We start from the raw sequence: 54,809 nt of genomic DNA, 5'->3' as shown, positions 1-54,809 counted from the left end.
TCGGTGAAGGGGGCCACCGCGTCGTCTGCGCGCAACTCGGTGCGTCCGTAGGCGGGATCGGTTTCGAACCGCCACACTCCCGTGCGCGGCCGGTGCGCGAGCTGGGCCAGCAGCCAGCGCAGCGCGAGCAGTCCCACCACTACCGCCGCCGCGGCGATCGCGTAGAACACCCAGCTGGGCGGCTCCGCTGTCCCCGGTACGAGCGGCGCCTCGGGATCGAGGAGCCTGAGCACGCGGAAATGGGTGGCCAGACCGAAACCGCCCGCGGCGAGCAGCACCAGGCCGATCACCGCGAGCAAGAAGCGGTTGAGCGTGGCCGGGCGGTTCATGAAGCCTCCCTCTCGGCACGGACTCGCACCGACACCGCGGGCCGCCGGGCCGGTGCGATGTGGTCCAGCCGGGACTCGACGGCCGCGCGCACCGCGGCGGACAGGCCGTCCGTCCGCGTGCGCGCGGTTTTCACCCGTACCTTGACCTTGCGCGAACCGGTCGAGAGCCAGGCTTGCTCGACGCCGTCCACGTCCGCCGCGGCCGCGCGCAACGCGGACCGGTAGCCCGTGGTGTCGGCCCCGGAATCCGGGTCGCCCGTCAGCGGGAGGATCCGGCGCTTGCCCGGCAGGAGCGCCGCCCACAGCAGCACCAGCCCGACGAGGGCTACCGCGGCCGAGACCAGCGCGGGGACGAGGTCCGTCCAGCGCGCGTTGTGGACGGCGGTGGCGGCCGCCCGATAGTCCAGCCACGGCTGGTGCCCGGTCAGCCGCTGGATCGCCGCGACGGCCGCCAGGACGCACACGGCCAGCAGCACGACGGCGGTCAAGCTCGCCGGAAAAGACCGGCGGGTTCGGCGTTTCACTCCACCCTCCTCTGCCCGGCGGCCTCAGCGTGCAAGGCCGTCACCGTGATGCCGACGCGGCGGACCGGCATCCCGGTCAATTCCTCGACCCGTCCGCGCAGGTGGCCGCGAACCCGTTCGGTGGTCGCGCCGACCGGGGCGGGGTACTCCAGCGAGATCCGCACGTCCAGCTCCACCTCGCCGCCCCCGATCCGGGCGGACGTTTTCGCCGACCGGTCCAGCGCTTCTCCGCCGAGACTGATCCCGAGCGTCCGCCCGGCGGCCCCGCCCACCCGGTCGAGCTCGCTCGCCGCGTGGGCGGCCAGCCGCTCGACGGCGTGTTCGCTGATGGTGAGGCTTCCCCGTTCCTCCGCTGCGACAGCCACGGCTCAGCCCCGATCGCGGCCGGTGAGCTGCGACAGATCGAGCTTGCCGTCGAGCAGGCGGCCGACGAGCAGCCCCACCGCGCCCAGCACGAGGACCAGCAGGAACGCCCCGAACCCGCCGATCGCGGCGGCGAGGCCCAGTGCGAGGCCGGTGATCAGCCCCAATCCCGTTGCGTTCACGACACCGTCTCCTTCCGGTTCTCCGGCGCGGTTTCCACCGCGGCCGGCACTTCGACGTCGGCGATCAGCACGTGCACCGGACGGCCGGGCGACGCGACGGCCGCGCGCACCGCGGCCGCCACGGCACCGGCCGAGAACGGGGCCCGGACCGTCACGCCGACGGTGACGTCCTCTTCGGTCACCCGCACTCCGCCGGCCCGGCCGCCCGGCCCGAGCGTCGCGACCCGGCCGAACTCGCCGCTGTGCACGTCCGCCACCTCCGGCAGCTCCCGCACCGCGGCGGCGATCCGGCGGGCTTCGTCCAGGGGGTTCATCGCACCCGCCCGCCCTCGCGGGACACGATCGCCTCGGCCGCCGGACGGTCCCCGCCGCGCACATCCAGCTTCCGCGCCGCGGCAGTGCTCCGGCTCGCGGCGCACGGCCGGACGCGACCGGCACGCACGCCGGCCGCCTCGACACTCGCGGGATCAGCGAGCGGACTCGCCGCCCCCGGCCACCGCCGGACGCGACCGGCCTCGCTCACCCGGTCGCCCGGACCGAGCCCCGCGGCCGGGCCGGACCGCCCGCCGCGCACGCCCGCCGTCACCGGCAGCCGCACCGCGGCGACGATCCGGCCCGGCCCCGCGACCGCGCTCACTGCACCCGGCCGCTGTCGCCGGACGCGTCCTCCTCGTCGTCGGACGGCAGGTGCAGGTCGCCCACGTTGATGTTGACCTCGACCACCTCCAGCCCGGTCATCCCCTCCACCGCGCTGATCACGTTCCGCCGGATCGAGCGCGCGACGTCCGCGATCGAGACGCCGTACTCGACCACGATCTGCAGGTCCACCGCGGCCTGCTTCTCCCCTACCTCGACCGAGACGCCCTGCCCGGCTGACGCGGTCGCGCCGGGGATCCGCTCGCGCAGCGCCGAAAACGCCCGCGCCGCGCCGCCGCCGAGGTCGTGCACGCCCGGGATCTCGCGCGTCGCCAGCCCGGCGATCTTCTGCACCACCACGTCCGCGACGGTGGTCGTCCCCTGCGAACTGGTCAGCGGACCGGCGTTGACCTTCTCCACGTCCTGGGACTTGGCCGCCGTGTCAGTCGTCGAAGCCATCGAATCTCCTCCAGTCGGTTCCCGTTGTTCAGTTCATCGGTTCGACCCGGCCGCCGCGCAAAGCTCACTCCCCGAACGAGTGGCGACAATCACATCATCGGGTGAATGACGATTCGGGATCCGCGTTGTCGTCCACTCTGACGCATTCCGCGTTCGTTGTTCGCCAATGAAGGAGGAGACCCATGTCGACGGGTGACAAGATCGGTGCCAAGGCAGACGACTTCGGCGGCAAGGCCAAGGAGGCCGCCGGTTCGCTGACCGGCGACGAGAAGCTGGAGAACGAAGGCAAAGCCGACCAGGCGAAGGCCGGGATCAAAGAAGCCGCCGAAAACGTGAAAGACGCTCTCGGCGACGCTGCGGGCAAAGTCAAGAACGCGCTGAAGAAAGACTGACTTTCGCGCGAAGAACGCGGGACCCCGGCACCGCGGCGGGGTCCCGCGTTCGCTTTCCGGCGGTCAGCGCTTCAGCAGGTTCGCGACGACCGCGTCCGGCCGATCCAGCGGGACGTCGCGGGAACGGTGCTCAGCGGTGTCCAGGGTCCGGTTCGGCGCGGCGTGCGCGAAGTCTTGCTGCGCCTGCCGCCACGAGCGCGCGTCCTCGGGAGCCGGAACCGGCGTCCCGGCGGACACGATCACGGCCGCCGGAATGCCGGACGGCCAGGTCGCCGGCTGACGGGTCTGCCGGGTGGACGGCGCCTTCTGGAACTCTTCGGCTTGTTCCTCGTTCAACGCCACCGGCTTGGCGGTCTCCTCCGGAGTGAAGAACTGCGGCAGATCGGCGTCCACCGCACCCGCAGCCCATTGCGGACGGCTCCGGGCGAAAGCGACTTCGCCCGCCAGTGAATGCGACACGAGGACGACGTTTCCCGCCACGCCCGACCGCGTCAGCCCGGCGGCGGAATTGTCCGCCCCCCACGGACCCGGCGCCTCGTCGCTCTCGCCCTCCCCGGTCCGGTCGCAGGCGATTGCCTCGGATCCGGTCCTGGCCGCGAGTTCCGGGGCGACCTCGCGCCATTCCGGAGAATCCGTCCCGCCGCCCGCGCCGAGCGCAATGGCGCGCGACCGGCCCGGAGTCACGGAAAACGCCGTCTCGCGGCCGTTCGCCGGAACCAGGCGCGGTCCGGCGGCCGGAGGATCAGCCGCGCCAGCGGCGCACGCGGCCGCGACGACCGCCGCCACCCGCCAGAATCTGTCACTGGATCCCCCTCCACGCGCCGGGAAGCAACCACAGCGTCGCGAACAACCCGGCCGAACGCGATACCGCTGGCTGCCCGAGCGCGGCAGGGACGACCCCGCCTCAATCGCCGAGCGGAAGCGAGCGTTCCCCGGCCGACGCGCGCCGTTCGGCCAGGTCTTTCTCCACTGTCGGGTAGATCCGCTCCAGCCGGTAAGCCCAGAACAGCACGATCAACAGCACGAACAACGCCATCGGCACATAAACGAACAACGCGTTGATCGCGGACAGCGCCGAATCCGGCTGGGTGCGGTTCAAGCCGTTGTAGCCCGCCGCGCCCATGACCCAGCCCAGCACCGCCGCGCCCAGGCCGTAGCCGAGCTTCTGGCCCATGCTGCCCGCGCTGTACAGCACGCCTTCCAGCCGGCGGCCGTTCTTCCACTCGCCGTACTCGATGGTGTCGGGCAGCATGCCCCAGATCGCGCCGAAGATCGGGATCCGCCCGATGCCGCGAAGGATCGAGCCGGTGACGGCCAGGGTCATGTCCGTCGGGTCGATGGCGATGACCAGCGAGCCCGCCACGAAGATCGCGGCCCCGACGATCATCGGCGCGACCTTGCCGAAACGCTGGTACACCGGCTGCATGAACAGCATTCCGAGCAAAGCCGGAATGTAGAGCAGGAACGACATCAGCGCGGCGAACCCGGCATTGCCCAGGAAGTACTGGGCGAAGTAGGCCGTCGCTCCGGTGTAGAGCGATTCCGCGACGCTGAACACGATGAAGATCGCGAAGAGCAGCAGCCAGTAACGGTTCCGTCCCGCGAGCTTCAGCGATTCGGCGATCCCCGGCTGGTCCTTCGGCGGCGCGGTGTCCACGATACGTTCCCGCGTGTTGCGGAAGGTGATGAAGAACAGCACCGCCGCGACCGCGCCGAACAGGCAGAAGGTGATGATCCACGCGCGCTGGTCGTCGCCGAGCGCGCTCACCAGCGGCAGAGTGAGGACGGTGACGACCAGCGAGCCGAGGGTGGCGCCGAACATCCGGGTGACGTTGAGCCGGGACCGTTCGGTGAAGTCCCGCGTCATCCGGGTGTTCAGCGTTCCGTACGGGATCACCGCCGCGCTCAGGGCGATGTTCATCAGCGCGTAGGTGATCGCGATGTACACCAGCGTCGGCGCCGGTTCCATGCCCGGCACGGTGAACACCAGGATCAGCGCGAGGGCGAACGGCGCGGCGGCCCACAGCACCCAGGGGCGCGCCTTGCCCCAGCGGGTCGAGGTCCGGTCGACGATCGCGCCCATCCCGACGTCGACCACGCCGTCGAACAGCCGCGCGATGAGCACGATCGTGCCGACCGCCGACGCCGCCGCCCCGATCACGTTGGTGTAGAAGAAAACCACGTAGGTGGCCAGCGCACCCCAGGCGATGTTCGTGGCCAGATCACCGCCTCCGAAAGAGAGGCGTTCCTTCCAGGTCACCGTGGCGAATTCTTCGCTTCGTGCGCTCATCGTCGAGCGTCCCTTCGGATCGGGGCGGGGAGAGGGGGTCAGTGCCGCGCGGCGGCGAGGAGTTCGTCGGCGAGCGCGCCAAGGTCGAGATCGTTCGCGCGCTCCACCTCGGCGACGGCCTCCGCGTCGATCGCCTCGATGCCCCGGTACGCGCCGGCGATCGCGGCCGCCATGCAGCCGATGGTGTCGCTGTCCCCGCCCGCGTTGGCGGCCAGCCGCGCGACGCGCACCGGATCTCCGCCGGCGGCGACGAAGAACCCGAGCGCCGCGGGCACCGCTTCCGCGGCAGGCAGGCCGACGCCGATCTCCCCGGCGATCAGGTCGATCGCGTGTTCGTCGTCGCGAGCCGTGATGGCCAGCGCGACCGCCCGCTCGATCCGCCGCTCGACCGACGCGCCCGGCACGTCACGGCCCTCGGTCCGGCCGAGTTCGGCACCCGCTCGCGCGCCGTCGACGGCCGCGCGGACGATGTCGACGATCTCCGCGCCGGGAGTGCAAGCCCGCGCGACCGCGGCGGCGACGGCCGCGGCGCCCGCGACACCGGGCGGCGTGTTGTGGCTGGGCACGCAGGTGGTGAACGCCGTCCGGACGGCCGCCTCCGGGTCGCCGTGGTGGAACAGCCCGACCGGCCCGACCCGCATCGCGGCCCCGTTGCTGGCGCCCTGGGTCATGATGGTCCCGGTCCGGCCGACCTCGCGGGGGTCCTCGCCGCGTTCCAGCCGGGCGATCGCCTCGCGGGTGGTCGGCCCGGCGAAGTGCGGGAAGTAGTTCTCGTTCTTGGACCATTCGATCAGCAGCTGCGCCATGTCGCCGGGGCTCAGCGCGGCTCCGGTCCGGGCGAGCAGCCGGGCCAGCAGGATCATCTGGCTGGAGTCGTCGGTGATCTGCGCGGCGGCGCGGCCCTTGGCGTAGGGCGCGCCGGGGAGCGGGGCGTGGAACTCGGTGACATAGCCGCCGAACGCGGCCCGGATCTGGTCCCGGCTCAGTTCCTCGGTCGGCGCGCCGAGCGCGTCGGCCAGGCAGGCCGCGGCGAGACTGCCGTGGATCTTGGAACGCAGCACAGAATTCAACTCGGTTGCCTCTCAGTCGTGATCGTGATCAGGTCGTCTGGCCGCTCGCCGCGCTGCGAGCCGGACAGATAGGTGCGGCCGCCGACGGCGGTGACGCACCGGGTCGCCTGGGCCACCGCCCGGCGAAGGCTTTCGGGCACTTCGGCCCCGGCCAGCAACGCGCCCAGGAACGCCCCGGCCAGCGCGTCACCGGCGCCGGTCGTGTCGACGGCAGTCACCTCGCCGGTCGACCGCGCGCGATGCACGACACCGTCACGGTCCACCGCCGACGCTCCGTGCGCGCCTTCGCTGAGGACGACGAGTTCCGCGCCGAGCCGGATCAGCTGCCGGGCCGCGTCGCGCGGGGTGGTGGCGAGTTTGGCCGCCGAGGCGGCGTTGAGGAAGACGATGTCGCTCAGCCCGAGCAGCCGCGCGAACTCCGGCTGATCCGGCTCGAACGCGTCCGGTTCGAGATCGACGGCGACCCGCGTTCCGCGCTCCCGGCCGAGTTCGGCGACGGCGGCCGCCCATTCGAGGTCGTCGGCCAGCGGCGCCACGATGTCCGCCCCCGCCAGGACCGACGCGTCGATCTCCTCGATCGCCGGAATCTTGATCCCGGTGTCCGCGCCGGTCAGCGCCTTCTCCCCGCTCGCGTCGAGCTGGACGAAACACATCCAGGTCGGATGCTCGAGGTCGCGCAGGGAATGCTCGATCGACACCCCGAGCCTGCGGAGTTCGGCCAGCGCGGCATCGGTGTCCGGCCCCGCCCCGGTCTTGGTGATCAGGTCGACCGCGATGCCGTGCTGCGCGGCCGCGGCGGCGAGGTTGGCGCTCATCCCGCCGCCGTACACGCCGGACAGGGAGCCGATGGCCTTGTTGTCGTTGCCCGCGATGTGCGGGACCTGGACGAAGTAGTCGATGCTCGCGTCCCCCACGACGACGAGCCGCGCCGCGGCGCTCATCGCTCGCTTCTGAGGTCGATGTCGAGGTGGTAGCGATCGCCGCGCAGGATGTAGCGGGTGAACTCCACCGGCCGCTGATCGGCGCCGAACGACGTGCGCTCGCGCAGCATCGCCGCGACCCCGGGCGCGACCTGGAGCCGGTCGGCCTCCGCCGCGGACAGGGTGACGGCGCTGACCCGCTCCCGCGCGTGCGTGGGCTGCGCGTCGCGGCCGGAGAGGAACGCGTACAGCGAATCCCCGGTGAACTCGGCGAAGTCGATCCCGGGCTGGGGGGCCAGATAGTGGTCGAGGAAGACGAACGGATCGTCGCCGATCCAGTAACGCCGCTCGATGTGGCTCACGGTGTCGCCGGGTTCGAGGTCGAGCGCCTCGGCGACTGCTGTGGCGGCGGGTTCCTCGGCATTGCCGAGCAGCTCGGGCCGGATCGCGAAGCCGCGCTGCCGGAGCTCGCGCCCCAGGCCGAGCATCGGGCTCATCGCGCGGATCTCGTTCGACGCGACGATGCTGCCCCGGCCGTGGAACCGCTCCACCAGTCCGAGCCGCTGCAGCTCCTGAAAAGCGCGCCGGACGGACGTCTGGGACACCCCGTACTGCGCCCGGAGCTGACTCTCCGACGGGAGCCAGTCCCCCGGCTTCAGCCTGCCGCTCAGGATGTCGCGCTGGATCTCGCTCTGAATCGTGCGATAAAGCGGCGCACGACTGGGTCGACCGGTCATGCAACTTAGTGTACTAAGTGTGTCAACTGGCTCGCACTGCCCTCGCTTTTCGACGACCAGCCCGGTCCGGTCGAGTAACAGCCAGCCGGGTACCGCCGGCCCGAAGGACACCCGCTGGGCCGGTCGGGCCCTCAGCGAACGACCGATCCGCGCCGGAACGGCCGTGGAGGTCGAACCGCGATGAGGCCGCGGAAACGACCTGGCAAGCGGGTAATCGTCACCGCGCTCCGCGCATTCGCCTGCACCGCATGCGCGGGCCCCGGCACGGCGTCCTCGTCGTCCCCGGCTCTCCGTCGCCCGCCGCCGCCGGACGCGACCGCAGAAGCACCGGCGACAACCGCGCCCTCCGCACCGCTTCCGGCTGGCTGTCCCGAGATCGTGAAGGTCTCGTCGTTGCCCGGCCAGGTGCGCACTTGGTTCCAGCTGCAAGGCACCGCCCGGGCCGTACAGCTCGCGCGGACCGCGCTCCAGGAGGGTGCGACCGTGGAAGACGCCGTCAATACCGACGTTCTCGACGGCTTCCGCAGCTCGATCAAGGCTTTCGAACGCGTCTGCCGACGCGGACGCACCCGCTCCGGCGCCCGCTGGCGAGTTCGCGGTCCCCGAGCGGGGCGCGCCAGCTCCTCCGGCGAGAATTTCCCTTGCACATCGCCGCGTTTCCCCATCGGAGTCCACTTCGGAACACCCGCGCTCCGGTATAGTCGGGCCCATGCGAACCCCTCCCGCCCCCGATTCCGGAGCAGCGCCGGATCCGGCGAAAACACTCGGGGCGCGGGTGCGCGAACTGCGGCGCGGCCGAGGGCTGACGCTCAAGCAGGTCGGCGAGGTTTCCCGTCTCTCGCACGCTTTTCTCAGCCAGTTCGAGCGCGGGCTGGCCGCCGCGAGCGTCAGCACGTTGCAGCGGATCGCGGTCGCGCTGGACACCACGGTGTCGGCGCTTCTCGCGGGTCCCGCGGAGCAGGGCGTGGGATTGCTGCGCGCCGACGAGGGAATGGTGATGCCGGGAGCCGAAATCCCGACCGGGTCCACGGCGCGGGCGCTGTCCCGGGCGGGTTTTCCGGTGCAGCCCATCGAATACACCGGCGGCCCGGCGGAGTTCGGCGAGTATTTCGAGCACGTCGGGCAGGAGATGCTGTACGTCGTCGCCGGGCGGATCGAGCTGGATTTCGCCGACGGGCGCCGCGAGCAGCTGGGCGAGGCCGACGTGGCGACCTACCCGGGATCGCGGCCGCATCGCTGGCGCAGGCTCGGCGAGGAACCGGTCCGGGTCCTGCTGATCAACGCCGGGGAATGACAGCGGACCGCGCGGCCGGGAGAGCCGCGCGGTCCGGAAAACAAGCTCAGCGCAGCAGCGGGACGACCTGCTCGCTGAAGCGCCGCATCTGCTCGGCGGCCATGTCGTAGGTGTGCCCGGGGAAATGCGGGAACACCACGAGCTGTTCGAGGCCGAGCGTGTCCTTGTGCTGCTGCACGATCTCCGCGACCTCCTCCGGCGTGCCGACCGCCCAGCACTTCTGCTGCGTGGACTGCTCCAGCGTCGGCACCAGCCCGGCCGGGGCCCGGTTGCCGTCGTCGCCGCGGTAGCCGCTGCTCCAGCCGAACGGCGCGAGCAGATTCCAGAACTCGTCGTGCCCGATCCGCCCGGTGCGCCAGGCCTCTTCGTGGGTGTCGGCGAGGTGCACCGGCAGCACCAGAATGCGGTTCTGCCCCGGGGCCAGCCGGATGCCGTGCCGCTGTTCGTACAGCTCGGCGTAGCGCTCCCACTGTTCGCGGATGTATCCGTGGTACTGGTTCCACCAGACACAGCCGTGGCCCACCTCGGCCGCGTAGTCCAAAGTGGGCGGACTGGTGACCGCCTGCCAGATCTCGACGGGATGCAACGGACCCGGCACCAGCGTCAGCGTGTCCGCCTCGTGCTCGGGGTCGCGGTTGTCCGGCGGCGGCAGTTCGAAGAACTTCCCTTGGTAGGAAAAGGTTTCCTGACCCAACGCCGTGCGCACGATGTCCATGTACTCGGCGAAAACCGCACGGTTGTGCGCGTCGATGACCTTGCGTTCCTCGCTGGAGGTCAGCACCCCGATGTCCGCCTGGTGCGCGGTGAGGCTGCGCAGTTCGCGAGACACCGTGCCCCGGCCGACGCCGAGCACCGCTCGTCCGCGCGACAGGTTGAGCAGGCTGCTGAAATCCTCGGCCAGCCGCAGCGGATTCCACTGCGGGACGATGCTGAACATCGAGCCCAGCCGGATCCGCGAGGTCCGCGCGGCGAGATGCGCTTCGAGCATCATCGCGTTGGGCACGACCTCGTAGCCCTCGTGCTGGAAATGGTGCTCTGCCAGCCAATAACTGTCGTATCCCAGCTCCTCGGCCAGCTCGCCCATCCCGAGCAGCCGCTCGTGCGCGTGCCACACCTGCTCGCGGGTGGCGCGCCGCCGCGCGGCGGGCACCGGGTTCCCGGCCAGCACGTCCGGCATCTCGACCGAGCCGAAGAAAAACACTCCGTGCCGCACAGCGCCTCCATCCCGCCCGGGCTCGGCCGGGTCGTCCGCAAGAATGTAAGTAATATCAACACTGTGCGGTCCGACCTGCGGAGTGTCAAGCCCAAGAACCCTCTTGACATCTGCGGAAGGCGCGGCGCAGGCTGGGGCAGCCGTGTTACCTATATCAACACTGCCGCCGCAGGGGGCTCTCCGCTGGAGGACAGATGGTCAACGAAGCCCACGCAGTCCGCCCACCCGCCGTGTCCGTCGAGCACCACGGCATCGAAAGGATTCCCGACGACCAGCGCCACGGTTCGCCGCGTTCGGCCTTTTCCCTGTGGTTCGCGGGAAATCTGCAGTATTCCGCGCTCGCGGTCGGCGCCATTCCCACCGCGTTCCTCGGCCTCGGGTTCGGCGAAGCCGTCCTTTCGCTGGCCATCGGCATCCTGATCGGCAGCGTGCTGCTGGGCTTCGCCGCGTCGATGGGGCCCCGCGCCGGGGTGCCGCAGATGATCCAGTCGCGGATTCCGTTCGGCTACTACGGCAATTTCCTGCCGGTGCTGCTCCTGTGCCTGACCGGCCTCGGCTATTTCGCGGTCAACACCGTGCTCGGGGCCTACATCGTCCGCGAGCTGTTCGGGCTGCCTTTCCTGGTTTCGCTCGTCGCGGTGGCGGCGGTGCAGATCGTCATCGCGATCATCGGGCACGATCTGGTGCACCAGGCCGAACGCTTCCTCGCGATCGTCGCGTCCGCGCTGTTCGTAATCCTCACCTGGTACGGCCTGGCGAAAGGCGATCTCGCCGCGTCCGGCGACGTCGTGGCCCGGGGTGCGGGCGGGGTCGCCGGAGGCATGCTGACCACCGTCGCCCTCGCTTCGACCAGGACGTTCGGCTGGTCGATCGGCGGTTCGGACTACACGCGCTACCTGCCGCGCGACACCTCCCGCCGGCGTGTGCTGCTCGCGGCGTTCTCCGGCGCGTCGCTGGCCGGGCTGTGGATGGCGGTCGTCGGAGCGGCGATCGGCACCGTGATCACGGTGGACAGTCCGACCGATCTGGTGGCGAAGCTGATTCCGGCCGGCCTGGCCGCCGTGATCCTGGTGGCGTTGCTCGCGGCTTCGATCTCCGGCAGTGTCCTGGACATCTACACCGCTTCGCTCGGCCTGCTGATGGTGGGCGCCAAGGTTCGCCGCTGGATCTCCGCGATCATCATCGGCGTGCTGGGGACCGCGGTCGGTTTCGTCGCCGGGCACAACGCCGGGTCCGTCTTCGGCACCTTCCAGAATTTCCTGTTCCTGATGGGTTACTGGATCGGCCCCTGGCTCGGGATCGTCGTCATGGACGCCGTGGTCTTCGGCCGCGAGGAGATCGACCCGCGGCGGTATTTCGACCGCGCCCGCCGGTTCCGCCCGGGACTGGCGGCGTTCGTGATCGCCATCGCGGTCTCCGTGCCGTTCATGGACCAAAGCCTCTACACCGGCGCGTTCGCCGAGCGCTTCCCGCAGTTCGGCGACCTCACCCCGTGGGTCGCGGGCGCGGTCGCCGCCTTGGCCTACTACCTCATCCGACGCTACCGAAAGGCCGACGCGTGACGAAACAAGCACTTGGCCCGTTGAAGTACGGCGCCACGGTCCAGCCCTGGGGCAGAGGAGCCGCGGCAGGCGGCTTCGTCTTCCTCAGCGGAATCGACGGCGTCACCGACGAGCACGGCCAGCCCGCCCACGGCGTCGCCGCGCAAACCCTCGTCACGCTCAACCGCGTGCGCCGGCTGCTCGCCGACGCGGGCGCGGAGTTCGAGGACATCGTGCAGTTCGACCAGTTCCTCGCCGATCCCGCCGACCGCGCGGAGTACATGCGGGTGCGCGACGGCTGGCTGGCCGAGCACGCGCCCAAGCTGCTGTCCGAGCGTTCGTACGCGTCGCTGCTGATCTATCCCCCGCTGGCCACCCCCGAGATGCGGGTGGAGATCCGGGCCGTCGCCCATCTCGGTGCTTGAAGGAGATTCCTTATGGCTGCACGGATATTCGCTGAACTTCGGGCGTCGCAGGTCGAGGCTGCCTGCGGACCGTCCTCGGTCGCGGTGCTGCCCGTCGGCGCCGTCGAACAGCACGGCCCGCACCTCCCGCTGGCCACCGACGCGCTCGTCGCCGAAGCAGTGTCGAAAGAAGTCGTCGCCACCCACGACGAAGACCTCTGGCTGCTGCCGACGATCAGCTACGGCCGCTCCGTCGAGCACACCTGGGCGGCGGGCACCCTGTCCCTGTCCACCGCGACCTTCGCGGCGGTGCTCGACGACATCGGACGTTCGGTCGCCGCCGCCGGCATCCGCCGGATCGTCCTTGTGAACGGCCACGGCGGGAACGTGTCCGAGATCCAGACCGCGCTGCGCGATCTGCGCTTGGCCTACGGCCTGCTGACGTTCGGCATCAACGTGTTCCTCGCCGAGGAGCACGACCCGGCCTGGGCCGCGAGCGAAAACGGGCTCGGAATCCACGGCGGGGCCGCGGAAACGTCCCTGATGCTGCACCTGCGTCCCGACCTGGTCGACCTCTCCGCCGCGCGACGGCGGATCCCCGCGCAGCTGGCCGACAACGTCCACGCCCGATTCGGCGGCAGCGTCGCGTTCGGCTGGCTGGCCGACGATTTCGGCCCCGAGGGCTACCTCGGCGACCCGACCCTGGCCAGCGCCGAAGCGGGCGCGAGCGGGTTCACGTCGATGGTCGCCGCCTTGGGCGACCAGCTCGCGGAGGTCGCCCGCTTCGACTTCCCCGATTCCGCCCGATCGCGATAACCCACCGCAGGAAGCCGGTTCGCCATGCATACCGTCCAGGAACCCACGATCGTGGGCGTCGGCGGCACCGTCCGCCCCGATTCCTCCTCCGAACGAGCCCTCCGCGCGGTGCTCGAAAACGTGCGGGCGCACGGGGCCCGCACCGAACTGTTCACCGCACGAGACCTCGGTTTCGCCATGTACGAACCGGATCTCGCGCACCGCTGCCCGTCCGCGACCGCGTTCCTCGACGCCGTCCGCCGCGCCGACGGCGTGCTGATCTCGACGCCCGGATACCACGGCGGACTGTCCGGCCTGCTCAAGAACGCCTTGGACTACCTCCAGGACCTCGCCGGCGACGACCGCCCCTACCTGCACGGACGCGCCGTCGGCTGCATCGTCAGCGCGTACGGGCCGCAAGCCGGGGTCACGACGTTGACGTCGCTGCGCTCGACTGTGCACGCCCTGCGCGGCTGGCCGACCCCGCTCGGCGTCGTGGTCGACTCGACCGCTCAGCCCTTCGCCGCCGACGGCCGCGTCGCCGACCGGAAACTCGCCGCCCAGCTCGCGACCGTCGCCGAGCAGGTGGCCCGGTTCGCGACGGCGGAGATCCGGACGGTCGCATGACCATCTCGCTCGACGCACGCCCGCTCGACGCCGCACTCGACGCGCTCGCGCACGGCCAGCCGATCGTGCTCACCACCCCCGGCGCCGCGGCCCTCGTCCTGCCCGCGGCGGAGGCGTCCACCATCGCGCTGGCGTTCGTCATCCGGCACTCGTCCGGACTGGTCGGCGTCGCTTTGCCCGGCGACCGGTGCGACGCGCTCGACCTGCCACCCATGCGACCGAGCTTCCGCCACGACGGCGAGCGCGGCTGGTGCGTCGCGGTCGACGCCGCGACTGGCGTCACCACCGGGATTTCCGCGGCGGACCGGGCGGAGACGATCCGGCGTCTCGCGGATCGCGGCGCCCGGCCCGGGGACCTCCATCGACCGGGACACGTGCTGCCTTACGCCGTCCACCCGCGAGGGATCCTCGGCAGGCTCGCACTCCCTGAAGCGGCTGTCGGCCTGTGCATGCTGGCCCGGCTGCCCGCGGCGGCCGCGTTCGCCGAGCTGGTCAGTCCCGAAGATCCGAGGCGGATGGCCACGCCGGGCGAAGCAGCGGCCTTCGCCTCCGCGCACGGCGTGCCGGTGCTCGATTCGGCAGTCGCCGCCGTCTCCGGTCGGTGCGGGGAACCCTGAGGAATCCGATTGCCTCGGGGTTCCCCGCACCGCCTTTCCCGGCCAGCCACCGCCCGGCCAGCCACCGCCCGGCCGATCGATGCCCGGCCGATCGACGCCGAGCTGATCCGCCACGAGCGCAATGCCTTCCCACCGCGCGCGAAGCTTGCCGAACGCGATCTGCCGCGAGGTCGATTGGTCGTCCGCGAGCGGGAAAAGCGTCGCAAGTCGCCGTCTGCTCCACCGGAACGTGGCGGGCTGCGCGCAGAACCCGGTCGCGCACCTCTTCGGCCGTCTCCACGCGCGGGTGCGCTCAGCGCCAGCCCAGCTCCGGGGCGACGTGGGTCAGGATGCTCTCCAGCACGTGGGCGTTGTAGTCGACGCCCAGCTGGTTCGGCACGGTCAGCAGCAACGTGTCCGCGGCTTGGACCGCTTCGTCCTCCTTCAGCTCCCGCACCAGTTCGTCCGGTTCGGCGGCGTACGAGCGGCCGAAGATCGCCCGGGTGTTCTCGTCGATCATGCCGATCTGGTCGCGCGAATTGCGGTCGCTGCCGAAGTAGGCGCGGTCCAGGTCGTTGGTCAGCGCGAAGATGCTGCGGCTGACCGACACCCTCGGCTCGCGCTCGTGGCCCGCTTCCTTCCACGCCTCGCGGTAGGCCTCGATCTGCTTGCGCTGCTGGACGTGCAGCGGTTCGCCCGTTTCGTCGTCTTTGAGCGTGGAACTCTGCAGGTTCATGCCGAGTTTCGCCGCCCAGACGGCCGTCGCGTTCGAGCTCGAGCCCCACCAGATGCGGTCGCGCAGGCCTTCGGAGTGCGGTTCGAGCCGGAGCAGGCCCGGCGGGTTGGCGAACATCGGCCGCGGGTTCGGCTTCGCGAAGCCCTCGCCTTCGAGGAGCTTCAGGAAGACCTCGACCCGGTCACGGGCCATGTCCGCCTCGGTCTCGCCCTCCGCCGGGGCGTAGCCGAAGTACCGCCAGCCGTCGATCACCTGCTCGGGAGACCCCCGGCTGACGCCGAGCTGGAGCCTGCCCCGCGAGATGAGGTCGGCGGCGCCGGCGTCCTCGACCATGTACAGCGGGTTCTCGTAGCGCATGTCGATCACGCCGGTGCCGATCTCGATCTTCGACGTCCGCGCGCCGATGGCCGCGAGCAGCGGGAACGGGCTGCCCGCCTGCCGCGCGAAGTGGTGCACGCGGAAGTACGCGCCGTCGACGCCCAGTTCCTCGGCCGCGACCGCGAGGTCGATCGACTGGTGCAGGAAGTCGGCGGCCGACCGGGTCTCGGAGTGCGGGCTCGGCGACCAGTGGCCGAACGAGAGGAAGCCAATGTTCTTCACGCATCGTCAAACGTTCAACTACCGTGGCTCATTCCCGGGCGTCCGCCGCCTCCTCCGCGCGGTGCCGCCGAGGTTCGTGAGGGGAACCCTGAGGGACTCTGATTTCCCCTCACGAACCTCGGGCGCTGCGCAGCGGAGAGTCAGGAGAGCGCCGGCGCGGGACGGCTGAGTGCCCGGTCGAACACGTTCCGCAGCAGCCGCCGCACCACCGGGTCCACCCGGATGGCGCCGTTGAACGTCATCGACGACGCGCTGAACACGAACCCGCCGCCGGGCAGCTCCTTGCACACCATCGCCGCGCCCGCGCGGTCGGTCGGGTTCGTCCCCTGCGCGATGACCCCGCTCGGCGGCGCCTCTCCGTCGAGGCCCTGGAGGGTGTCGAACTCCCAGGCGCTCGCGGCGCCGTTGCGGCCGTGCGCGCCGAACTCGCTGCCGGGCGTCAGGCCGGTCCCGGCCAGGAACGGGTGGTCGCGCAGCACGCGGTACGGCGCGAAGGTCATCCAGCCCTCGTATTCGAAATTCACCCCGAGCAGCTGCGATTCGGGCAGGTTGTAGTGGTCGAGGAACAGATCGCGGCTGCCGTCGGCGGCACGGAACGTCAGTGTGGTGCCGTCGGCGTCGAACTCCGCGCGCTCGTAGATCTGGTTGCCTCCGGTGGCGATCACGCTGCCCCCGGAGGCGAGGTAGTTCGCCAGATTGGTGCGCATGGCCATCGAGAAGTACTCCGGATGCGAACCGAGCACGACCGCGCTGTACGCCGGGAGCCAGCCGCCGACGTGCAGATCGTGGTCGATGTAGCAGTCGAACCCGATCTGCTCCGCGCTCAGCCAGCGCAGCAGCTCCAGGTCGCTGTACAGCTCCAGGTCGTATTGGCCCTTCGGCGCGATCAGCCAGGTGTAGCTGGGCCGCAGGAACGAGATCGGGCGCCGGACGCCTTCCTGGCCCTCGGAATACTGGTCGTGCCCGCTCCAGCCGTTGTACGCGTGGTAGGTGTTGGTCGGCAGGACCACGGCGATTTTCCGCGCCGGCGCCGCGGGCCGCACCACGAACGGGATGTGCTGCACACGGCCGAACCGGCCGGTCAGCCGCGCGGCGTACACCCCGGACGGCCAGGTCGCGGGGATGTCGGCGGCGTAGCGCTCGGCCCAGCCGCATCCGGCGGACCGGTAGTTCGCGGCCACCGTCTGCAGACCGCCTGCGACGGTGGTCGTCCCGGTGACCGCCTCCGGCGTGTCCCCGCCGGGGGCGACGCGCACGAGCTGCGCGGTGACCGAGCTGAACGCCGTCGACAGCGCGATGGAAACGCGGCCGCCGGCGGGCACGCTCTACTGCCGCGGATACCCTTGCAGCCCGGCGCCGCGCTCGACGGTGAAACCCTTCCCGACGACGACACCGGTCCCGTTGTCGATCCAGCGCGGCCCGCCGTCGGTGTCGACCGTCTCATGGTTGGCGAGGCGCAGTTCGACGAGATCGCCGTCGTCGCCCGGCACCGTCGAATGATCGATCCGGATGAGATAAACCGCGCCGTTGCCGCCTCCGGCGAACAAGTCCCGGCGGAACAGCTCGAACCAGTCGTTGTCGCCGATCGCGACGGGCTGCCCGCCGTTCGCCCATCCGATGCCGTCGCGGTAGCGGAACCAGGTGAGCGCTCCGGTGCCGCTGACCGCGTAAAGGACATTCGCGGTGTCGGAGAACAGATAGCGCGCGGCGTTGAATCCGTCGCCGAGCGGTTGAGGCGTTTCGAAAGTGCCGTTGACTCGCCGTGAGCGGTACAGGACTCCGTCGGCGTCCACGCACCAGATGACGCCGCCCGGGCCGCCGAAAATGCGCGGGAAGGCGTTGAATCCGGTCCCCACGACGACGCCGGTGCCGTTGTTGGCCCACGTCCCCGCGCCGGTGTCCAGGTCGGCGACGAGCCGCTGGTAGCACAGCACCGTCCCGTCCCCGCGCACTCCGTAGAGGACGCCGTTCAGATCGCCGAGCACCGTGTCGAAGTCCTGCCAGCCGGATCCGATCAGCAGCCCGCCGCCCTGGTTGGCCCAGTCGAACGCGGCGGCGGGCCAGCCCCGGTGCCGGTACCAGTACAGGGCACCGTCCGACTGCACGGCGTAGACGATCCCGTCGCCTCCGCCGACGAGCCTGCTCCACCGCTGGTGCGGATCGAACGCTCCGGTTTCCAGTGCTTCTTCCGGAGGTGCCTGTGCTGCTTCGGCGATCGGCAATGCCGGACGGCCGCTGATGGTCCCCATGTCTCCCCCAGGAGTTCGGTGTGCGTCCCCTTCGCACACTTCTGATGGGGCTCACGCTCGGGCGGCCGCAGGTCGTTTACCCGGCGGCACCACGACCACCCGATCAGCGCAACGGCTCAGCGGGCGAGGCGTTCCAGCAGGACGACGGTCACCGTGTCTCCGGCCTCCTTGCCGATCGCTTTCCGGAGCGAGGCGTTGACCGGGAGTTTGTGAGTGCCGTCGCCGAGCGCCATGAAGGAACTGCGGAACGGCTCGCCGTCGACGGTGCCGCGGACCTTCACCAGGCCGCGGGTGCCGAAGAACTCCGCGGAGCCGGGCCAGATCAGGTAGGTGTGGCCGCCTTTGGCCGGGCTTGTGCGCAAGGTCGCGGTGAATTCCTCGTCGAGTTCGCCGGTCGTCATCGGGTTCTCCTTCGGGTCGGCGGAACGTTCACCCCGAGGTACGAACCTGGTCGCGGGATTTCGACACGGTACCGGCCTGCCGCCGGTCCGCCGGTTGTGAAGTGGATTCCGCCAGAGGCCGAGTCGTGGATTCCGTGTCCCGCAGCACGATGCCGGGGTTGTCCTTGCACTGGGCGAAGAACTGATCGCGCCGAATTTCCGCTGTCCGCCCCAGAAAGCGCCGCCGCAGTGGTGCGGGGCGTTGTCCGCGCTCAGCGGCTGCCCGAAGACCGGCAGCAGGTCGTGGCCGGTCGCCGGCATGATGCCCGGGTAGTTCGCGGAATACGTTGTCGTGCGCGATGTCCACGGCCGGATCCTTCACCTCCCGGTTCGCCCGGACCGCGAGCGAATCGGCGGAACGCACGAGTTCTCCACCCGCGAGTTCCGGGTGCCGTGCTCCGGCATCCTGATTCCTCCTGCTCCGCTCAGCGGGATCTCCTTGACAGCACTCCCGTGCACACCGACGATGATTCATCAGATGTATCGGCCGCATCCTCGCCCCGATTTCCCTGATGATCGAGAAAATCCCGCCAGGCATCGGACCACTGGACTTCACTGTGGAGGCTCCATGACGACCTATCCTCGCCGGCACGCACTCGGCATGGCACTCGGCGGCGCGGTGCTGCTCGGGCTGCCGGGCACCGCGGCGGCCGCGGGCGGGCCGGCGCGGCCGGTGGTCACGGACGGGGCGGGCGCGCCGGTCGTGCCGCCGCCTCCGCCGGTGCCGGTCCCGCTCGACGCGTGGTTCGACAACGACGGCATCGACTCCGCGAACGCGCACGACGGGAACTTCGACGGCTCCGGCTACACCTTCCCGGCGGAGCAGATCCCGGCGGGCAGCACGGTCACCGCGGGCGGCGTGCCGTATCTGCTCGGCTCGGCGGCCGCCGGGGCCAAGAACAACGTCGTCGCGCTCGGCCAGCGCGTCGACCTGCCGAAAGGCCGGTACTACGGCGCCGCGTTCCTCGTCGCGTGCAGTTACGGCAGCACCGGAGGCGACGCGACCGTCCACTACGCCGACGGCAGCACCAGCACCGCCGCCCTGTCCGGCTCCGACTGGTACGGCTCCGGCGGCGCCGTCGCCTCGACTTTCCGCTACGGCCCGGGCGGCGTCGCCGACCAGAACCCGGTGTCGATCGGCACCGCGCAGGTGTGGATCGATCCGGCACGCGAGGCGGTCGCGCTGACTCTGCCCAAGACCGCCCTACCGGCGGCGAATGCGGCGAGCCTGCACGTGTTCGCCTTGACGCTGCAGCCGGTCGCGCAAGGCCGTTCGGCCACCGTCCTCGACGCCCGGGCGACCGCGAACCTGCTGCAGGACGGCGGTCCGCAGGCAGTCGAGGCGACGATCGTCAACACCGGCACCGTCTGGCTGGAAACGCGCGACCGGATCACCGTCACGCTCGACGTGCCGGGGGGCCGGGTGCGCACGCCAGCGCCGATTCCCCGCCTCGCGCCGGGCGAACAGACCACCGTGCGGCTCGGCCTCGCCGCCGACCGCGGCCTGCCCGCCGGGACCCCGGCGACCGGCCGGATCCGGGTGCTCGCCGACCGGTCGACGATCGCCGCCCGGACCTTGCCGGTGCCGCTCGGCATTCCGGATTTCCGGCCGGCCGACGCGTCGCTGTCCACGCACCGCGCGCCGTATTGGTTCCGCGACGCCAAATTCGGGATCTTCATCCACTGGGGCGTGTACTCGGTGCCCACGTGGGCTCCGGTCGGACAGCAGTACGCCGAGTGGTACTGGAACAACCAGCAAGACCCCGACGGCCCCACTTACGCCCACCACGCCAAGACATACGGCGAGTCGTTCGTCTACGACGACTTCATCCCGAGGTTCACCGCCGCCCGGTTCGATCCGCGTTCGTGGGTGCGGCTGATCGAGGACGCGGGCGCGCAGTACTACGTGCTCACGTCCAAGCACCACGACGGTTTCGCCTTGTGGGACACGAAAGTCAGCGGCCGCAACGCCAAGAAGCTCGGCCCGCGCCGCGACCTCGTCGCCGACCTGTTCGCCGCCTCGCGCAAGTACACGCCGGGCCTGCGCAACGGCCTGTATTTCTCGCTGCCCGAATGGTTCAACCCGGACAACCCGTGGATGGGCCACGCACCGCGCAATCCGTACACCGGCGCGCCGCTGCCCTACACCGGCTACACCGCCGGACGCGATTTCGTGAAGGATCTTCAGGCGCCGCAGGTGCTGGAGCTGATCTCCGGCTTCGACCCGGACGTGCTGTGGTTCGACATCGGCGGCGTGAACGACAGTCGCGAAGTGCTCACCGAATACTTCAACCGGGCCAAGAACCGGCGACGGCCCAAGGACGTCACGTACAACGACCGCGGCGGCATCCCGGACCACGACTTCACCACGCCGGAGTACACGACGTACCCCAACACGGTCGTCGCGAAGTGGGAGTCGAGCCGGGGCCTGGACCCGTTCTCCTACGGCTACAACCGCGCGACGCCGGAGGGCAAGTACATGACCACCGCCGACGTGGTGCACACGCTGGTCGACGTCGTGTCGAAGAACGGGAACTTCCTGCTGGACATCGGCCCCGATTTCGACGGCACGATCCCGGCGGTGATGCGGCAGCGGCTGCGCGAGACCGGGGTTTGGCTGCGCACCAACGGAGAAGCGATCTACGGCACCACGTACTGGTCGCGAATGGCCCAGCTCGGCGACCTGCGGTTCACCGTGCGGCCCGGTTCGGCGTTCTACGTCATGTCGCTCGTCGCGCCGGGCTCGCGGCTCGTGGTCGACGCTCCGGTCCCGATCCGCCGCGGCGACCGCGTGAGCATGCTCGGCTACGGCGGGCCGCTGCACTGGAGTCAGAGCGAGGGCCGGCTCGTCATCGACGTTCCCGCGGCGGCGCGTGCGGCGGGAAAGCACGCTTGGGTGTTCAAAGTGGACTGGCGCTGAAGCAGGCCGGGGCGGTCCGCGACGGGCCTCCCCGGCACCCGCTCTCCCGATCCTGCGCCCGGGCCGCCACGTCGGCGTCCGAGCAGAATCCGCGGCCGCTGCGCTTCAAACACAGCAAGCCCAGCAATCGCCCGCTCGCGTCCACTACCGCCAGCCTGCGCCGGGACATGCTCAGCCACGTCGCGTACAGGTCCGCCTCCGGACCCACCACCCGGCCGGTCACCCGGCCCGCCCGGCAAGCCGGAAGCGCGTCCGGCAGCCCGTCCANCCCGTCCAGATCCGGCCGCTCCACGACGCTCAGCAGCGTTTCCCCGGAAACGACCAGCGCGGCATGCACGTGATCGTCCTCGAAGAGCGCGCGCACCTCGCCGGCCGTCGCCGAGGCGTCGAGCACCTTCGGCACCCGGAGCATCACCTCGCCGACGGTCGACGCGCCGCGGAAATCCGGTGCCGTCACTGCGGGTTGTCCCACTCCGCGTCAGCCTGGTCCTCCGCCTTCGTGCGTTCGCCCGCCAGCTCCAGGGCCCGCTGTGCGGCGGCCTCGTCCGGGTACGGGCCGAGCCGGTCGACGCCGCGCGCTCGGCGGCCGCGCTCGACCTCGTTCGTGCGCGTGTTGCAGTACCACTCTTCAGACATCGTCAGCTCCCCCGCGAATCGATCGAGCGCGCCGAATCGACCCGCAGCGCCTGCATAGCGGTGACCAGTTCGGCCAGGTCCCGCGGATCGGTCAGCGTCCGGTCGGTGAGTTCCCGGATCCGGCGCAGCCGGTACCGGACCGTGTTGGCATGGCAGTGCAGCACCTGCCCCGCGCGGTCGGAGGAGCCGCCGTGCGCGAAGTACGCGTCCAGCGTCTCCAGCAGCACGTCGCGTTCCTCGGCGGGCAGTTCCAGCACCGCACCGAAGACCTGCTCCCCCAGCCTGCGGCCCTCGTCCGGGTCGTAGGCGACGAAGGCGGCCAGCGGGCTCGGGTCGAACGCGCGGACCTCGCCCCGTTCGGGCGGGATGCCCGACAGCGCGGTCCGCGCCAGGTGGACCGCGCGCGGGGTTTCGGTCAGCGAGCGGAACAGCGGGCTGACGCCGGTGCGGGCCAGCGCCAGTTCGCGCAGCAAGCCGAGCATCGCGTCGTACTGCTCCTCGCGCAGCGACACCACGCCGGCCTGCAGCGTCGGCGACAGATGCCACGCCGACACGATGCCGAGCTTGCCGAGCCGCCGCTCGACGCCGACCAGGCTTTCTTCGGCCAGCCCGCGCGTCTCGGCGGCGACCACGGTCAGCTTGCCGTCCAGCGACAGGCCGAGCAGCCGTCCCGCCTCCCACGGCCCGGAATCGGACCCGCGCGCGCCGGTCAGCAGCACCTCGGCCAGCGCGGACCGCCGCCGCTGCTGGGCGACCAGCAGTTCCGCGCTCGCCGCCCGGTACGCCTCGGTGACGCGGACCGCGTGCTCGTCGGTGACCCGCCACAGCAGGCTCGCGACATCGATCAGCACGTCGGTGCTTCCGGTCTCGCGAGCGCGGCCCACCAGCAGGTCCCACAGCATCGCGCAGGCGATCCGGTACACCTGCAGCACCTCGGGCAGCGGCGCGCCCTGGTGCGCCCGGCGGCGGCCGGTCTCCTTCGGCGCGCGCTGGTCCGGCGTCTCGCCGCCGCGGAGCGCGTCGACCATGAACCGGAGGTTCACCGCGATCGAGCGGCGCAGGTCGGCGCGCGGGACGATCTTCTCGTCCCGGTACATCCCGATCCGCTCGCAGCTCGCCGCGCAGACGTCGTCGATCAGCCGGGGCAGCCGAACGCCTGCCCAGGCGACGAGTTCGGTCAGGGCGGCGGTCCGCACAGCGCTTTCGTCCCGGTCGGCCACGTCCGGGATCGTACCCGCGCCCCCGAGCGGCCGCCCCCGCGGATTTCCCTCCCGGGAAAGCGCTCTCCGATTTATCGCGCATTTTGTGAGCCGGAACAGAATTGTTTGTCGCGCTCCACAACAACCCCGTTCGCATTCCCCGGCCGGATGCCCGGCGCGGGCCGTCGTGCTTGAATCGACAGGGAAGCACAGTTCCGGCGAGAGGGTTACGGTGGACGAGCAGCGCGAGGGCCGGCCGGAGTTCAAGCCTTACCACCATCCGGCCGCGGGCTGGGGCGCGGCGAAAAGCGTGACGCAGTTCCTCGTCCGGGAACGGGAACTCGTCGCCGGCCCGCGCGCGATCGTGAAGATGAATCACGAGAACGGCGGGTTCGACTGCCCGGGCTGCGCGTGGCCGGACGACACCAAAGGCCTGCATCTCGACATTTGCGAAAACGGGATCAAGCACGTCACCTGGGAGATGACGCGCAAACGCGTCGGCGCGGAATTCTTCGCCGCGCACACCGTGTCCGAACTGGACGGCTGGAGCGACACCGCGCTGGAGGCGCAGGGCAGGCTCACCGAGCCGCTGCGCTACGACGAGAAAACCGACCGGTACGTGCCGATCTCGTGGGACAAGGCGTTCGAGCTGGTCGGCGTCACGCTGCGCGGTCTCGGCTCTCCCGACCAGGCGGCGTTCTACACGTCCGGGCGGCTCGGCAACGAGGCGACGTTCCTGTACCAGCTGTGGGCACGGGAGTTCGGCACCAACAACCTGCCGGACTGCTCGAACATGTGCCACGAAGCGAGCGGCCGCGCGTTGCAGGCCGCCCTCGGCACCGGCAAGGGCACCGCGGACATCCACGACTGGGAAGCCGCCGACGCGCTGTTCATCATGGGCGTCAACGCGGCGTCGAACGCACCCCGGATGCTCACCGCGCTCGCCGAAGCGCACCGGCGCGGCGCGCAGGTCGTGCACATCAACCCGCTGGTCGAGGCCGGGGCCACGCGCACGATCATCCCGCACGACTTCGTCCGGATGGCGACGTTCCGGGCGACCCCGACGTCCACCCTCAACCTCCAGCCGCGCATCGGCGGCGACCTGGCGTTCCTCCGCGGCATGGCGAAAGCCCTGTTCGAGATGGCGGAAACCGATCCCGGGGCGATCGACTCGGAGTTCCTGGAGACCTGCACCAGCGGCGTCGAGAAGTACCAGGTCGTCTGCGAAACCACGTCCTGGGCCGAGCTGGAACGGCAGTCCGGGCTGACCGAGGGCGAGATCCGCGCGGCGGCGAAGATCTACCGCGACGCCGACCGGTCGATCATCAGCTGGTGCCTCGGCGTGACCCAGCACGAGCACGGCGTCGACACCGTCCGCGAGATCGTGAACCTGGTGCTGCTGCGCGGAAACATCGGCCGCCCCGGCACCGGGCCGTCGCCGGTGCGCGGGCACAGCAACGTGCAGGGCAACCGCACCTGCGGCATCGACCACCGCCCGGCGCCGGAATTCCTCGACCAGCTCGCCGAGGTCTGCGGCATCGACCCGCCGCGCCACCACGGGCTCGACACCGTCGGCGCGATCGAGGCGATGCATCGCGGCGACGTGCGCGTGTTCGTCGGCATGGGCGGCAACTTCGCCCTCGCCGCGCCCGACACCCCCTACACCGCGGCCGGGCTGCGCAAGTGCGAGCTGACCGTGCAGGTCAGCACCAAACTCAACCGCAGCCACCTCGAACACGGCACACAGGCGCTGATCCTGCCCTGCCTCGGCCGGACCGAAAAAGACTTCCAGGCGGCCGGGCCGCAGTCGACGTCCGTCGAGGACGCGATGAGCATGGTCCATCTGTCCACCGGCATGAAGAAGCCGGCCTCGCCGCACCTGCTGTCCGAGCCCGCGATCATCGCCGGGATGGCGAGCGCCACACTGCCGGAGAGCCCGACGCCGTGGGCGGACTACGTCGGCGACTACGACCGCATCCGCGACACCATGGCGCGGGTGCTGGACGGATTCGAGGACTTCAACACCCGCGTCCGCGAACCCCTGGGCTTCCGCATCCGCCAGGCCGCGCGCGAACGGGTCTTCCGCACGCCGTCCGAGCGCGCCGAGTTCTCGACCGCGGACCTGCCGGACGTCGTCCCCGCCGCAGGCACGCTGGCGCTGGGCACGATGCGCTCGCACGACCAGTGGAACACGACGATCTATTCCGACGACGACCGGTATCGCGGCATCAAGAACCTCCGCACGCTGGTGTTCCTGAACACCGAGGACATGCGGGACCGCGGGCTGAGCGAGTTCGACGAGGTCGACATCACGGCCACCGCGAAGGACGGAACGGAGCGTTCGGTGCGGCGTTACCGGGCGATCCCGTACGACATCCCGCGCGGGTGTGCGGCGGGGTATATGCCGGAGATGAACGTGTTGTGCGCCATCGGCGATTACAGCACGCAGAGCGACCAGCCGTTGATGAAGCATTTGAAGGTCACGGTCGAGCGCTCCGCTTGAGCGCGGCGGTCCGGCACGGGGCGCGAACCAGCACTGCCGCCCCGATCCCGGCCGCCACACCGACCAGCGTGTCCGCCACCCGCGCGGTGAGCAGCGTCGCGGGGGCGGCGGGCGCGGCCAGTTCCGTCATCACCAGGATCAGCGGAGTGAAGAACCCCAGCGCGATCCCGTAGTGCCGGGACATGAACAACTCCGTCGGGAACAACAGCACAATCACCGCCAACGCCAGCGGCGCGGCTCCGAATCCCGGCAAGAGCAGCAAAGCCGTGACGACCAGTCCGGCGAGCGTGCCGAGGACCCGGTGCGCGCTGCGGTCCAGCACGCTGCGCAGGCCCGGATGCACCCGGCTGCGCGGATCAGCCGCCGCCAGCGGGACCGCCGCCGAGGCCATCGCCCAGTTCGCGTGGTCCACGCCGAGCAGCAGGCCGACCGCGCCCGCGGCGGCGATCGCCGACGCGTACCGGGCGGCGTGCACGACGGCGCAGGCGGTGCCGCATTCCGGTGCGCAGGCCGGCTTCCCGGGAGGGGCCGGGCGTTCCGGACCGGTCAGTCCAATGAGGACACACCCGGCGATCGTGCCCGCGCACAAGGCGATTCCGGCCCACGGTTCGACCCGCCCGGCGGGCACGAGAGCGATCGCGCCGAGTGCGAAGATGCCGAAGAACGGTCCACGCGGGCTCAAATCCAAGCGATTCGTCACGAGTGCGCAGCCGAACGAGAACGTGGCCTCGGTGACCACCAGCAGCCAAGACGGCGCGTTCCCGGCCGACAGCAGCACCCCCAGCGAGACGCCGCTCAGCAGCACCGCACCCGCCTGGATCTGGTGCCGGAAACGGAGTACGCGCGACTCGGCCCGGCCGTACATCCCGGCGAAGGAACCGAACGCGGCGAAAATGATCAAGTCCGGACGGCCCCCCGCGAGCAGCGCCAGCCCGGGAATCAGCAGCCCGGCCGCGACCCGGCCCGCGTGCCACCATTCGCCGCCGTCGAACGAACGCGCGGCTGCGGCCGAGGTCGCCACCGGCACCTGTCCTCCGCTTGATCGTCTGACGGGACCGCACCGGGATCAGCCGGTCTTCCTACGGTATCTGCGCCAACGGCAGTACCAGGCCGGTTTGTGGGGCGCCACAATAATGTCTGCGCCGTCAGCCAAGCGCGCACCGCGGCGATTTTCGCCGAAACGAGATTCCAGGAAAACGTGGTCCCCTTCGACGTCGAAGAACATCGCGGCCTCGATTCGGTGCGTGGCCGCCCCGTCGTCAGCCTGCCGCGCCGCATGTCACTCTTGACGGGAAACGTGGTACTCACTGCCGCTGGCGCGCCGGTCCTCGCCGATTCCGGCGCACACTCTTCCCACGAAAGGACAAGAGACCACCAGCAGCCTCGGGAGCCTCCAGTGAGACGCACCAGAATCGCTCTCTTCGCCCTGCTCGTCCTCTGCGCCGCGAGTTTCGGCCCCGCCGCCGCGTCGGCGAATCCGGGACGCGCCGCCTTCGCCCTCTCCAGCGCCGCCTTCGCCGACGGCGGGATGATCCCCAAGGTCCACGACTGCGCCAGCAGCGGCGACGGCGACCCCGGAAAGAAGAACGAGTCGCCGCCGCTGGCCTGGTCCGGCGCGCCGGAGCAGGCCAAGAGCTACGCGATCGTCCTGCACGACCTCGACAACGGCATCATCCACTGGGTCGTCTACGACATCCCGGCGAACATCGCCGGACTGCCGCAGAACATCGACCACGCCTACCAGCCGACGGTGCCCGCCGGGTCTCGGCAGGCCTACTACCGCGGCAGCGCGAACTTCTTCGGATACCAGGGCCCGTGCACGACGAACCACACCTACGAGTGGGCCGTGCACGCACTGAACAAGGAATCACTCACCGAACTCGGCTCCGCCTCGTCCACCCAGGCCGCCGAGGCCGCGATCGACGCGGCGACCATCGCGACCGCTTCGCTGCGCGGCAGCTCGTAGCGGAACCGGGGGCACGGTTCAGAAGGCGATCACCTGGCGGACCGCGCCTCCGTCCCGCAGCCGGGCGAAACCCGCGTTGATCTCGTCCAGCGTGCTCGCACGCCTCACCGGAAGCGACCCCGCCTGGTACGGCGCGATGAACCGGGGCACCTCCCGCCGCGGCACGCACGAACCGAGGTAACTCCCAGGCGGGGTTTTCTCCTCGGCTACCAGGCTTTGCGCGGGCAGGGTCGGTCCGGCGGGCCAGGTCGCCTCGTGAGCCTGGCTCAGCGCAGCGACCACGCCGGTCGTGTGGACCGCGTGATCCACCCGGCCGCCGATCACCGCGACGTCACCGGTCAGCAGCGCTATCGCGACCGCGAAGTCGATGCCGCAGGCGACGCCGACCAGCCCGCCCCGAAGCCGCCGCCGGTCGCGGTGAGCACCGCGCCGAGCCCGGCGGTCGAAGAACAGTCCGCCCAGGACCACGTACCACAGCAGGTTCGCCTTGCGCGGCAGCTTCGGCACCGTGTTGATCACCCCGGTGACCGCCGAACCATTCGCGATCGATCGCGGCAGTGCGGCCGTGGGCGAACTCACGGAACGCCGGCTTTCTGCGCTGGCTGTCAGCGATCCCGGCACAGCACGGTTAACCGGCATCGCCACTCGCGACCCCCTACAGCACCTTCTCCAGGAAGGCTTGCGCGCGCGGATTCGCGTTGCGCGCGGAGAAGAACTCCGACGGCGGCAGGTCGGCGGCGATCTTCCCGCCGTCGACGAAGACCACGCGGTCGGCGACCTTGCGGGCGAACCCCATCTCGTGGGTGACCACGAGCATCGTCATGCCGNGGGTCCAGCGCCGAGGTCGGCTCGTCGAACAGCATCAGCTTCGGGTCCATCGCGGCGGCGCGGACGATCGCGACGCGCTGTTTCTGCCCGCCGGACAGCCGGTTCGGGTACGCGCCGGCGCGTTCGAGCATGCCGACGCGCTCCAGCAGGGCACGTGCCTTCGCCTCGGCTTCTTCCTTGCTCCGCTTGAGCACGTTCATCTGCGGCAGCACGACATTGCGCAGCGCCGTCATGTTCGGGAACAGGTTGAAGTGCTGGAACACCATGCCCATCCGGGACCGCAGCCGGTCGAGGTCGACGCCGCGCCCGGTCAGTTCCTCGCCGTCGAACGAGACGCTGCCCGAGGTCGGGGTCTCCAGGAGGTTGAGGCAGCGCAGGAAGGTGGACTTCCCGCCGCCGCTGGGGCCGATCACCGCGACCACCTGGCCGGGTTCGATCGCGAAGTCGATCCCGCCGAGCACATCGGTGTCCCCGTAGGACTTGGTGAGACCGCGGACTTCCAACAGTGCCATCAGATGTACACCGCCATCTTCTTCTCCAGGGTGCGCGTCGTGAAGCTGATCAGGTTGGTGAGCAGGTAGTACAGCAGGCCGATGAACAGGTACACGGTCAGCGCGTCGAAGGTGCGGGAGATGATCGTCTGCCCCACCAGGAACAGCTCGTGAATGGTCACGAAGGACACCAGCGCGGAGTTCTTCGTCAGCGACACGAATTCGTTGCCCAGCGGCGGAAGCATCCGCAGGAACGCCTGCGGGATGATCACGTGCCGCATCGCCGACACCTGCGACATTCCGCACGACCGCGCCGCTTCCAGCTGTCCGCGGTCGATGGACTGCACGGCCCCGCGGAAGATCTCGGTCACGTACGAGCCGCTGTAGAGCCCGAGCGAGATGATGCCCGCGGTCATCGGCGGAAGCTGCACGCCGAGCTGCGGCAGTCCGAAGTAGATGAAGAACAGCTGCACCACGAACGGCGTCCCGCGGATCACCGACACGTAGACGTTGCCGATCCACCGGACCGGCGCGATCTTGCTGAGCTTGGCGAACCCGCCGAGCGTGCCGAGCAGCAGGCTCAGCGCCAGCGCGAGCAGGATGACCTGGAGGCTGACCAGCAGGCCCTGCCAGAGCTGTCCCGAGGAGTCGACGATGGTGGCGAAGTTGAACAGCGAGTGCCCGCCCGGCTTCGCGGCGGTGCTCTCCGCGCCGAACCACTTTTCGGTGGACTGCTGGTAGGAACCGTCGTCGCGCATCTGCTTGAGCGCGGTGTTGAACGCGGTCCGCAGCTCGGTGTCGGCCTTCTGGAAGGCGTAGCCGTAGTTCTCCTCGGTCAGCCGGTCGCCGACCTGCTTGAGGCCGCCTTGCTGCGCGATGAAGTACTTTCCGGCCGGAGCCCCGGTGACGACCGCGTCCGCCTGGCCCAGCTTCACCGACGAGAACATCTGCTCGTTGGTCTGCGCCGTGATCAGCCGCGCGGCCGGCTGGTGCTGGGTGAGCCAGTCGACCGACTTCGTGCCCACCTGGACCGCGACCCGCTTGCCGGCGAGATCCTTCAGCGAGGTGACGGAATTGTCCTGGTCGGACACAAAAACCGCGAGCCCGCCCGGATAGTAGATGTCCGAGAAGTCGACGGCCTTCTGCCGCGCGGGGCTGCTGTAGATCGCCGACGCGCCGACGTCGATCTGGTTCGCCTGCAGCGCCGGGACGATGTTCCCGAACGGCATCTGGACGAAGTCGACCTTCTGGATGCCCGCCCGCTGCGCGAGCGCCCGGACCAGGTCGATGTCGAAGCCGAGCTGGCCGCCCTTGGCGTCGGTGAACTCGAACGGCGGGAACGTGGCGTCGGTGCCGACCCGCAGCGCGGTCTGCCCGGACCGCAGCGCGGCGAGCTTCCCGCCCTGCGGTTCGGCCGCGCTCGCCGCGCTCACGGGCAGGAACGCGAGCAGGCAGGCCAGCAGCACGGCGCCGAGCCGCGGCCAGATTCGCTGAGGGGGCATGTTCAGTGTCCTTCCGGGACCGGACGGCTCGTCACGAGCGTGTGCGCGAGGCGGGCCGCGATCCGGGCTGTGCGGTGGTCGGCGTCGTAGACGGGGTTCAGTTCGGTGATGTCGGCGAGGGCGAGCTTCGGGTCGCTCGCGACCAGCCGGCACACCTCGAGGACGACCGCGGCGGGTACGCCGAGGGTCGCGGGAGCGCTGACCCCGGGCGCCTGCGCGGCGGGGAGCACGTCGAGATCGATCGACAGATACAGCGCGTCGACGTCCGCGACGAAGCCCCGGACGAAGTCGAGAACTGGTTCGAGACGACGTTCCTGGCAGTCGACGTCCAGGAGGTGGCGGACGTTCAGCCCGGCGGCCGTCTCGAACAGCGCGGCGGTGTTGCCGGGTTCGCTGATTCCGGCCACGGCGTAGGCGAATTCCGCGCCGCGTTCGGCTTCCCTGGCCGCGATCTGCCGGAACGGAGTGCCCGAGGACGGGCGGTCTGCCGTCCGCAGGTCGAAATGCGCGTCGAGGTTGAGGATGCCGAGGCGCCGCCCGTCCAGCAGCCCGCTGCGGGCGAGGCCGAGGTAGGAGCCGTACGCCGTTTCGTGGCCGCCGCCGAGCACCAGCGGGAGGTTTCCGTCGCTGAGCTGCTTCGCGACCAGCTCGCCGAGGTTTTCCTGCCCCGCTTCCAGCTCGTCGCCTTCGACGACGACGTCCCCCGCGTCGCTCACCGCGAACTCCGGCCGGATCGCGAACGACGCCAGCGCTTGCCGGATCGCGTCCGGCCCGCCTCGCGCTCCCGGCCGTCCGCCGTTGCGCCGGACTCCGGCGTCGCTGGCGAACCCGATCAGCGAAACGCCGGTGCCGCTGGAGAATTCGTTGACGGCGTGATGCCATCGGCGGTGTTCCGGACCGCTGCCGTCCTCGCGTCCGGTCCATTTCCTGGTGCTCACACGTGCTCCTGCGATCGGCTGATGTCCTGCGCGGCGGCGTGGGTGAGCGTGACGAGGGAATCGCGGCGCGGGCGCACGCGAAAGTCGGGGGCCATCGTGCTCACCGTGCCGACGAGGTCGCGGTGCCGGTCCAGCACCGGCACGCTCACGCCCCACACCCCCGGGTCGACCTGGCCGACGCTCTCCGCGAAGCCCTGGTCCCGGACCCGTCGCAGCTCTGTTTCGAGCTTCGCGACCTGCTCCCCGCTCAGCCCGTGCGCTTCGGCGGTCGCCGCGACCCGGTCCTCCGGCAGATGCGCCAGCAATGCCTGCGCACTCGCGCCGAAGACGAGCGGTTTGCTCAGCCCCGGCGAGAAACTGCATCGGATCACGCGGGTCCCCTCGGCCGCTTCGACGCAGAGCACGTCGTTGTCGCGGGCGATGAGGAACGCGGCGAGCTCGTCGGTCTCCGCGGCGAGCTGCCGGAGCCGCCGCTTGACGCCGCCCTGGCCGAGCGCCTCGCGCCGGTAGTTCTCGGCCATCTGGACGGTGAGCGAACCCGCGCAGTACCGGCCGCGAGTGCGCGCTTGGTGCACGAGCCCGATCTCGACGAACGTCGTCAGGTAGCGGTACACGGCACTGGACGGAATCCCCGTGCCGACGGAGATCTCCTCCGCCGTGGCGCTCTCCCGCTCGGCGAACACCGCCAGGATCCGCGCCGCTCTGGTCCCGGCTCTCCGGTTGGCATCCGCGCTTGTCATGGCGGGCACGCTACGTCGCGGGCGGGCGGGTTCCTAGCGGCTTTTCCCAGTTAATGGGAAGTTTATTCCCGGTGATTGGCTGTGCGCGGAGCGGAGCGATGCTCCGGTACCGCTTCGTCCGCCCGCACGGCCGAAACTCCGGCGACACCAGCGAAGCCATCCGGAATACTCCCCCTGGTGTTCCTGACCGTCACCACCACCCACCAGCCCGCCTCCGACCTGGGGTTCCTGCTGCACAAGCACCCGGGCCGGGTGCAGTCGTTCGAGCTTTCCGCCGGGCAAGCGCACGTCTTCTACCCCGAGACGTCCGAAGAGCGGTGCACCGCCGCGCTGATGCTCGAGGTCGACCCGGTGTCGCTGGTGCGCGGCAAGGCGGGCTCCGGCGACGGGTTCACGCTGGGCCAGTACGTGAACGACCGCCCCTACGCGGCCTCCAGCCTGCTTTCCGTGGCGCTCAAGGAAGTGTTCCGCACCGCGCTCGCCGGCCGGTGCGAGTCGCGTCCGGAGCTGGCGGCCAGCGCGATCCCGCTCGACATCCGGGTGCCCGCCTGTCCGGGCGGAGCCGACCTGGTGCGCCGGATGTTCGAACCGCTCGGCTGGACGGTCGAGGCGACGGTGCTCCCGCTGGATCCGCAGTTCCCGCAGTGGGGCGATTCGCGCTATGCCGACCTCCGGCTCACCGGCGAACTCCGGCTGGCCGACGCGCTCAACCACGTCTACGTGCTGCTGCCGGTCCTGGACAACGCGAAGCACTACTGGGTCGGCGAAGCCGAGATCGGCAAGCTTCTGCGCGCCGGCGGCGACTGGCTCGCCGGACATCCCGAGAAGGAGCTGATCACCCGCCGCTACCTCGCACACCGCCGGGCACTGACGGCCGCCGCGTTGACCCGGCTGGCCGAAGTGGACGATTCGGAGCCCGAGGAGATCGACAACGCGCTCGCCGGCCCCGCCGTCCTCGAAGCGCCGGACCGGCCGGTGCCGTTGGCCGAGCAACGGCGCGGCACGATCATGGCGGTGCTGCGGTCGCTGCACGCGCGTTCGGTCGGCGACTTCGGTTGCGGCGAGGGGGCGCTGGTGCGCGATCTGCTGGCCGAAAAGTCGGTGGAGCGGATCGTGGCCGCGGACGTCTCGGCCCGCGCGCTCCAGGTCGCCGCGCGGAAGCTGCGGCTGGAACGCAGGCCCGAACGGGAGCGATCGAGGCTGGAGCTGCTGCAGTCCTCGCTGACCTACCGCGACGACCGGCTCGCCGGGCTCGACGCGGCGGTGCTGATGGAGGTCGTCGAGCACGTCGACCCGCCGCGGCTCGAAGCGCTGGAGCGCACGGTGTTCGAGTTCGCCGCGCCGCGGGCGGTCATCGTGACCACGCCCAACCGCGAGTACAACGTGCGTTTCGAGTCGCTGCCCGCGGGCAAGCTGCGCCATCGCGACCATCGTTTCGAATGGACGCGCGCCGAGTTCCGCGCGTGGGCGGACCGGGTCGCGAGCAGTTACGGCTACGGCGTGCGGATGCTGCCGGTCGGTTCCGACGATCCCGAGGTCGGTCCGGCTACGCAGCTGGCCCTGTTCACTAAGGAGGTGCGCCGTGAGCACGCTTGAGATCCCCGGCCTGTGCCTCGTCGTGCTGATCGGCGCGAGCGGGTCCGGCAAATCGACGTTCGGCCGCACGCAGTTCAAGCCGACCGAGGTGATCTCCTCGGACTTCTGCCGCGGGCTGGTGTCCGACGACGAGAACGACCAGTCGGCGACCAAGGACGCCTTCGACGTCCTGAACTACATCGTCGGCAAACGGCTCGCCGCCGGACGCCTGACCGTGGTGGACGCCACGAACGTGCAGCCTGACTCGCGCGCATCGCTGGTCGCGCTGGCGAAGGAGCACGACGTGCTGCCGGTGGCGATCGTGCTGGACCCGCCGGAATCGCTGTGCGTCGCGCGCAACGCCGACCGGCCGGACCGGAACTTCGGCGCGCAGGTGATCCGGCGGCAGCGAGACCAGCTGCGCCGGGGGTTGCGGAGTCTGCAGAAAGAAGGCTTCCGGACGGTGCATGTCCTGCGCACGCCGGAGGAGATCGCCGAAGCGACGATCACGCGCGTCCCGCTGTACAACGACTTGCGGCACGAAACCGGGCCGTTCGACATCGTCGGCGACATCCACGGCTGCCGCGTCGAACTCGAAGCGCTGCTCGCCGAGCTCGGCTACGCCGTCGAGCGCGATGACGAGGGCCGGGCCGCCGGGGCGCGGCATCCGGAGCGACGGGCGGTGTTCGTCGGCGATCTCGTCGACCGCGGCCCGGACACGCCGGGCGTGCTGCGGCTTGTCATGGGCATGGTGCGCGCGGGAAATGCCTTCTGTGTCACCGGAAACCACGAGCACAAACTGCTGCGTGCGCTGCGCGGCCGGAACGTGCAGGTCACGCACGGACTCGCGGAGTCGCTTGCGCAGCTCCAGGCGGAGACGGCCGAATTCCGGGCTGAGGCACAGGAGTTCATGGACGGCCTGATCAGCCACTACGTCCTGGACGACGGCAAGCTGGTCGTCGCGCACGCGGGGATCACCGAACGCTTCCAGGGCCGCGCGTCCGGGCGCGTGCGGAGCTTCTGCATGTACGGGCAGAGCACCGGCGAGACCGACGAATTCGGCCTGCCGGTGCGCTATCCGTGGGCGGACGAGTACCGCGGCCGCGCGACAGTCGTCTACGGCCACACCCCGGTGCCCGCCGCGCAATGGGTGAACAACACCCTGTGCCTGGACACCGGTTGCGTGTTCGGCGGGACGCTCACTGCCTTGCGCTATCCGGAGAAGGAGATCGTCTCGGTCCCGGCGGCCGAGGTCTATTACGAGCCCGCCAGGCCGTTCCCCGCCAACCCGGCGGCCGCGGAGCCGGTCGCACGTCGCGATCCGGGCGTTCTCGACGTCACCGACGTCCTGGGCCGCCGCGTGATCGAGACCGCCTACCAGAAACGGGTCGGCGTCCGCGAGGAGAACGCCGCGGCGGCTTTGGAGGTGATGTCGCGGTTCGCGATCGACCCCCGCTGGCTGGTCTACCTGCCGCCGACCATGTCGCCGGTCGCCACCGCGACGGCCGACGGGCTGCTGGAACACCCGGAGCAAGCGTTCGACTATTTCCGGGCAGAGGGCGTGGATTCCGTCGTGTGCGAGGAAAAGCACATGGGTTCGCGCGCGGTCGCGCTCGTGTGCCGCTCGCTCGACGCGGCCCGCGCCCGCTTCGGCGCACCCGGCGACGCTCTCGGCGCGGTGTGGACGCGGACCGGACGGCACTTCTTCGCCGAAACGCTGACGGCCGAAGCCGTCGACCGGATCCGCGCGGCCGCGGAGAAGGCCGGCCTGTTCGACGAACTCGGCTCAGACTGGCTGCTGCTCGACGGCGAACTGCTGCCGTGGAGCGTGAAGGCCGAGCAGTTGCTGCGCGATCAGTACGCGGCGGTCGGCGCTGCTGCCCGCTCGGCGCTTCCCGCCGCCGTGAGTGCGCTGGCCGCCGCTGATGCCTCCGGCCTCGACGTGTCCGCCTTGGTGCAGCGCACGCGTTCCCGTGCCACCAACGCGGAGGCGTTCGCCCAGTCGTACCGACGCTACTGCTGGCCGGCCGACGGCCTCGACGGCGTGCGCTTCGCGCCCTTCCAGGTGCTGGCGTCGGCGGGCCAGGCTCATCACCAGCGGCCCCACGATTGGCACCTCGCGCTGGCGGACCGGCTCGTCGAAAGCAGCGACGGTTTCCTCGCCCCCACCGGACGTCTGCCGGTCGACACCACCGATCCCGCCTCGGTCGCGGCGGCCCTCGGCTGGTGGAGCGAACTCACCGCGAACGGCGGCGAAGGCATGGTGGTCAAACCGGCCGCGAACCTGGTCCGAGGCTCGCGCGGGCTGGTGCAGCCGGGGCTGAAGGTCCGCGGACGCGAGTATCTGCGAATCGTCTACGGCCCCGACTACACCGAGGAACGCCACCTGACCCGGCTGCGGCAACGAGGTCTCGGCCACAAGCGGTCGCTGGCGCTGCGGGAGTACGGCCTCGGCCTGGAAGCGCTGGACCGCCTCGCCCGCGACGAGCCGATGTGGCGCGTGCACGAGTGCGTTTTCGCCGTCCTGGCACTGGAATCCGAGCCGGTCGACCCTCGCTTGTAGACGGTCAGGCGGCGCACGGTGACCGGTGCGGTCCCGCAGTGTTCGCGGCACCGCACCGGTCACCGGGCAACCGCTCAAGCCGTATACGGCGACCGCTGCTCCAACGTCGGGCTCACGTCCGGATGCCGACCCTCCTGGCCGGGCACCGGCGTCACCGTCGGAGCCTGCAGATCCGTCTCCGACCGCCGCGCTGCCCGCTCGTCCCGATGCGCGATCGCGTCGGCCACGTCCTGCTCCCCGCGAATCCGCGCCAGCGCGCCCAGCGTCGCCGCGTGCGCCAAGGCCAGGATCAGCAGCAGCGCGCCCACCCGGCCGACCACGCCCGGCAGATCGCTGCCGCCGAGGTCGACGAGCGAGACCAGGGCGAGAACGCCCAATGTCACGAGGTGGAACAACACGGTCACCAGGCGGGTCATCGACGCGCCGGCTCCGGGGTCCCCGTAGGCGTTCGCGAGGTAACGGCGGCCGCTGCGGTAGATGATCTGGCCGTCCACCAGGACCAGCGCGATCCCGATCGCGAGGAACGAGAGGTATGCGTTGGTGCTCATGCCGGGTACTCCTTTCCCTGCCGTGCTCCCCTGCTGCGGTTACCCGCCGTGCCGCGCCGGAAACGGGCCGTTCGGGTGCCGCCGGGCGGCGATGGTTGACGGGCGGCCGGGCGGGTAACCCGAACCGCATGATTCAGCGCGATGCGGACGGAACGGGCGGGCCGGCCGCGGCCGCTCCCGCAGTCGAGCTGCGCCTTCCGGCGAACGGAGAACTGCTCTTCCTGGCCCGGCTGGTGGCCGAGGACATCGCCTCCTCGGCGGAGTTCGCCCTCGACGAGGTCGCCGATCTCCGGCTGGCCGTGGACGAGGCGGTCGCGGCGCAGGCACGCCGGGCGGACGACGGCGCGGTCCTGGAATGCGCGTTCCGCTGCGCCGGACGGATGACGGTCACTGTCGCCACCACCTCGTCGTGGGCGTTCCCGCCGGGGCCGGACGAGGTGGGCTGGCACATCCTGCGCGCGCTGACCGACGCGCTCGACGCCTGGACCGAACCCGCGCCCGGCACGGACGGCTGGCGGCTGTGCGTCGAATTCGCCATGAAGCCGTTCCCCGGGCAACGCTGAGTTTTGCGTCCGCCCGAACGGGAATCCGGCACGCATGCGCCGAGTGGAGGAACTCCTCGCCGAACACGGCACGACGTTCGCCGAGGAAGCCGGGATCAAGCTGGCCGACAAACCGCAACCGCTGTACCGGTTGCTGGTCCTCGCCACGCTGCTGTCGACGCGGATCAGCGCCGGCATCGCGGTCGCCGCCGCACGCGAACTCTCGCGTTCGGGCTGGCGCTCCCCGGCCGCGATGCGCGATTCCACGTGGCAGCAGCGCGTTGACGCACTGGGCCGCGCCCACTACGTCCGGTACGACGAAAGCACTTCGCACCACCTCGGCGAAGGCGCCGAGTTCATCCGCGACCAGTACCGCGACGACCTGCGCCGCATGGCCGACGCCGCCGGCGGCGACCCGCGGCGGCTGGAGAAGCTCCTCACCGAGTTCCCCCGGATCGGCCCGACCGGCGCGCGGATCTTTTGCCGCGAAGCACAGGCGGTCTGGCCGTGGCTGCGTCCGTGCTTCGACCGCAAAGCCTTGGCCGGCGCGAAAAAGGCCGGGTTGCCCACCGACCCGAAACGCCTGGCGGAACTGGTGCCCGGAGACGATTCGGCCCGGCTGGCGGCAGCGCTGGTGCGGCGGAGCTTGCAGCGCTAGCCCGGGTGTTCCTCGACGCCCTCCCGCACGATCGCGACCGGACACGGTGCGTGATAGGCCATCGCGTGACTCACCGAACCGAGGAACGCGCCCCGCAACGCACCGCGACCGTGCCCGCCGACCACCAGCAGCGTCGCCGCTTCCGCGTGGTCCAGCAGCACCTCGGCCACGCTTCCGAGCGCGACCTCCCGCCGCACCACGACGTCCGGATGCCGCTCGCCGAGGCCGGTGAGCGATTCCGCGAGCAGCCGTTCGCCCTCGTCCTGCGGGCTCTGCTGCCCCTCGCCGCCGGAGCGGGCCGGGCCGAACACGTCCTCCGGCGGTTCCGACCACACGTGCACCGCGTGCAGCGCGCAGCCGTGCCGGTCGGCGAAGTCGTACGCGTACCGCACCGCCGCGATGCTCGCCGGCGATCCGTCCACGCCGACCACGACGCGCCGGGCGTTCTCCGCCGAAGGGCGGACCACGACGACCGGACGCGCGCTCGTGTGCACCACCTGCGAGGCGGTCGACCCGAGCAGCAGCCGGGGCAGCCCGCCGCGCCCGGACGCGCCGACCACGATCAGCTCCGCCCGCCGTCCGATGTCCGCCAGCTCCCAGCTCGCCCGCCCGAACCGCACCCGGGTGCGCACCGGCAGCTCCGGCCGCGACCGGGCGACCGCGGCGGCGACCGCGGCCAATTCCTTCTCCGCGTAGTCCACCACGGACTGATCGGCCACGATCTCGCCCGCGACCGGGGTGATCACGCCGGGCACGAAGTCCACGTTCGGCATCGGCGGCGTCATCGTCCGGACGACGACCAGGCACGTCCCGAGCGCCTCCGCCTCGGCGGCGGCCCAGTCGAGGGCCAGGCGGGCACCGTCGGAGCCGTCGTCCCCGACCACGACTCCCGGTTCGGCCCGATCCGCTTCGTCCATCGCCTGCCTCCGTTCCCGTGCGGCGCTTTTCCGGGAGGTACCCGGTCGCCTCGCCCGGCAACCGGCCCCCGCGACGCCGTCAGCGCGGATCGGGCGGGACGGGCGGCTCCGGCGGCGGCAGCGGACCCGGTCCCGGACGCGGCGGCGGCGCGGGCTCCGGCGGGAACGGCGGCGCCGGCTCCGGCGGCGACGGGACGGGCTCCGGTCCGGGCGGCACGGGGTGCACCATGACGGGTTCCTTCCTCAGCCGGTTCGAATCCTCCGTACCCGGCTACCCGGCGGACCGGCTCCGGACACGCCGGATCCCGCGGTCAGGCCCGCTGGCGCTGTTCAGCGGGCAAAACCCGCGACGACGCGCGACCCGGACCGCGGCGCCGGGGACTCGCCCCGGCCCTCACACCGGATCCGGCTCCCCCATTTCCGCGACCGGCCCGTCCAGCTCCTCGTGCCGGGCCACGAGCGTGCCCGCCAGGTGCACCAGCTTCACGTTCAGCTGCTGCGAGGTCCGGCGCAGCAGGTCGAACGCCTCCTGCGCGTCCAGCCCCCGGCGCGCCATGATGATGCCTTTCGCCTGGCCGATCACGTCCCGGCTGTCCAGCGCGCGCCGCAGCTGGGCCTGGTTCAGCTCGTTGCGGGTCACCGCGTCCGTTTCGGCCACCGCGAGGGTCGCGTGGCTGGCCAGGAGCAGCACGACGTCGCGGTCCACGTCAGCCAGGCCGCCGGGTGTGCGGGAGTAGAGGTTGAGCGCGCCGGAGAACCGCGACACGGCGTCGTCGACCAGCGCGGTCGCCAGTACCGCGCGCCAGCCCAGCCCGGCCGCCTCCGGGGACCAGCGCGGCCACTGCGCGTCGCTGTCCAGGTCGGCGGATTCGAGGAATTCCGGACGGCCCGGCACCGCCGCGTCGTGGCACGGGCCCTCGCCCAGTTTGTACTGCAATAGGTCCAGGTCGGCGGCTTTCGGGTCGGTGTAGGCGGCGGTGTGGAAGTTGCCGTCGGGCGCGCGCAGCGTGATCGACACCAGGTCGGCGGAAGGCGCCAGCGAAGCGGTCGCGTCCACGATCAGCTGCAGGACATCGCCGACGCTCCGGGCGGCCAGAAGCATCTCGGTGAGCGACCGGAACCGCTCGCCGGACGGCCGCGGCGGCTCGTCCTCGAACGCCAGCGCCTCGGCCGCCGAATCGGAGAACAGGACACCCTCCTCTTCGAGCACCTGGCGGGCCACCCCGCCCTCCCGGCAGGCGAATACCGCTTCGCTCGGCTGGGCGGTCTCGCGCAGTGCCGCGAGGTCTTCGCTGGAGAACGAGGTCAGCTCGCTCAGATCGAAGACCACTGTCCGCGGCTCCGCCGCCAGCGCCTCGCCCACTTCGCCGCGCAGCCCGGCCGGATCGCCGCTCAGCCGCACCACGGCCGAGCAGTCGACCTTCCCGCCGCTTCCGCCTTCCACAGTTCCCTCCCTGCCGGCCCGGGCTGCCCCAGCGCCTGCCAACGTACTCCGATCCTGGCCCCGGGCAGTGTCCCCGCCCAGCTCACGCGCACAATTCAGGCCCGGCCCTGCAGGGAAGGCCGGGCGTGGCGAACGGGGTTAACCGACCTCGGCCGCCAGCGTCGGCGCGGCGGCACTCGCTTCGAGGGCGTCGGCGAGGCGTTCGACCACCCGCAGCTCCCGGTCGAGTTCGAGAACGCGCAACGGCCGGAGGACGGCGCGCTGTGCGGCCACCACGAAGAACGCGACACCCGCCAGGGCAGCCGCCCGCGCGGCGTCGATGAGCACTTCCAGGCCGCTGACCGAGCAGAACGTCAGGCCGGAGGCGTCGACGATCAAGGCGGGCGGGCCCAGCGCGGTCTCCTCGGCCAGCACCTCGCGCAGCCGGTCGGTGGAGCGCCGGTCCAGTTCCGCGGACACCGCGACGACGGTTTCGCCCGCGGTGGCGGTGATCAGGGTCCTCGCCGGTGCTCCCGGCAGGCAAGCGAATTTTTCGTGCATCGAGCCCTCCTCGCCTAATGCGAGACCGGGCCGGCTCAGCGCGGCCCGGCCCTGGGCCCGGATCGAGCGGGCCGCTTGGGTCAGGCGACGGCACGTGGGCTGAACCGCTCCTGTGCCGACCGTACCGCAGCGCAGTGCCCGCGACCAGCCCGAGCCCAGCTCACGCCGGAGGCACTGTGGACGATCCGGACCCCGCGCCCGCACTGCTGCGCGAAAGCACCGAGGACACCGCTTGAGGCCCGGCGGGAACGTCGTTCCTGATCTACCCGCCGTTCTTCCGCCGCGATCCGGAACCATCGCCGTACGCAGATTCCTTCGTTCCGGGCATCTGGCTGGACGGCCGCGCCAAAGCCACCCCGGCGTTCGTGCCGTTCAGCGCCGCGGCGACGTCGTGCCGTCACCGCGGCGACGCTGCTCGCTGCCCTGTTGCAGCAAGCGGGTTTCGCGCCGCGCGGCACCGCCGGCGATCTCCAGCCGGGGCGGCTCCCCGCGACGCTCAACCACCTCACGCTGTCCTGAGGTTTGTTTCGCCGAACCGCGCGGCTTACTTCAGGTGTTCCAGCAACGCGTCGCAGAACGCCGGCAGGTCGTCCGGATTCCGCGAGGTGATCACGCCGTCGTCCGTCACCACCTCGCGATCGACCCACTCCGCACCGGCGTTGCGCAGATCGGTCCGCAGCGACGGCCACGACGTCACCGTCCGGCCGCGCGCCAACCCGGACTCGGCGAGCAGCCAAGGGCCGTGGCACACGGCCGCGACCGGTTTGCCCGCGGCCGCCGTTTCCCGGACCAGCGCGACCATCGGCTCGCTGGTGCGGATCTTGTCCGGCGAATACCCGCCGGGGACCACGACCGCGTCGAAGTCCGCCGCGGCCACGTCGTCCACGGCCTGGTCGGTCGTGATTTCGGTGCCGTGCAACGCGGTGAGCTTCTTGCCCTTCGCCAAGCCGACCACCACCGGCTCGTGCCCGGCGGAGCGCAACCGCTCGCACGGCACCAGGAATTCGTCGTCCTCGGTCATTTCGTCCACGAGCACTGCCACGCGGGCCATGCTGTTCTCCTCTCTGAACGGGTCTGAAGGGGCTTCGCTCCCAGGTCAGCTCGGGCGTTCGACGTCGCCGCGCCACGAGCCCGTTTCGCATCCGCGCTGTTCGACCGGGTCGCCCGCCCGGTGGAAGGCGATCACCCGGGCGTGGTCCGGTCCGGAGCCCGAGTGCCACGCGATCCGCTCGTCGGGATGCTGCTCGCCGAAACGGGTGAGCCCGGGGAACGGTTCGAACCGCGTCCGCTGGTCGTACGCGGTCGGCACCGGGACGTCGGCGTCCACGATTTCGGTGATCGCGCAGCGCATGCGCTCCTCCTCGCGAGCGGGTACCGGACCCGGATGCCCGGGACGCGGCGAGGCGAAACCGGCGCGATTGCCCGGCCGCGCTCCGGGTACCCGTCGAGCGGAAGGAGGCCGCCCATGCGAGTTGTGATCGTCGGCGGCGGGTTCGCCGGATACCACGCCGCGAAGAAGCTGCTGCGCACCCTCGGGGACCGCGCCGAGATCGTCGTGCTGAACCCGACCGACTATTTCCTGTACCTGCCGTTGCTGCCGGAGGTGGCCAGCGGAATCGTCGACCCCCGGCACATCGCGGTGTCCATTCCAGACACTCTGCGCGGCGTGCGGCTGGCGCTGGGCACCGCCGAATCGGCCGACCTCGACGCCCGCATCGTGACCTACACCGACCCCGAAGACCGCGAGCGAAAGCTGGGCTACGACCGGCTGATCCTCGCCGCGGGCAGCGTCAACAAGCTGCTGCCGATCCCCGGCGTCGCCGAGTGCGCGCACGGTTTCCGCGGTCTGCCCGAAGCGTTGTACCTGCGCGACCACGTCACCCGGCAGATCGAACTGGCTGCCGCGACCGACGACCAGGCCGAGCGCGACGCCCGGTGCACGTTCGTCGTCGTCGGCGCGGGATACACCGGCACGGAGGTCGCCGCGCAGGGCCCGGACTTCACCGCCGCTCTCGCGCGCCGCCACCCCGAACTCGAAGGCCAGCCGATTCGCTGGCTGCTGCTGGACATCGCCGAACGCGTACTGCCCGAACTGGACCCCCGGCTCGGCGCCACCGCCGATCGGGTGCTGCGCGAGCGGGGCGTCGAGGTCCGGATGAAGACCTCGATCGACCATGCGGACCTCGAAGGCGTCACGCTGACCAATGGCGACGCCGTCCCGGCGCACACGCTCGTGTGGTGCGTGGGCGTCCGCCCCGATCCGCTGGTCTCCGACCTGGGCCTGGAAACCGTGAAGGGCCGGCTGGTCGTCACGCCGGAGCTGAACGTGCCGGGGCGCGACGACGTGTTCGCCTGCGGTGACGCGGCAGCGGTGCCCGACCTGACCCGTCCCGGCGAAACCACCCCGATGACCGCACAACACGCTCAGCGGCAAGGGAAACTGGCCGGGAACAACGTCGCCGCGTCGCTCGGCGCCGGCCGCGCGCGCAAGTACCGGCACCACGACCTCGGCTTCGCGGTCGACCTCGGGTCCGGCCAGGGCGCGGCCAATCCGCTGCACGTCCCGCTGGCGGGCCTTCCCGCGCGCCTGGTGACTCGCGGCTACCACCTGCTGTCGCTGCCGGGGAACCGCCTGCGCACAGCCGCCGACTGGGCGTGGGAAAAGACGGGCCGGCGGCAGACTGTCCAGCTGGGACTCGTCCGTTCCGGCGAGGTGCCGCTGGACACCGCCTCGCCCGAGCTGCCGCGGACCCGGTGAGGCCGCCCCGAACGCTGGGAGGAAAGAATCCGAAATGGACACACACGAACTGCGCGCGCTGCTGACCGACGGACCGTTCGTCTCGGTGCACTTCGACGAATCGCACGACACCGAGGACGCGGCCAAGCAATTGCGGCTGCGGCTCAAGGAGATCGAGGCCGCGCTCGCGGACCAGGGCGCGGACCGGCCGAGCGTCGAGGCGGTCCTGCGCGCGGTGGAGGAAAGCCCTCCGCCGGTCGGCCGGGCCGGGCGCACCGTCGTCGCCGCGCACGGCAGCGTCCTGCTCGACCGGCGGCTCGCGGCTCCGCCGCCGGCACAGGAGGCGCGTTTCTCCGGACTGCCCTACTTCCTGCCGGCCGTGAGCCATCTCGAAGAAGCCCCCGCGCATCTGGTGGTGCTCGTCGACCGGACCGGTGCGGACATCGAGGTGCACCGGCCGGACGGCAGTGTGGAAACCGAGACCGTGCGCGGACGGGAACACCCGGTGCACAAGGTCCGCGGCGGCGGTCCGGCGCACCGCGACATCCAGTCGCACGCCGAGCAGACCGCGCGCGACAACCTGTCGGAAGTCGCCGGCCACATCGCGAAGACCGCCGAACGCGTGCGGCCGCGGGCGATCGTTCTGGCCGGCGAAATCCAGGCCCGCACTGACCTGCACGAGCGCCTTCCCGAACCGGCCCGCTCGCTCGCCGCGGAGGTCGACGCGGGCAGCCGCGCGTCCGGCGCCGGCCGGGCCGAGCTGGACCGCGCGGTGCACGAATTGCTGACTGGGCAACGGTTGCGCGAGCTGGACGACCTGGCCGACCGCTTCCGCGCGGACGCCGCTCGCGAATCGGCGCTGGCGGTCAGCGGATTGCCGGCCGTCACCGCCGCGCTGGCGGAGGCGAATGTGGCGACGCTGCTGGTCGGCGAGTCCGGCGAGGCCAGTGTGTACACCGGTTCCGAACCGGCTCAGGTCGGCGTGGCCCAGTCCCGGTTGGACGCGCTCGGCGTGGCCGACCCGGCCCGGCGGCGGGCGGACGAAGCCCTGCCGTACGCGGCGGTGGCGGTCGGCGCGGACGTCGTGGTGATGGACGAACGGCTCGACCTGACCGACGGATTCGGGGCGCTGCTGCGGCATCCCTGACGCGCGGCCGGGCCCGGACGCCCTCGCGGCGTCCGGGCCCGGTGTCCTTCGCGGACTGCTAGCGCAACGCGGGCAGCAACTCCTGCCGCGCGAACTTCATGAACTCCGGCTGCCGCTCCGGCCCGCCGATCTGCACCAGCGCCAGATCCGTGAACCCGGCCCGCGCGAACTGCTTCGCCGCGTCCACAATGGGCCCGGCGTCCGGGCCGCACGGAATCCCCGCCGCGACGTCCTCCTCGCGCACGTACTGCGTCGCGGCGTCGAACGCCTGCGGCCCCGGCAGTTCGGCGTTCACCGGCCAGCCCGAGCCGAACCACCGGAACTGCTCGTGCGCCCGCCGGACCGCCGCCCCGCGGTCGGCGTCCCAGCTGACCGGCAGCTGCCCGATCTTGCGCGTCGGCGGCCCGACCCGCTCGTGATCCCATTCAGCGCACAGCTCCGCTTTCGGTTCGACCGCGACCATCGCGTCGGCCACCGGCGCGAACCGCTTCACCGATTTCGGGCCGGACACCGCGATCGCGATCGGCACCCGCGTCGGCGACAGGTCCCACAGCTTCGCCCCGTCGGCCCGGTAATGCCGTCCGGTGTAGGTGAACGTGCCGCCGTCGAACAGGCCGCCGATGATCTGGACGGCCTCGGCGAGCCGGTCGTGCCGCACCGACACCGACGGCCAGCCCATGCCGACGACGCGTTCGTTCAGGTTCTCCCCCGCGCCGAGCCCGAGAGTGAACCGGCCCTCGGACAGCAACTGCACCGTCGCGGCCTTCTGCGCGACCACCACCGGGTGATACCGCATCGTCGGGCAGGTTACGAGCGTCATGAGTTCGAGCTGTCCGGTCGCCTGGGCCACCGCGCCGAGCACGCTCCACGCGTACGGCGCGTGCCCCTGTTCGGCCAGCCACGGCGAATAGTGGTCGCTGCAGGCCGCGAAGTCGAATCCGGCCTGTTCGGCGGCGATCGCGCAGCCGACCAGCTCGCGCGGCCCGGTCTGTTCGGTCATCAAGGTATAGCCGATGCGCATGGTCTCCTCGTTCGACGGGCTGTTCTGCTCGCGGCGCCAGCGCTGCGGCCGCCCCGGAACCTCTTCTCCCGCCCGGGTACCCGGGCGGGGCCGGGTTCACCCGTGCTGTCCCTCCGGGTCAGGACCCGGCCAGCGCCGCCTCGACCGTCGGGTACAGCGGCAAGGTCTGCTCCAGCCCGGTGAGCTGGATGGGCCGCATCGTCGCCCGGCCGGACGCGACGATCCGCAGGCTGGCTCCGCGGGCGCGGTGCTCGGTCAGCGTCACCAGCGCGGTCAGCCCGGCGGAAGCCAGGAATTCCACCGCGGCGAGGTCCAGCACCAGCACTGGCGGAGCCCCGTCGAGCGCCTCGTCGACCGCGGCGGTCAGCAGCGGCGCGGTGACCAGGTCGACCTCGCCGTGCACCGTGAGCACCGCGACCGGCGGCCGGTCCTCCCGCTCGACGCGGAACTCGCGCGCCGGGTCGGCGCTGGGGTCGGTCGGCTCGTCCATCGGCACGGTCCCGTCTTCGGTCTCTCCTGCCGGGCAGACGGCCCGGCCACCACCCCATGATGCCCGTCCGGGTGCGGCGGCGCGCTTCCTTGCGCCATTTGCCTTAGTTCCTGCCTGCGAACCGCTCAACGCGGTGACACATTCACCGCTCCGGAATTCTCCCCCGAGTCGAGGTTTCACTCGACCGAGTGAGGGTATCCGGGAGTGAGCACGCCACGTTCCCCACCGAGAGAAGAAAGACGAGGTTCTCCCCGTGATTGTTCTCGGCGTCATTCTGCTCGTGATCGGGTTCATCACCTCGATCCAGATTTTGTGGAGCATCGGGATCGCCCTGGTGGTGATCGGCGCGATCCTGGCAGTGCTCGGCGGGACCGGACGCCGCATCGGCGGCCGCGCGCATTGGTTCTGACCCCGCGGCTACGGAAGCGCACGCCAAGGCTCTGGGAGCCTTGGCGTGCGCTTTGTCCGGGCAAGCGCCGCCCGCCCCCGTTCGCGAGCGAGTCACAGAACCGAATTCGCCGGGTCGCCGACAGCATCGATCTTCGCGTTCGACACCGCTTCCGCCATTCCGGGTTCCTCGCGACGGCGTCCGGAATCCCTGCGATTTCCCGGTCCCGCAACACCGTCGCGACCTCCTCGGCCGCGCTCTGCTTCTTCGCCGGTCCCACGATCAGCGCCGTGCCGCAATCCGCCCGTCGCGGCGGGCACGAGCACGTCCAGCGGTTCCCGCACCGAATCCGCCGTGGTCCGCGTGGCGCCAAGCTGTTCCGCGACCGGCCGAAGCCTGCGCGGGGTCCCGCCCGCAGCACGACCGAGCTGTCCGCGGAGCAGCGCCCCCGGTCAGGTCCCCGCCCTCGCCCAGCCTCGTCCGGTTGTCAAGCGGCCATCCCCGGCTATCGGCCGCAACGGCTCGCGCTCAGCCCAGGTCTGCCTCCGGACGGATTTCGATCGCCGTCCCCGGATGGTGCATCTCCAGCACGACCAGTTCGTTCTTCCCCTTCCGCCACAACGACTTCGGTGCGTACAGCGTCTGCTGCGGCCCGATCTTCCAGTACCGGCCGAGGTTGAAACCGTTCAGCCACACCACGCCCTTTTCCCAGCCGGGCAGGGCGACGAAACCGTCCGCCGGCTCGGCGACCAGGGCGGTCGCGCGGTGGAAAGCCGGGCCGGCTCCAGGCTGGACGGAGGAGAACCGCAGCCGGGACAGGTCGTCCAGGGGCAGCGGGCGGATCTCCCAGCCGAACAGTTTCTGCTGGGTGTTCAGCGCGACCCAGCCGTCGATGCCCTTGCGATCGGCCAGGTGCGGGCCGTAGTTCACCCGGCCCATGGTGTCGACCAGGACGTCCAGGCGTGTCCTCGGTTTCTCCAGTTTCAGCTCCAGCGTCGCGTCCGGGCGGTTGCGGTCCAGGATCCCCAGCTGCACCCCGTCGGCGAACACCAGCGCGCGGTCCGCCAGGCCGTGGATGCTCAGCGGGCCGGAATGCGGGCCCTGCACGGTCGTGCGGTAGTGGATCAGTCCGGTCGGCTGGCCCACCCGTTCCATGGCGACCGGTTGCGCCGAGCGGACCACTGTGGACAGTGCTGGCAGAGAGTCCACAAGGGACACTGAGCCGGACGGAGCGACCGACTGGGCGGGCAGGCGCGGCGAGCGGGCGGGCGGAGGGACGAGCGGTTGCTTGGTGTACTTGGTGATCACCGACTGCAACGCGGTGAACTTCGCGCCGACGTCGCCTGCCTCGCCGACCGGCGAATCGTAGTCGTAGCTGGTCACCGTCGGCTGGTAGTGCGGACCGGAGGTGTTGGCTCCGGCGGTGAATCCGTAGTTGGTGCCGCCGCAGGCCAGGTACAGGTTTACCGACGCACCTGTCGCCAGCAGCTGATCGACGTGGGCGGCCGTGTGCCGGGGATCCGTCGTGTGGTGCGGCTCGCCCCAGTGGTCGAACCAGCCGTCCCAGTACTCGGCCATCATGACCGGCGCTCCGGGACGGAAGGCTTTCAGCGCGGCGATGCTCGGCGCCGGATCGCCGTCGCCGGTCCCGGCCTCCAATGTTGCGGGCAGTTCACCGAAGCGCATGAAGAATTCGGAAGCACCGTCGGCGACGAAGAGGAGACTTGTCATTCCGCGTGAACGCAGGCTGTCCCGCAAATGCGCGAGATAGCTCGTGTCGTTGCCGTAGCTGCCGTATTCGTTTTCGATCTGCGCGGCCACGATCGGCCCGCCGTGTCGCGCTTCCAGCGGGGCGAGCTGCGGGATCAGCTGGTCGTACCACGCGTCGACCGCCTTGAGGTAAGCCGGATCGGCGCAGCGCAGCTCCATGTTCCGGTCGGCGAGCAGCCACGCGGGCAGACCGCCGAATTCCCATTCCGCGCAGATGTAGGGACTCGGCCGGACGATGACCTGGAAACCGAGTTCCCCGGCCAGCCGGATGAAGGCCGCGAGGTCGCGATCGCCGCGGAAATCGGCCCGGCCGGGTTTCGGCTGGTGGAAATTCCAGGCCACATAGGTTTCGACAGTGTTGAGGCCCAGCGCTTTGAGCCGCGACAGCCGGTCGTGCCACTGCTCCGGGCGCAGCCGGAAGTAGTGGATCGCGCCGGAAACGATCTGGAATGGCTTGCCCTCCAGCAAGAACTGGTCGCCGGACACGCTCAGCCCGCGGCGGCCCGCCGCGCCCGCCGGTCCGGCGAACACCGTGCTCGCGGCGACCGCGGCCGCGCCGCCGAGGAAGCTCCTCCTGCTCACGTCCATCCCTCCCCCGCTCAGCCGGCCGTCGCCGCGCGGACCTGGACGAGGAATGCGTCGAGCACGCCGTCGCCGACGAGTGCCTGCCGCACGCCCCACCGGTTGCTGTTGCCCGTCTTCACCGCTTCCGCCCGCTTGACCAGCGCGTCCGCGGCTGCGGTCAGGCGTTGGGCCTTCGCGTCGTCACCGCGGGCGGCTGCGGCCAATGCGTCCAGGCGGGTCAGTGTCGCCTCGCCCCAGAGCGCGGTCGCGTCCAGCCACGGACCGGCCTCGCTGACGAACGCGTTCTGCACCTGCCCGCCCCGGATCACGGTCGGAGCATTGCGGATCTGTTCGGCGTATGAGCGCAGTCTGCCCAGAGCACGGTGGTCACCGGCGTTCCAGTGCCGCCAGAAATCGGCGACCGTTGCCGCGAGCACCGGTGCCTGAGGCTGCCACGGTGCGGGTCCGAAGACGGGTGCCAAGTGTTCGAGGTCCGCGAACACCTTCAGCGCCGCGGTCGCGCGTCGGTCGCCGCCCGCGAGCCGCGCCAGCGCCTGCGGCCATGAGCGCTCCGGCGAGTAGCCCGCGTCGTTCCAGGAGAAGTCGGCCACACCGAACTCGGCGACCTCGCTGGCCGCTTCCTGGTTCATCGGGTTGGAGACAATCCCGTTGAGGTACTGGGCCAGCCCCGCTTCGCGATGTGCGTAAGGCGCGAGCAGCAGCCGTCCGGCGGACTGCTCGTAATCGTTGACCGGATAGTTGTCCCAGAGGAACACTTTCCGCCCGTACACAGTGGAGACCTGCTGCGCTTCGTCGTTCGTCACGCTCGGCGGCACCACCGCGGTGCCGGTCCACTGCACGACTACGGACGGGTCGAGGTTCTCCCGCAGCTGCGTCTTGTACGGCGAATCCTTGAGATCGCTGTACTCCGTCGGAACCGTCTGCAATGGACGGACGCCGTCGTGCGTCCGCACGAAGTTCTCGGTGATCTCGTTCAGCAACGAAACCTGGGCCTTGCCCGCGGCAGCCTGGCCCGGTGCGCCGAACGCCGCCTGGTCGCCTGCGCAATTCCACTTGGTGTACGAGATGTCGTCGAACGGCAGCGAGAACGAACGCACGCCGAGGTCGTACACCGCCTGGAATTTCGCTTTCACCGCGGCGACATCCCGCGGCGACGAGAAACAGATCGAGACGCCGGGAGACAGGGCGTAGGTGAAGTCGACGTGGTTCGCGTTCGCCGTGCGCACAAGCTGGCCGAGCGCGTCCAGCTCCAGCTGCGGATACGGATCTCGCCACTGCGCACGCAGATACGCGTCGTCTTTCGCGCTGTAGATGTAAGTGTTCGCCTTGGTCTCGCCGAGAAACTTGATCTGCCGCACCCGGTCGTCGTTCGTCCACGGTGGACCGTAGAAGCCTTCGATCGACCCGCGCAGCGCCATGTTGGGCCAGTCTCGTACCGCGACACCGCGCAATGCCCAGCCGTGTCCATTTCGGGCAAACAGCTGCCGCAACGTCTGCACGCCGTAGTATTGCCCGGCACCGTCGCGGCCGTTGATTGTCACGCCGTCGCGCCGCACAGCGAGCGAATAGCCCTCCGCCTGCGTTGGCGCGTCCCCGCCGTTGCTGAGCCGGATGACGAACCCGCGCTGCGGACCCGTGCTGATCTTCTTGACTCCGTGCTGTTTCACCAGGGAGATCAGCAGTTCTTTGGCCGGGCCGTCCGTGGTGCCGTCCGTGACCAGTACCACCGAGGACGGCAGCGTCACGTCGGCGGCGTCGCGGTTGATCTGTTGCGGTGTCGGGGAAACCACCGGTACCGGACCCGGCTTGGCAGCAGCCGGTTGGACGACGGCGAGGGCACTCGTCGCGACGACAGCGGCGAGCCAGGCTCTGCGGCGTAGAGTCATGACTTCCTCTCAGGCGGCGGGGACAGTGCGGTACAACGCGAAGGCAGCCAGGTACGGCGTCGCTCTCGACTGCGTGACGACCACGCGCAGGTGGCGGGCGGTGACCGGGGACGGGAGGGTGACGAGGCGGTTGGCTCCGACAGTGGTGACGGTCGCGATCGTGCGCCAGGAACCGTCCACTTCGGCCTGCACGGTCGCGCCTTCGACGTGCTGACCGCGGGTGATGTCCTCTCCCAGCCGGATCTGGTCGAAGGCGACNNNNGACCACGAGGTGGTGAGCGAGGAATCCGTGACCGCATCCAGTCCGCGCGCGCCGGCGGCGAGGTTCTCGGCCTGCGTCCTGGCGATGGCCTGCCCGAAGGACGCCAACGCGGCGGCATCCGCCGGAGCGACGCGACCGTCCGGGCCGGGCGGAACGTTCAGCAACAGCGAAGCGTTGCGTCCGACCGAGGCGCGGTAGAGGTCCACGAGCTGGGCGGGCGTCTTCGGCTGTTCGTCCGGGTGGTAGAACCAACCCGGCCGGATCGACACGTCAGCTTCGGCCGGCGCCCATTCCAGGTATCGCACGGACGGGTCGGCGAGCACCTGCCGCGACCCGAGGTCGCCACCCTCCGCGCCGCCGACGAACAACTCCTCGTTGTGCGCGGTGTTCGGATATCCCGTGGCCGGCAGGGCGCTCCACTCGCTCTCGCGAGCTTGGCCCTTCTCGTTGCCGACCCAGCGGACGCCTGCCGGTCCGGCGAACGTGACCGTGTCCGGCGACAGCGCGTGGATCATCCGGAACCAGGTCGCGAAGTCGTAGGTTTCGCTGATTCCGTTGCCGCGCCAGGGGTTCGCGCCGTCCAGCCACAGCTCGTCGATGGGGCCGTACTGGGTGAACAGCTCGTAGACCTGGTTCAGGTAGTAGATGTTGTAATCGTCCTCGGTGACGGTGAATTTCGGCAGCTTCCCGGCGGCGAGCGCCGCGGCACGGTCGTCGTTCGGGACCAGCGACGGGATGGTGCGGACCTTCGCCGCGCTGCCCGTGCCGTACCGTCCCTGGCCAGCAGGCGTGTTGGCACGGTCGTCGTAAGTCGCCTGCTCCTCGATGCTCAACGGCTGTCCGGCGGCGACCTTCGCCTCGACCCGTTTCACCTGCTGCGCGAAGAACTGCTTCGGCAGCTCAGCGCCGTCCGCGGGCGACAGGTACACGCCGACTTTCAGCCCGGCCTTCCGCGCGGAATCGACGTAGCCGCGCAGGAGATCGCCGCGCGGATTGGCGCACCCGGCGGCGCGGACCTGCCAGTATGCGGACGGATCCCGCACCCTCCCGTTCTGCGCCGCCGCACGGGCTTTGGTCACCGCGTCGTCGGCACACCCAGGCGTGACCCACCACGGACTCGCGACGACGGAGTGATTCGTGTAGCGCGTCGGATAGAGGACGAACCCGTCGTGGTGCTTCGCGGTCAGCATCACCTGCGTCGCGCCGGCCGCCTTCATCGACCGCATCCACTGGTCGGTGTCGACGGCGGTGGGCGCGAACGTCGACTCCTTTTCCGCGCCGGAACCCCATTCCCGGTCGGTGAAGGTGTTCATGCCGAAGTGCGTGAACGCGGTGACCGGCCGCTGCTGCCAGGCAATCTGCCCGGACCGCGGCACGGTCGCGGCGGCTTTGGCGAGGATCCGGTCCATGCCGTCGCACGACCGCACGGCCTGGATCGCCGCCGGACGGATCGGTCCATGGCAGGCGGTGGTTCGCGCGACGGCGGGAGCGGCCGGTCCCCCGGCCGCCAGTACCGCGGCAAGCGCCAGGCTCGCGGGAATCGACACGGCGGTCCTCCTGTCGGATCCGTGACCGAACGGTGACGGCGGGGAGCGTAAGTCGAGCATCCATCGGATGTCTAGACCTGATCGGCGGAGGAGGTCCCGCTTTCACCCGAGCGCCGAGGCTTGGATCAGCGCTGTTCCAAGCCTCGCGCTCGTGGCTTGGCCGAGGGCGCGGCGGAGGCCGAGTGATCTGATGGCTCACCGGGCAGGACCGTGCCGATCGTGCGCGCGACGTCGTGACCGTCCGCCGGGGATTCGCTCGTCGGCGACCAGGAGTGCTACCTCATATGGACAGGAATTTTCTCCGCACGGCGTTCGCGATCGTCGTCCTGGGCTCCTGGCCGAGCCGCGTGCACCGGGTTGCGGAAGAACCCTGGCCAGACGACGCAGATGCCCGCCCCCGCTGTGGTCACCAGGGTTCATCCGGCGGCTCGGTATCCATTGTGGACACAACCGACGCCCGGCCGCGGTCAGCCGTTCAGGAAGCGCGCCAGCTGTCCCACCACGAACTGCGGATTCTCCTCCGCCAGCCAATGCCCCGCATGCGGCACGTCCGCCGCCTGGACGATGTCAGTCACCCGCGGAGCCACCGTGGCCCGAATGGCGTCGAGCTGGCCCTGAGCAGTCAGCAGCAACGTCGGCACCTTCACCGGCGCCGCCGCCACGGTGTCGCGGACATCCTTGTCCAGCGCCCGATAAAGCTCGAAACCCCCGGACAAGACTGTGGGACGGCTGTAGGTCCGGGCGTACTCATTGACCTCCGCATCGGTGAACGGCGACCGCTCCGAGGTCCCGCCGAAAGCAGTCCCGCCGAAGGAAACCTGGGGATAGAACAGCGCGAGGTATTCCCGCACATCGTCGCCGACCACCGCTTCGGGAACGCGGCGCTGGGAGTGGAAGGCGATGTGCCAGCTCAACGTCCGATAAGCAGCGGCATTGATCGCGGGCCCGGGAAGCGGCAGATCGAAATAGCCGAGACGCGCGGTATCGCCAGGAAACTGGCTCGCGTACTGGAATGCCACGGCAGCACCGAAATCGTGGCCCACGACGGCAGCGTTCCGGACGTTGAGCCGCGAAGCCATTAAGGTGTGCACATAGCGCGCCAAGGTGGCTTTGTCGTAGCCGCTGGGCGAACCGGTGCTGTCCCCCAAGCCGGGAAGGTCGATCGCGTACACAGTGTGCTGTTTCGCGAGCTCCGGCATGACCGGCCACCAGCCGTACCAGGTTTGCGGCCAGCCGTGGATCAGGACGACGGGGCTGCCGCTGCCGCCGGTGACGTAGTGCATGCGGACGCCGTCGACGTCGGCGAATTCGTGCCGGAAGGCGCTCTGGAACGCGGGATCGTTCTGGGTGGCGGCGGCGTAAGGCTCGGCAGGAGGGGCGGCGCAGGCCACGCTGCCGATCGTGAGCAAGAGGGACAGGGCAAGTGCCGCGACAGAGCGGGACACCAGCCGGGATGCGGTGATCATGCGGTCAGTTTCACCGGCCGGGACCGGCGCTGGCACGGAAACTTGCCGTTCCGGCAAGGGGTTGCGTCCGATGCCCGTTCGATCAATTCCTTGTAGCCGAACAGGCAGGAACCGGTTCGCCGCGCCCCGGCGAGGGTAGCGATGGTGCAGAGGCGGTCGGCGCGACCGCCGGAACCGGAGGGATCGCACATGCGGAAATTCGTGGCCACAGCTGCCGTTTGCCTCGCTGCCACCGGCGGCGCGCTGCTGCTGAGCGGCACCGCGTTCGCCAGCCACCTCGAATACAAAGGGCCTTACGAAACCCCGGACGACTGCGTCCACGCACTGCGCGCCCTGCCGCCGGACCCCACGGTCGACGGTGCCGAGTGCATTCCCATGAACGGCAAGCATTACATCGAAATCTCGCACACGAACTGAGGGAAAAGCGGTTACCCCGGCCGGAAAAGCCGGGGTAACCGCTTTTCACCCGGCGGAGCACCCGGCAAGAAGCCGGGCCTTTCCGGCCGGGGCCAGGCACGCTCACCGGAATTCGCGCTGGCAGCCGGCCGAAGGCACCGCCTCCGCCCACCGGTGCCGGTGCCGATGCCGGAGCCGATGCCGGAG

At 70.6% G+C, this 54,809-nt stretch carries 57 protein-coding genes and 2 pseudogenes (1 of these 59 running past the window's edge); 18 read left to right on the top strand and 41 right to left on the bottom strand.

All coding sequences use genetic code 11. The features are described 5' to 3' along the window. The 7 genes in view from A4R44_RS38140 to A4R44_RS38115 are tightly spaced (at most 3 nt apart) and all read right to left on the bottom strand, a layout consistent with a single transcriptional unit that may run on beyond the window. Positions 1–329, bottom strand: the 5' portion of a protein-coding gene (locus tag A4R44_RS38140) for a hypothetical protein (RefSeq protein WP_067592106.1). Its footprint begins 235 nt before the window's first position; 329 of the gene's 564 nt are visible here — the first part of the coding sequence; it begins with the start codon at positions 327–329; its stop codon lies off the left edge, out of view. Then, positions 326–853 carry a DUF6286 domain-containing protein gene (locus A4R44_RS38135; protein WP_067592103.1) on the bottom strand — a complete coding sequence of 176 codons (528 nt, stop codon included), beginning with the start codon at positions 851–853 and terminating at the stop codon, positions 326–328. Before A4R44_RS38135 ends, A4R44_RS38140 begins: the two co-directional genes overlap by 4 nt. Continuing rightward, on the bottom strand, positions 850–1,218 hold the full coding sequence (locus tag A4R44_RS38130; RefSeq protein ID WP_067592100.1) for an Asp23/Gls24 family envelope stress response protein: 369 nt from the start codon (positions 1,216–1,218) through the stop codon (positions 850–852). Before A4R44_RS38130 ends, A4R44_RS38135 begins: the two co-directional genes overlap by 4 nt. A 3-nt stretch (positions 1,219–1,221) precedes the next feature. Next, positions 1,222–1,398, bottom strand: a complete 177-nt coding sequence (locus A4R44_RS49640; RefSeq protein ID WP_037370607.1) for a hypothetical protein — start codon at positions 1,396–1,398, stop codon at positions 1,222–1,224. Next, positions 1,395–1,712: a hypothetical protein gene (locus A4R44_RS38125; protein ID WP_067592097.1), complete on the bottom strand. Its 318-nt coding sequence runs from the start codon at positions 1,710–1,712 to the stop codon at positions 1,395–1,397. Before A4R44_RS38125 ends, A4R44_RS49640 begins: the two co-directional genes overlap by 4 nt. Beyond that, a complete protein-coding gene (locus tag A4R44_RS38120; RefSeq protein WP_067592094.1) occupies positions 1,709–2,035 on the bottom strand; it encodes a hypothetical protein in 327 nt (108 codons plus the stop codon). Before A4R44_RS38120 ends, A4R44_RS38125 begins: the two co-directional genes overlap by 4 nt. After that, entirely contained in the window at positions 2,032–2,493 is a 462-nt protein-coding gene (locus A4R44_RS38115) for an Asp23/Gls24 family envelope stress response protein (RefSeq protein ID WP_067592091.1), read from the bottom strand. The genes A4R44_RS38120 and A4R44_RS38115 overlap by 4 nt, the downstream gene beginning before the upstream one ends. 182 nt (positions 2,494–2,675) lie before the next feature. Here A4R44_RS38115 and A4R44_RS38110 point away from each other — a divergent pair, with 182 nt between their 5' ends. Next, positions 2,676–2,885 carry a CsbD family protein gene (locus A4R44_RS38110; RefSeq protein ID WP_067592088.1) on the top strand — a complete coding sequence of 70 codons (210 nt, stop codon included), beginning with the start codon at positions 2,676–2,678 and terminating at the stop codon, positions 2,883–2,885. Positions 2,886–2,948: 63 nt separating this feature from the next. On the opposite strand, the gene A4R44_RS38105 is transcribed toward A4R44_RS38110, so the two are convergent. The 5 genes from A4R44_RS38105 to A4R44_RS49635 all read right to left on the bottom strand — a co-directional run bounded on the left by A4R44_RS38105 (position 2,949) and on the right by A4R44_RS49635 (position 7,902). Continuing rightward, on the bottom strand, positions 2,949–3,671 hold the full coding sequence (locus tag A4R44_RS38105) for an alpha/beta fold hydrolase (RefSeq protein WP_067592085.1): 723 nt from the start codon (positions 3,669–3,671) through the stop codon (positions 2,949–2,951). Between the two features lie 118 nt (positions 3,672–3,789). Further along, entirely contained in the window at positions 3,790–5,175 is a 1,386-nt protein-coding gene (locus A4R44_RS38100) for an MFS transporter (protein ID WP_067592083.1), read from the bottom strand. Positions 5,176–5,213: 38 nt separating this feature from the next. Further along, the gene (locus A4R44_RS38095) at positions 5,214–6,236 is read right to left on the bottom strand and encodes an ADP-ribosylglycohydrolase family protein (RefSeq protein WP_157905103.1); all 1,023 of its coding nucleotides are present in this window, start codon (positions 6,234–6,236) and stop codon (positions 5,214–5,216) included. Positions 6,237–6,241: 5 nt separating this feature from the next. Further along, positions 6,242–7,186, bottom strand: coding sequence for a carbohydrate kinase family protein (locus A4R44_RS38090; protein ID WP_067592080.1), 945 nt, complete (start codon positions 7,184–7,186; stop codon positions 6,242–6,244). Further along, positions 7,183–7,902 (bottom strand): GntR family transcriptional regulator, encoded by a 720-nt coding sequence (locus tag A4R44_RS49635; protein WP_067592077.1) that lies wholly within the window; start codon positions 7,900–7,902, stop codon positions 7,183–7,185. Before A4R44_RS49635 ends, A4R44_RS38090 begins: the two co-directional genes overlap by 4 nt. A gap of 709 nt (positions 7,903–8,611) precedes the next feature. Between A4R44_RS49635 and A4R44_RS38080 the strand changes: the two genes are divergently transcribed. Next, complete coding sequence (locus tag A4R44_RS38080) at positions 8,612–9,196, top strand: helix-turn-helix domain-containing protein (RefSeq protein ID WP_067592074.1); 585 nt, start codon at positions 8,612–8,614, stop codon at positions 9,194–9,196. 46 nt (positions 9,197–9,242) lie between these two features. Here the strand turns inward: A4R44_RS38080 and A4R44_RS38075 are convergent, their stop codons facing one another. Further along, positions 9,243–10,409, bottom strand: a complete 1,167-nt coding sequence (locus tag A4R44_RS38075) for an LLM class flavin-dependent oxidoreductase (RefSeq protein ID WP_067592071.1) — start codon at positions 10,407–10,409, stop codon at positions 9,243–9,245. A gap of 194 nt (positions 10,410–10,603) precedes the next feature. Between A4R44_RS38075 and A4R44_RS38070 the strand changes: the two genes are divergently transcribed. Genes A4R44_RS38070 through A4R44_RS38050 form a run of 5 tightly spaced genes read left to right on the top strand, consistent with a single transcriptional unit; the run spans position 10,604 to position 14,393 of the window. Next, complete coding sequence (locus tag A4R44_RS38070) at positions 10,604–11,971, top strand: cytosine permease (protein ID WP_067592068.1); 1,368 nt, start codon at positions 10,604–10,606, stop codon at positions 11,969–11,971. Further along, entirely contained in the window at positions 11,968–12,375 is a 408-nt protein-coding gene (locus A4R44_RS38065; RefSeq protein WP_067592065.1) for a RidA family protein, read from the top strand. Before A4R44_RS38070 ends, A4R44_RS38065 begins: the two co-directional genes overlap by 4 nt. A gap of 12 nt (positions 12,376–12,387) precedes the next feature. Then, positions 12,388–13,170 carry a creatininase family protein gene (locus A4R44_RS38060; protein ID WP_093574576.1) on the top strand — a complete coding sequence of 261 codons (783 nt, stop codon included), beginning with the start codon at positions 12,388–12,390 and terminating at the stop codon, positions 13,168–13,170. Positions 13,171–13,194: 24 nt separating this feature from the next. Continuing rightward, positions 13,195–13,776: an NADPH-dependent FMN reductase gene (locus tag A4R44_RS38055; RefSeq protein ID WP_067592062.1), complete on the top strand. Its 582-nt coding sequence runs from the start codon at positions 13,195–13,197 to the stop codon at positions 13,774–13,776. Further along, positions 13,773–14,393: a 3,4-dihydroxy-2-butanone-4-phosphate synthase gene (locus A4R44_RS38050; RefSeq protein WP_067592060.1), complete on the top strand. Its 621-nt coding sequence runs from the start codon at positions 13,773–13,775 to the stop codon at positions 14,391–14,393. Before A4R44_RS38055 ends, A4R44_RS38050 begins: the two co-directional genes overlap by 4 nt. A gap of 96 nt (positions 14,394–14,489) precedes the next feature. Here A4R44_RS38050 and A4R44_RS51325 read toward each other — a convergent pair. The 6 genes and pseudogenes from A4R44_RS51325 to A4R44_RS38030 all read right to left on the bottom strand — a co-directional run. Continuing rightward, positions 14,490–14,679, bottom strand: a pseudogene (locus A4R44_RS51325) (5-methyltetrahydropteroyltriglutamate--homocysteine methyltransferase); the annotation flags it as partial. A gap of 6 nt (positions 14,680–14,685) precedes the next feature. Then, entirely contained in the window at positions 14,686–15,708 is a 1,023-nt protein-coding gene (locus A4R44_RS38045) for an LLM class flavin-dependent oxidoreductase (protein ID WP_067592057.1), read from the bottom strand. A 140-nt stretch (positions 15,709–15,848) separates the two neighbouring features. Then, the gene (locus A4R44_RS49630; RefSeq protein WP_198545605.1) at positions 15,849–17,030 is read right to left on the bottom strand and encodes a N,N-dimethylformamidase beta subunit family domain-containing protein; all 1,182 of its coding nucleotides are present in this window, start codon (positions 17,028–17,030) and stop codon (positions 15,849–15,851) included. A gap of 3 nt (positions 17,031–17,033) precedes the next feature. Beyond that, on the bottom strand, positions 17,034–17,957 hold the full coding sequence (locus A4R44_RS49625) for a tachylectin-related carbohydrate-binding protein (RefSeq protein WP_198545604.1): 924 nt from the start codon (positions 17,955–17,957) through the stop codon (positions 17,034–17,036). Between the two features lie 116 nt (positions 17,958–18,073). Further along, entirely contained in the window at positions 18,074–18,358 is a 285-nt protein-coding gene (locus tag A4R44_RS38035; protein ID WP_067592054.1) for a DUF1905 domain-containing protein, read from the bottom strand. Between the two features lie 28 nt (positions 18,359–18,386). Next, complete coding sequence (locus A4R44_RS38030; RefSeq protein ID WP_157905102.1) at positions 18,387–18,704, bottom strand: hypothetical protein; 318 nt, start codon at positions 18,702–18,704, stop codon at positions 18,387–18,389. A gap of 261 nt (positions 18,705–18,965) precedes the next feature. Here A4R44_RS38030 and A4R44_RS38025 point away from each other — a divergent pair, with 261 nt between their 5' ends. Continuing rightward, the gene (locus A4R44_RS38025) at positions 18,966–21,317 is read left to right on the top strand and encodes an alpha-L-fucosidase (RefSeq protein ID WP_067592048.1); all 2,352 of its coding nucleotides are present in this window, start codon (positions 18,966–18,968) and stop codon (positions 21,315–21,317) included. On the opposite strand, the gene A4R44_RS38020 is transcribed toward A4R44_RS38025, so the two are convergent. Genes A4R44_RS38020 through A4R44_RS38010 form a run of 3 tightly spaced genes read right to left on the bottom strand, consistent with a single transcriptional unit; the run spans position 21,298 to position 23,173 of the window. Continuing rightward, positions 21,298–21,789, bottom strand: coding sequence for a CBS domain-containing protein (locus A4R44_RS38020; RefSeq protein WP_157905101.1), 492 nt, complete (start codon positions 21,787–21,789; stop codon positions 21,298–21,300). The genes A4R44_RS38025 and A4R44_RS38020 overlap by 20 nt on opposite strands. Further along, positions 21,771–21,953 (bottom strand): hypothetical protein, encoded by a 183-nt coding sequence (locus tag A4R44_RS38015; protein ID WP_067592042.1) that lies wholly within the window; start codon positions 21,951–21,953, stop codon positions 21,771–21,773. Before A4R44_RS38015 ends, A4R44_RS38020 begins: the two co-directional genes overlap by 19 nt. A 2-nt stretch (positions 21,954–21,955) precedes the next feature. Next, entirely contained in the window at positions 21,956–23,173 is a 1,218-nt protein-coding gene (locus A4R44_RS38010; RefSeq protein ID WP_093574569.1) for a CdaR family transcriptional regulator, read from the bottom strand. 211 nt (positions 23,174–23,384) lie between these two features. Between A4R44_RS38010 and A4R44_RS38005 the strand changes: the two genes are divergently transcribed. Beyond that, positions 23,385–25,655 carry an FdhF/YdeP family oxidoreductase gene (locus tag A4R44_RS38005; RefSeq protein WP_067592039.1) on the top strand — a complete coding sequence of 757 codons (2,271 nt, stop codon included), beginning with the start codon at positions 23,385–23,387 and terminating at the stop codon, positions 25,653–25,655. On the opposite strand, the gene A4R44_RS38000 is transcribed toward A4R44_RS38005, so the two are convergent. Beyond that, positions 25,633–26,682 (bottom strand): FUSC family protein, encoded by a 1,050-nt coding sequence (locus A4R44_RS38000; protein ID WP_067592036.1) that lies wholly within the window; start codon positions 26,680–26,682, stop codon positions 25,633–25,635. The two genes, A4R44_RS38005 and A4R44_RS38000, sit on opposite strands and share 23 nt — an antisense overlap. Positions 26,683–27,051: 369 nt before the next feature. Here A4R44_RS38000 and A4R44_RS49620 point away from each other — a divergent pair, with 369 nt between their 5' ends. Further along, complete coding sequence (locus A4R44_RS49620; RefSeq protein WP_067592033.1) at positions 27,052–27,621, top strand: YbhB/YbcL family Raf kinase inhibitor-like protein; 570 nt, start codon at positions 27,052–27,054, stop codon at positions 27,619–27,621. An 18-nt stretch (positions 27,622–27,639) separates the two neighbouring features. Here A4R44_RS49620 and A4R44_RS49615 read toward each other — a convergent pair whose 3' ends face one another. The 5 genes and pseudogenes from A4R44_RS49615 to A4R44_RS37970 all read right to left on the bottom strand — a co-directional run bounded on the left by A4R44_RS49615 (position 27,640) and on the right by A4R44_RS37970 (position 32,120). Then, positions 27,640–28,200: a hypothetical protein gene (locus A4R44_RS49615; RefSeq protein WP_067592030.1), complete on the bottom strand. Its 561-nt coding sequence runs from the start codon at positions 28,198–28,200 to the stop codon at positions 27,640–27,642. Positions 28,201–28,276: 76 nt separating this feature from the next. Then, positions 28,277–28,961 (bottom strand): annotated as a pseudogene (locus tag A4R44_RS37985) (amino acid ABC transporter ATP-binding protein). After that, complete coding sequence (locus A4R44_RS37980; RefSeq protein ID WP_067592027.1) at positions 28,961–30,442, bottom strand: ABC transporter substrate-binding protein/permease; 1,482 nt, start codon at positions 30,440–30,442, stop codon at positions 28,961–28,963. The pseudogene A4R44_RS37985 and the gene A4R44_RS37980 overlap by 1 nt, the downstream one beginning before the upstream one ends. A gap of 2 nt (positions 30,443–30,444) precedes the next feature. Continuing rightward, entirely contained in the window at positions 30,445–31,380 is a 936-nt protein-coding gene (gene hutG, locus A4R44_RS37975) for a formimidoylglutamase (RefSeq protein WP_093574564.1), read from the bottom strand. Further along, positions 31,377–32,120: an IclR family transcriptional regulator gene (locus A4R44_RS37970; protein ID WP_067592025.1), complete on the bottom strand. Its 744-nt coding sequence runs from the start codon at positions 32,118–32,120 to the stop codon at positions 31,377–31,379. The genes hutG and A4R44_RS37970 overlap by 4 nt, the downstream gene beginning before the upstream one ends. A 177-nt stretch (positions 32,121–32,297) precedes the next feature. On the opposite strand from A4R44_RS37970, the gene A4R44_RS37965 reads away from it, so the two are divergent. Further along, the gene (locus A4R44_RS37965; RefSeq protein WP_067592022.1) at positions 32,298–33,716 is read left to right on the top strand and encodes a 3' terminal RNA ribose 2'-O-methyltransferase Hen1; all 1,419 of its coding nucleotides are present in this window, start codon (positions 32,298–32,300) and stop codon (positions 33,714–33,716) included. After that, a complete protein-coding gene (locus A4R44_RS37960; RefSeq protein ID WP_067592019.1) occupies positions 33,703–36,258 on the top strand; it encodes a polynucleotide kinase-phosphatase in 2,556 nt (851 codons plus the stop codon). The genes A4R44_RS37965 and A4R44_RS37960 overlap by 14 nt, the downstream gene beginning before the upstream one ends. 74 nt (positions 36,259–36,332) lie before the next feature. Here A4R44_RS37960 and A4R44_RS37955 read toward each other — a convergent pair whose 3' ends face one another. Further along, entirely contained in the window at positions 36,333–36,806 is a 474-nt protein-coding gene (locus A4R44_RS37955; RefSeq protein ID WP_067592016.1) for a hypothetical protein, read from the bottom strand. Between the two features lie 128 nt (positions 36,807–36,934). On the opposite strand from A4R44_RS37955, the gene A4R44_RS37950 reads away from it, so the two are divergent. Together A4R44_RS37950 and A4R44_RS37945 are read left to right on the top strand one after the other, a co-directional pair. Further along, positions 36,935–37,369, top strand: a complete 435-nt coding sequence (locus tag A4R44_RS37950) for a hypothetical protein (protein ID WP_067592013.1) — start codon at positions 36,935–36,937, stop codon at positions 37,367–37,369. A gap of 34 nt (positions 37,370–37,403) precedes the next feature. After that, positions 37,404–38,006, top strand: coding sequence for an endonuclease (locus tag A4R44_RS37945; protein WP_067592010.1), 603 nt, complete (start codon positions 37,404–37,406; stop codon positions 38,004–38,006). Here A4R44_RS37945 and A4R44_RS37940 read toward each other — a convergent pair. The 6 genes from A4R44_RS37940 to A4R44_RS37920 all read right to left on the bottom strand — a co-directional run bounded on the left by A4R44_RS37940 (position 38,003) and on the right by A4R44_RS37920 (position 42,258). After that, a complete protein-coding gene (locus A4R44_RS37940; RefSeq protein WP_067592007.1) occupies positions 38,003–38,923 on the bottom strand; it encodes a universal stress protein in 921 nt (306 codons plus the stop codon). The two genes, A4R44_RS37945 and A4R44_RS37940, sit on opposite strands and share 4 nt — an antisense overlap. Positions 38,924–39,317: 394 nt before the next feature. Beyond that, positions 39,318–40,367 carry a GAF and ANTAR domain-containing protein gene (locus A4R44_RS37935; RefSeq protein ID WP_198545602.1) on the bottom strand — a complete coding sequence of 350 codons (1,050 nt, stop codon included), beginning with the start codon at positions 40,365–40,367 and terminating at the stop codon, positions 39,318–39,320. A 138-nt stretch (positions 40,368–40,505) separates the two neighbouring features. Next, entirely contained in the window at positions 40,506–40,907 is a 402-nt protein-coding gene (locus A4R44_RS37930; protein WP_067592004.1) for an STAS domain-containing protein, read from the bottom strand. Between the two features lie 372 nt (positions 40,908–41,279). Further along, the gene (locus A4R44_RS51955; RefSeq protein WP_255366214.1) at positions 41,280–41,411 is read right to left on the bottom strand and encodes a hypothetical protein; all 132 of its coding nucleotides are present in this window, start codon (positions 41,409–41,411) and stop codon (positions 41,280–41,282) included. A 40-nt stretch (positions 41,412–41,451) separates the two neighbouring features. Next, positions 41,452–41,958, bottom strand: a complete 507-nt coding sequence (locus tag A4R44_RS37925) for a type 1 glutamine amidotransferase domain-containing protein (protein ID WP_067592001.1) — start codon at positions 41,956–41,958, stop codon at positions 41,452–41,454. Between the two features lie 45 nt (positions 41,959–42,003). Then, positions 42,004–42,258, bottom strand: a complete 255-nt coding sequence (locus A4R44_RS37920; protein WP_067591998.1) for a hypothetical protein — start codon at positions 42,256–42,258, stop codon at positions 42,004–42,006. 114 nt (positions 42,259–42,372) lie between these two features. On the opposite strand from A4R44_RS37920, the gene A4R44_RS37915 reads away from it, so the two are divergent. Both A4R44_RS37915 and A4R44_RS37910 read left to right on the top strand, forming a co-directional pair. Next, complete coding sequence (locus A4R44_RS37915; RefSeq protein ID WP_067591995.1) at positions 42,373–43,665, top strand: NAD(P)/FAD-dependent oxidoreductase; 1,293 nt, start codon at positions 42,373–42,375, stop codon at positions 43,663–43,665. 34 nt (positions 43,666–43,699) lie between these two features. Beyond that, positions 43,700–44,791 carry a Vms1/Ankzf1 family peptidyl-tRNA hydrolase gene (locus A4R44_RS37910; RefSeq protein WP_067591991.1) on the top strand — a complete coding sequence of 364 codons (1,092 nt, stop codon included), beginning with the start codon at positions 43,700–43,702 and terminating at the stop codon, positions 44,789–44,791. A gap of 58 nt (positions 44,792–44,849) precedes the next feature. Here the strand turns inward: A4R44_RS37910 and A4R44_RS37905 are convergent, their stop codons facing one another. Together A4R44_RS37905 and A4R44_RS37900 are read right to left on the bottom strand one after the other, a co-directional pair. Continuing rightward, positions 44,850–45,812 carry a TIGR03557 family F420-dependent LLM class oxidoreductase gene (locus tag A4R44_RS37905; protein WP_067591988.1) on the bottom strand — a complete coding sequence of 321 codons (963 nt, stop codon included), beginning with the start codon at positions 45,810–45,812 and terminating at the stop codon, positions 44,850–44,852. A 118-nt stretch (positions 45,813–45,930) separates the two neighbouring features. Beyond that, complete coding sequence (locus A4R44_RS37900; protein ID WP_067591986.1) at positions 45,931–46,302, bottom strand: STAS domain-containing protein; 372 nt, start codon at positions 46,300–46,302, stop codon at positions 45,931–45,933. A 253-nt stretch (positions 46,303–46,555) separates the two neighbouring features. On the opposite strand from A4R44_RS37900, the gene A4R44_RS49610 reads away from it, so the two are divergent. After that, entirely contained in the window at positions 46,556–46,711 is a 156-nt protein-coding gene (locus A4R44_RS49610; protein ID WP_093574558.1) for a hypothetical protein, read from the top strand. Between the two features lie 507 nt (positions 46,712–47,218). Here the strand turns inward: A4R44_RS49610 and A4R44_RS37890 are convergent. The 4 genes from A4R44_RS37890 to A4R44_RS37875 all read right to left on the bottom strand — a co-directional run bounded on the left by A4R44_RS37890 (position 47,219) and on the right by A4R44_RS37875 (position 54,206). Then, positions 47,219–49,048 (bottom strand): beta-galactosidase, encoded by a 1,830-nt coding sequence (locus A4R44_RS37890; protein WP_107648948.1) that lies wholly within the window; start codon positions 49,046–49,048, stop codon positions 47,219–47,221. A gap of 11 nt (positions 49,049–49,059) precedes the next feature. Next, positions 49,060–50,931 carry a beta-N-acetylglucosaminidase domain-containing protein gene (locus A4R44_RS37885; RefSeq protein WP_067591980.1) on the bottom strand — a complete coding sequence of 624 codons (1,872 nt, stop codon included), beginning with the start codon at positions 50,929–50,931 and terminating at the stop codon, positions 49,060–49,062. Positions 50,932–50,940: 9 nt separating this feature from the next. After that, complete coding sequence (locus A4R44_RS37880; RefSeq protein ID WP_232791961.1) at positions 50,941–52,740, bottom strand: alpha-L-fucosidase; 1,800 nt, start codon at positions 52,738–52,740, stop codon at positions 50,941–50,943. A 467-nt stretch (positions 52,741–53,207) separates the two neighbouring features. Continuing rightward, complete coding sequence (locus tag A4R44_RS37875) at positions 53,208–54,206, bottom strand: alpha/beta fold hydrolase (RefSeq protein WP_067591974.1); 999 nt, start codon at positions 54,204–54,206, stop codon at positions 53,208–53,210. 189 nt (positions 54,207–54,395) lie between these two features. On the opposite strand from A4R44_RS37875, the gene A4R44_RS37865 reads away from it, so the two are divergent. Beyond that, positions 54,396–54,623 carry a hypothetical protein gene (locus tag A4R44_RS37865; protein ID WP_067591968.1) on the top strand — a complete coding sequence of 76 codons (228 nt, stop codon included), beginning with the start codon at positions 54,396–54,398 and terminating at the stop codon, positions 54,621–54,623. Positions 54,624–54,809 lie beyond the last annotated feature (186 nt).

It is taken from the genome of Amycolatopsis sp. M39 (genome assembly GCF_001651785.1).
GTDB lineage: Bacteria > Actinomycetota > Actinomycetes > Mycobacteriales > Pseudonocardiaceae > Amycolatopsis > Amycolatopsis rubida.
Note: the sequence above shows the minus strand (reverse complement) of the source record. Positions and strands in the feature narration are given on the sequence as shown.

Excerpts from the sequence above, each read along its gene's own strand:
- A4R44_RS38055 (WP_067592062.1), top strand. The coding sequence starts at position 13,195 with ATGCATACCGTCCAGGAACCCACGATCGTGGGCGTCGGCGGCACCGTC.
- A4R44_RS37930 (WP_067592004.1), bottom strand. The coding sequence starts at position 40,907 with ATGCACGAAAAATTCGCTTGCCTGCCGGGAGCACCGGCGAGGACCCTG.
- A4R44_RS38050 (WP_067592060.1), top strand. The coding sequence starts at position 13,773 with ATGACCATCTCGCTCGACGCACGCCCGCTCGACGCCGCACTCGACGCG.
- A4R44_RS38080 (WP_067592074.1), top strand. The coding sequence starts at position 8,612 with ATGCGAACCCCTCCCGCCCCCGATTCCGGAGCAGCGCCGGATCCGGCG.
- A4R44_RS37890 (WP_107648948.1), bottom strand. The coding sequence starts at position 49,048 with ATGGACGTGAGCAGGAGGAGCTTCCTCGGCGGCGCGGCCGCGGTCGCC.
- A4R44_RS37865 (WP_067591968.1), top strand. The coding sequence starts at position 54,396 with ATGCGGAAATTCGTGGCCACAGCTGCCGTTTGCCTCGCTGCCACCGGC.
- A4R44_RS49635 (WP_067592077.1), bottom strand. The coding sequence starts at position 7,902 with ATGACCGGTCGACCCAGTCGTGCGCCGCTTTATCGCACGATTCAGAGC.
- A4R44_RS49625 (WP_198545604.1), bottom strand. The coding sequence starts at position 17,957 with ATGGGGACCATCAGCGGCCGTCCGGCATTGCCGATCGCCGAAGCAGCA.
- A4R44_RS38060 (WP_093574576.1), top strand. The coding sequence starts at position 12,388 with ATGGCTGCACGGATATTCGCTGAACTTCGGGCGTCGCAGGTCGAGGCT.
- A4R44_RS38110 (WP_067592088.1), top strand. The coding sequence starts at position 2,676 with ATGTCGACGGGTGACAAGATCGGTGCCAAGGCAGACGACTTCGGCGGC.
- A4R44_RS38125 (WP_067592097.1), bottom strand. The coding sequence starts at position 1,712 with ATGAACCCCCTGGACGAAGCCCGCCGGATCGCCGCCGCGGTGCGGGAG.
- A4R44_RS38070 (WP_067592068.1), top strand. The coding sequence starts at position 10,604 with ATGGTCAACGAAGCCCACGCAGTCCGCCCACCCGCCGTGTCCGTCGAG.
- A4R44_RS37920 (WP_067591998.1), bottom strand. The coding sequence starts at position 42,258 with ATGCGCTGCGCGATCACCGAAATCGTGGACGCCGACGTCCCGGTGCCG.
- A4R44_RS37925 (WP_067592001.1), bottom strand. The coding sequence starts at position 41,958 with ATGGCCCGCGTGGCAGTGCTCGTGGACGAAATGACCGAGGACGACGAA.
- A4R44_RS37910 (WP_067591991.1), top strand. The coding sequence starts at position 43,700 with ATGGACACACACGAACTGCGCGCGCTGCTGACCGACGGACCGTTCGTC.
- A4R44_RS38035 (WP_067592054.1), bottom strand. The coding sequence starts at position 18,358 with ATGACGACCGGCGAACTCGACGAGGAATTCACCGCGACCTTGCGCACA.
- A4R44_RS38015 (WP_067592042.1), bottom strand. The coding sequence starts at position 21,953 with ATGTCTGAAGAGTGGTACTGCAACACGCGCACGAACGAGGTCGAGCGC.
- A4R44_RS37905 (WP_067591988.1), bottom strand. The coding sequence starts at position 45,812 with ATGCGCATCGGCTATACCTTGATGACCGAACAGACCGGGCCGCGCGAG.
- A4R44_RS37970 (WP_067592025.1), bottom strand. The coding sequence starts at position 32,120 with ATGACAAGCGCGGATGCCAACCGGAGAGCCGGGACCAGAGCGGCGCGG.
- A4R44_RS37950 (WP_067592013.1), top strand. The coding sequence starts at position 36,935 with ATGATTCAGCGCGATGCGGACGGAACGGGCGGGCCGGCCGCGGCCGCT.
- A4R44_RS37915 (WP_067591995.1), top strand. The coding sequence starts at position 42,373 with ATGCGAGTTGTGATCGTCGGCGGCGGGTTCGCCGGATACCACGCCGCG.
- A4R44_RS38090 (WP_067592080.1), bottom strand. The coding sequence starts at position 7,186 with ATGAGCGCCGCGGCGCGGCTCGTCGTCGTGGGGGACGCGAGCATCGAC.
- A4R44_RS38115 (WP_067592091.1), bottom strand. The coding sequence starts at position 2,493 with ATGGCTTCGACGACTGACACGGCGGCCAAGTCCCAGGACGTGGAGAAG.
- A4R44_RS37900 (WP_067591986.1), bottom strand. The coding sequence starts at position 46,302 with ATGGACGAGCCGACCGACCCCAGCGCCGACCCGGCGCGCGAGTTCCGC.
- A4R44_RS38100 (WP_067592083.1), bottom strand. The coding sequence starts at position 5,175 with ATGAGCGCACGAAGCGAAGAATTCGCCACGGTGACCTGGAAGGAACGC.
- A4R44_RS37940 (WP_067592007.1), bottom strand. The coding sequence starts at position 38,923 with ATGGACGAAGCGGATCGGGCCGAACCGGGAGTCGTGGTCGGGGACGAC.
- A4R44_RS37945 (WP_067592010.1), top strand. The coding sequence starts at position 37,404 with ATGCGCCGAGTGGAGGAACTCCTCGCCGAACACGGCACGACGTTCGCC.
- A4R44_RS37955 (WP_067592016.1), bottom strand. The coding sequence starts at position 36,806 with ATGAGCACCAACGCATACCTCTCGTTCCTCGCGATCGGGATCGCGCTG.
- A4R44_RS37980 (WP_067592027.1), bottom strand. The coding sequence starts at position 30,442 with ATGCCCCCTCAGCGAATCTGGCCGCGGCTCGGCGCCGTGCTGCTGGCC.
- A4R44_RS37875 (WP_067591974.1), bottom strand. The coding sequence starts at position 54,206 with ATGATCACCGCATCCCGGCTGGTGTCCCGCTCTGTCGCGGCACTTGCC.
- A4R44_RS38025 (WP_067592048.1), top strand. The coding sequence starts at position 18,966 with ATGACGACCTATCCTCGCCGGCACGCACTCGGCATGGCACTCGGCGGC.
- A4R44_RS37885 (WP_067591980.1), bottom strand. The coding sequence starts at position 50,931 with ATGACTCTACGCCGCAGAGCCTGGCTCGCCGCTGTCGTCGCGACGAGT.